52 protein-coding genes and 1 pseudogene (2 of these 53 cut by a window edge) are annotated in these 56707 nt (G+C 74.4%); 22 read left to right on the top strand and 31 right to left on the bottom strand.

The window, feature by feature from the left end:
- The 3 genes from AB7F12_RS02625 to AB7F12_RS02635 form a co-directional block, all read left to right on the top strand.
- Positions 1–343: the 3' portion of a YceI family protein gene (locus AB7F12_RS02625; RefSeq protein ID WP_428498091.1), read on the top strand. It extends 218 nt beyond the left edge of the window; 343 of the gene's 561 nt are visible here — the last part of the coding sequence; the start codon falls outside the window, past its left edge; it ends in the stop codon at positions 341–343.
- A 70-nt stretch (positions 344–413) separates the two neighbouring features.
- The gene (locus AB7F12_RS02630) at positions 414–1121 is read left to right on the top strand and encodes a DUF6597 domain-containing transcriptional factor (protein WP_428516283.1); all 708 of its coding nucleotides are present in this window, start codon (positions 414–416) and stop codon (positions 1119–1121) included.
- A gap of 587 nt (positions 1122–1708) precedes the next feature.
- On the top strand, positions 1709–2050 hold the full coding sequence (locus AB7F12_RS02635; RefSeq protein WP_428498093.1) for a MerR family transcriptional regulator: 342 nt from the start codon (positions 1709–1711) through the stop codon (positions 2048–2050).
- Between the two features lie 81 nt (positions 2051–2131).
- On the opposite strand, the gene AB7F12_RS02640 is transcribed toward AB7F12_RS02635, so the two are convergent.
- Positions 2132–2533 (bottom strand): VOC family protein, encoded by a 402-nt coding sequence (locus AB7F12_RS02640; RefSeq protein WP_428498094.1) that lies wholly within the window; start codon positions 2531–2533, stop codon positions 2132–2134.
- A gap of 70 nt (positions 2534–2603) precedes the next feature.
- On the opposite strand from AB7F12_RS02640, the gene AB7F12_RS02645 reads away from it, so the two are divergent.
- The 3 genes from AB7F12_RS02645 to AB7F12_RS02655 all read left to right on the top strand — a co-directional run bounded on the left by AB7F12_RS02645 (position 2604) and on the right by AB7F12_RS02655 (position 6614).
- Positions 2604–5408, top strand: a complete 2805-nt coding sequence (locus AB7F12_RS02645) for an AAA family ATPase (protein WP_428498095.1) — start codon at positions 2604–2606, stop codon at positions 5406–5408.
- 100 nt (positions 5409–5508) lie between these two features.
- A complete protein-coding gene (locus AB7F12_RS02650; protein WP_428498096.1) occupies positions 5509–6000 on the top strand; it encodes a hypothetical protein in 492 nt (163 codons plus the stop codon).
- A gap of 128 nt (positions 6001–6128) precedes the next feature.
- Positions 6129–6614: a YceI family protein gene (locus AB7F12_RS02655; RefSeq protein ID WP_428498097.1), complete on the top strand. Its 486-nt coding sequence runs from the start codon at positions 6129–6131 to the stop codon at positions 6612–6614.
- A gap of 58 nt (positions 6615–6672) precedes the next feature.
- Here the strand turns inward: AB7F12_RS02655 and arc are convergent, their stop codons facing one another.
- Both arc and AB7F12_RS02665 read right to left on the bottom strand, forming a co-directional pair.
- Positions 6673–8487: a proteasome ATPase gene (gene arc / locus AB7F12_RS02660; protein ID WP_428498098.1), complete on the bottom strand. Its 1815-nt coding sequence runs from the start codon at positions 8485–8487 to the stop codon at positions 6673–6675.
- A 163-nt stretch (positions 8488–8650) separates the two neighbouring features.
- A complete protein-coding gene (locus AB7F12_RS02665; protein ID WP_428498099.1) occupies positions 8651–9622 on the bottom strand; it encodes a tRNA (adenine-N1)-methyltransferase in 972 nt (323 codons plus the stop codon).
- 478 nt (positions 9623–10100) lie between these two features.
- Here AB7F12_RS02665 and AB7F12_RS02670 point away from each other — a divergent pair, with 478 nt between their 5' ends.
- Both AB7F12_RS02670 and AB7F12_RS02675 read left to right on the top strand, forming a co-directional pair.
- A complete protein-coding gene (locus tag AB7F12_RS02670) occupies positions 10101–11012 on the top strand; it encodes a RecB family exonuclease (protein ID WP_428498116.1) in 912 nt (303 codons plus the stop codon).
- Positions 11013–11019: 7 nt separating this feature from the next.
- Entirely contained in the window at positions 11020–11820 is an 801-nt protein-coding gene (locus AB7F12_RS02675; protein WP_428498100.1) for a thioesterase family protein, read from the top strand.
- Between the two features lie 15 nt (positions 11821–11835).
- On the opposite strand, the gene hisG is transcribed toward AB7F12_RS02675, so the two are convergent.
- From hisG to metH, 4 genes are all read right to left on the bottom strand, one after another.
- A complete protein-coding gene (hisG, locus tag AB7F12_RS02680; protein WP_428498101.1) occupies positions 11836–12720 on the bottom strand; it encodes an ATP phosphoribosyltransferase in 885 nt (294 codons plus the stop codon).
- A gap of 36 nt (positions 12721–12756) precedes the next feature.
- Positions 12757–13020 (bottom strand): phosphoribosyl-ATP diphosphatase, encoded by a 264-nt coding sequence (locus AB7F12_RS02685; RefSeq protein WP_428498102.1) that lies wholly within the window; start codon positions 13018–13020, stop codon positions 12757–12759.
- 170 nt (positions 13021–13190) lie between these two features.
- Entirely contained in the window at positions 13191–13892 is a 702-nt protein-coding gene (locus AB7F12_RS02690; protein WP_428498103.1) for an HAD family hydrolase, read from the bottom strand.
- Positions 13882–17466 carry a methionine synthase gene (gene metH / locus AB7F12_RS02695; RefSeq protein WP_428498104.1) on the bottom strand — a complete coding sequence of 1195 codons (3585 nt, stop codon included), beginning with the start codon at positions 17464–17466 and terminating at the stop codon, positions 13882–13884. The genes AB7F12_RS02690 and metH overlap by 11 nt, the downstream gene beginning before the upstream one ends.
- Before the next feature lie 55 nt (positions 17467–17521).
- Here metH and AB7F12_RS02700 point away from each other — a divergent pair, with 55 nt between their 5' ends.
- Both AB7F12_RS02700 and AB7F12_RS02705 read left to right on the top strand, forming a co-directional pair.
- A complete protein-coding gene (locus AB7F12_RS02700) occupies positions 17522–18418 on the top strand; it encodes a PAC2 family protein (protein ID WP_428498105.1) in 897 nt (298 codons plus the stop codon).
- Positions 18415–19623, top strand: a complete 1209-nt coding sequence (locus tag AB7F12_RS02705) for an MFS transporter (RefSeq protein WP_428498117.1) — start codon at positions 18415–18417, stop codon at positions 19621–19623. The genes AB7F12_RS02700 and AB7F12_RS02705 overlap by 4 nt, the downstream gene beginning before the upstream one ends.
- A gap of 6 nt (positions 19624–19629) precedes the next feature.
- Here AB7F12_RS02705 and AB7F12_RS02710 read toward each other — a convergent pair whose 3' ends face one another.
- Genes AB7F12_RS02710 through AB7F12_RS02725 form a run of 4 tightly spaced genes read right to left on the bottom strand, consistent with a single transcriptional unit; the run spans position 19630 to position 22684 of the window.
- Positions 19630–19989, bottom strand: a complete 360-nt coding sequence (locus tag AB7F12_RS02710) for a DUF2237 family protein (protein ID WP_428498106.1) — start codon at positions 19987–19989, stop codon at positions 19630–19632.
- A 30-nt stretch (positions 19990–20019) separates the two neighbouring features.
- The gene (gene mshC / locus AB7F12_RS02715) at positions 20020–21258 is read right to left on the bottom strand and encodes a cysteine--1-D-myo-inosityl 2-amino-2-deoxy-alpha-D-glucopyranoside ligase (RefSeq protein ID WP_428498107.1); all 1239 of its coding nucleotides are present in this window, start codon (positions 21256–21258) and stop codon (positions 20020–20022) included.
- Positions 21259–21303: 45 nt separating this feature from the next.
- Positions 21304–21486: a hypothetical protein gene (locus tag AB7F12_RS02720; protein WP_428498108.1), complete on the bottom strand. Its 183-nt coding sequence runs from the start codon at positions 21484–21486 to the stop codon at positions 21304–21306.
- Positions 21487–21490: 4 nt separating this feature from the next.
- On the bottom strand, positions 21491–22684 hold the full coding sequence (locus tag AB7F12_RS02725; RefSeq protein WP_428516281.1) for an MFS transporter: 1194 nt from the start codon (positions 22682–22684) through the stop codon (positions 21491–21493).
- Between the two features lie 126 nt (positions 22685–22810).
- Between AB7F12_RS02725 and AB7F12_RS02730 the strand changes: the two are divergent.
- Positions 22811–23224 (top strand): annotated as a pseudogene (locus tag AB7F12_RS02730) (tachylectin-related carbohydrate-binding protein); the annotation flags it as partial.
- Between the two features lie 32 nt (positions 23225–23256).
- Positions 23257–24279 carry a N,N-dimethylformamidase beta subunit family domain-containing protein gene (locus AB7F12_RS02735; RefSeq protein WP_428498110.1) on the top strand — a complete coding sequence of 341 codons (1023 nt, stop codon included), beginning with the start codon at positions 23257–23259 and terminating at the stop codon, positions 24277–24279.
- Between the two features lie 129 nt (positions 24280–24408).
- Here the strand turns inward: AB7F12_RS02735 and AB7F12_RS02740 are convergent, their stop codons facing one another.
- Together AB7F12_RS02740 and AB7F12_RS02745 are read right to left on the bottom strand one after the other, a co-directional pair.
- The gene (locus AB7F12_RS02740; protein WP_428498111.1) at positions 24409–26367 is read right to left on the bottom strand and encodes a vWA domain-containing protein; all 1959 of its coding nucleotides are present in this window, start codon (positions 26365–26367) and stop codon (positions 24409–24411) included.
- The gene (locus tag AB7F12_RS02745) at positions 26360–27760 is read right to left on the bottom strand and encodes an ATP-binding protein (RefSeq protein ID WP_428498112.1); all 1401 of its coding nucleotides are present in this window, start codon (positions 27758–27760) and stop codon (positions 26360–26362) included. Before AB7F12_RS02745 ends, AB7F12_RS02740 begins: the two co-directional genes overlap by 8 nt.
- Before the next feature lie 128 nt (positions 27761–27888).
- Here AB7F12_RS02745 and AB7F12_RS02750 point away from each other — a divergent pair, with 128 nt between their 5' ends.
- Entirely contained in the window at positions 27889–28413 is a 525-nt protein-coding gene (locus tag AB7F12_RS02750) for a DinB family protein (protein WP_428516279.1), read from the top strand.
- 30 nt (positions 28414–28443) lie between these two features.
- Here the strand turns inward: AB7F12_RS02750 and AB7F12_RS02755 are convergent, their stop codons facing one another.
- The 3 genes from AB7F12_RS02755 to AB7F12_RS02765 form a co-directional block, all read right to left on the bottom strand.
- Positions 28444–29349 (bottom strand): M56 family metallopeptidase, encoded by a 906-nt coding sequence (locus AB7F12_RS02755; protein WP_428517856.1) that lies wholly within the window; start codon positions 29347–29349, stop codon positions 28444–28446.
- 34 nt (positions 29350–29383) lie between these two features.
- Positions 29384–29725 carry a BlaI/MecI/CopY family transcriptional regulator gene (locus AB7F12_RS02760; RefSeq protein WP_428516275.1) on the bottom strand — a complete coding sequence of 114 codons (342 nt, stop codon included), beginning with the start codon at positions 29723–29725 and terminating at the stop codon, positions 29384–29386.
- A 105-nt stretch (positions 29726–29830) separates the two neighbouring features.
- Complete coding sequence (locus AB7F12_RS02765) at positions 29831–30565, bottom strand: L,D-transpeptidase (protein WP_428516272.1); 735 nt, start codon at positions 30563–30565, stop codon at positions 29831–29833.
- 283 nt (positions 30566–30848) lie between these two features.
- Between AB7F12_RS02765 and AB7F12_RS02770 the strand changes: the two genes are divergently transcribed.
- Positions 30849–32372, top strand: a complete 1524-nt coding sequence (locus AB7F12_RS02770; protein ID WP_428516270.1) for an MFS transporter — start codon at positions 30849–30851, stop codon at positions 32370–32372.
- A 116-nt stretch (positions 32373–32488) separates the two neighbouring features.
- On the opposite strand, the gene AB7F12_RS02775 is transcribed toward AB7F12_RS02770, so the two are convergent.
- Complete coding sequence (locus AB7F12_RS02775) at positions 32489–33322, bottom strand: TIGR03620 family F420-dependent LLM class oxidoreductase (RefSeq protein WP_428516268.1); 834 nt, start codon at positions 33320–33322, stop codon at positions 32489–32491.
- Positions 33323–33398: 76 nt separating this feature from the next.
- Between AB7F12_RS02775 and AB7F12_RS02780 the strand changes: the two genes are divergently transcribed.
- Both AB7F12_RS02780 and AB7F12_RS02785 read left to right on the top strand, forming a co-directional pair.
- A complete protein-coding gene (locus AB7F12_RS02780; protein WP_428516266.1) occupies positions 33399–34961 on the top strand; it encodes an FAD-dependent oxidoreductase in 1563 nt (520 codons plus the stop codon).
- A 77-nt stretch (positions 34962–35038) separates the two neighbouring features.
- Positions 35039–36640: a bifunctional 3'-5' exonuclease/DNA polymerase gene (locus AB7F12_RS02785; RefSeq protein ID WP_428516264.1), complete on the top strand. Its 1602-nt coding sequence runs from the start codon at positions 35039–35041 to the stop codon at positions 36638–36640.
- A 4-nt stretch (positions 36641–36644) separates the two neighbouring features.
- On the opposite strand, the gene AB7F12_RS02790 is transcribed toward AB7F12_RS02785, so the two are convergent.
- The 3 genes from AB7F12_RS02790 to AB7F12_RS02800 all read right to left on the bottom strand — a co-directional run bounded on the left by AB7F12_RS02790 (position 36645) and on the right by AB7F12_RS02800 (position 40143).
- On the bottom strand, positions 36645–37508 hold the full coding sequence (locus tag AB7F12_RS02790; protein ID WP_428517857.1) for an SGNH/GDSL hydrolase family protein: 864 nt from the start codon (positions 37506–37508) through the stop codon (positions 36645–36647).
- A gap of 199 nt (positions 37509–37707) precedes the next feature.
- Positions 37708–38892, bottom strand: coding sequence for an adenosylmethionine decarboxylase (gene speD, locus AB7F12_RS02795; protein ID WP_428496580.1), 1185 nt, complete (start codon positions 38890–38892; stop codon positions 37708–37710).
- Between the two features lie 81 nt (positions 38893–38973).
- Positions 38974–40143, bottom strand: a complete 1170-nt coding sequence (locus AB7F12_RS02800) for a type III PLP-dependent enzyme (protein ID WP_428496581.1) — start codon at positions 40141–40143, stop codon at positions 38974–38976.
- Between the two features lie 56 nt (positions 40144–40199).
- Here AB7F12_RS02800 and AB7F12_RS02805 point away from each other — a divergent pair, with 56 nt between their 5' ends.
- Positions 40200–40667: a pyridoxamine 5'-phosphate oxidase family protein gene (locus tag AB7F12_RS02805; protein WP_428496582.1), complete on the top strand. Its 468-nt coding sequence runs from the start codon at positions 40200–40202 to the stop codon at positions 40665–40667.
- A gap of 16 nt (positions 40668–40683) precedes the next feature.
- Here AB7F12_RS02805 and AB7F12_RS02810 read toward each other — a convergent pair whose 3' ends face one another.
- Both AB7F12_RS02810 and AB7F12_RS02815 read right to left on the bottom strand, forming a co-directional pair.
- Positions 40684–41688 carry an acyl-CoA dehydrogenase family protein gene (locus AB7F12_RS02810; protein ID WP_428496583.1) on the bottom strand — a complete coding sequence of 335 codons (1005 nt, stop codon included), beginning with the start codon at positions 41686–41688 and terminating at the stop codon, positions 40684–40686.
- A complete protein-coding gene (locus tag AB7F12_RS02815) occupies positions 41685–42863 on the bottom strand; it encodes an acyl-CoA dehydrogenase family protein (RefSeq protein ID WP_428496584.1) in 1179 nt (392 codons plus the stop codon). Before AB7F12_RS02815 ends, AB7F12_RS02810 begins: the two co-directional genes overlap by 4 nt.
- 261 nt (positions 42864–43124) lie before the next feature.
- On the opposite strand from AB7F12_RS02815, the gene AB7F12_RS02820 reads away from it, so the two are divergent.
- Genes AB7F12_RS02820 through AB7F12_RS02835 form a run of 4 tightly spaced genes read left to right on the top strand, consistent with a single transcriptional unit; the run spans position 43125 to position 45755 of the window.
- Positions 43125–43838, top strand: a complete 714-nt coding sequence (locus AB7F12_RS02820; RefSeq protein ID WP_428496585.1) for an energy-coupling factor ABC transporter permease — start codon at positions 43125–43127, stop codon at positions 43836–43838.
- The gene (locus AB7F12_RS02825; protein ID WP_428496586.1) at positions 43835–44215 is read left to right on the top strand and encodes a PDGLE domain-containing protein; all 381 of its coding nucleotides are present in this window, start codon (positions 43835–43837) and stop codon (positions 44213–44215) included. The genes AB7F12_RS02820 and AB7F12_RS02825 overlap by 4 nt, the downstream gene beginning before the upstream one ends.
- On the top strand, positions 44215–44979 hold the full coding sequence (cbiQ, locus tag AB7F12_RS02830) for a cobalt ECF transporter T component CbiQ (RefSeq protein ID WP_428496587.1): 765 nt from the start codon (positions 44215–44217) through the stop codon (positions 44977–44979). The genes AB7F12_RS02825 and cbiQ overlap by 1 nt, the downstream gene beginning before the upstream one ends.
- A complete protein-coding gene (locus AB7F12_RS02835) occupies positions 44976–45755 on the top strand; it encodes an energy-coupling factor ABC transporter ATP-binding protein (protein WP_428496588.1) in 780 nt (259 codons plus the stop codon). The genes cbiQ and AB7F12_RS02835 overlap by 4 nt, the downstream gene beginning before the upstream one ends.
- A gap of 44 nt (positions 45756–45799) precedes the next feature.
- Here the strand turns inward: AB7F12_RS02835 and AB7F12_RS02840 are convergent, their stop codons facing one another.
- The 3 genes from AB7F12_RS02840 to AB7F12_RS02850 all read right to left on the bottom strand — a co-directional run bounded on the left by AB7F12_RS02840 (position 45800) and on the right by AB7F12_RS02850 (position 48537).
- Entirely contained in the window at positions 45800–47173 is a 1374-nt protein-coding gene (locus AB7F12_RS02840; protein ID WP_428517862.1) for an SPFH domain-containing protein, read from the bottom strand.
- A 91-nt stretch (positions 47174–47264) separates the two neighbouring features.
- Positions 47265–47702: an NfeD family protein gene (locus tag AB7F12_RS02845; RefSeq protein WP_428496590.1), complete on the bottom strand. Its 438-nt coding sequence runs from the start codon at positions 47700–47702 to the stop codon at positions 47265–47267.
- 19 nt (positions 47703–47721) lie between these two features.
- Positions 47722–48537 (bottom strand): DUF3097 domain-containing protein, encoded by an 816-nt coding sequence (locus AB7F12_RS02850; protein ID WP_428496679.1) that lies wholly within the window; start codon positions 48535–48537, stop codon positions 47722–47724.
- 179 nt (positions 48538–48716) lie between these two features.
- Here AB7F12_RS02850 and AB7F12_RS02855 point away from each other — a divergent pair, with 179 nt between their 5' ends.
- Positions 48717–49514 carry a hypothetical protein gene (locus tag AB7F12_RS02855; protein ID WP_428496591.1) on the top strand — a complete coding sequence of 266 codons (798 nt, stop codon included), beginning with the start codon at positions 48717–48719 and terminating at the stop codon, positions 49512–49514.
- A 3-nt stretch (positions 49515–49517) separates the two neighbouring features.
- Here the strand turns inward: AB7F12_RS02855 and AB7F12_RS02860 are convergent, their stop codons facing one another.
- The 6 genes from AB7F12_RS02860 to AB7F12_RS02885 all read right to left on the bottom strand — a co-directional run.
- The gene (locus AB7F12_RS02860; protein ID WP_428496592.1) at positions 49518–51356 is read right to left on the bottom strand and encodes a GAF domain-containing protein; all 1839 of its coding nucleotides are present in this window, start codon (positions 51354–51356) and stop codon (positions 49518–49520) included.
- A gap of 103 nt (positions 51357–51459) precedes the next feature.
- Positions 51460–52551 carry an LLM class flavin-dependent oxidoreductase gene (locus AB7F12_RS02865; RefSeq protein WP_428496593.1) on the bottom strand — a complete coding sequence of 364 codons (1092 nt, stop codon included), beginning with the start codon at positions 52549–52551 and terminating at the stop codon, positions 51460–51462.
- 81 nt (positions 52552–52632) lie between these two features.
- Positions 52633–53349, bottom strand: coding sequence for an SDR family oxidoreductase (locus AB7F12_RS02870; protein ID WP_428496594.1), 717 nt, complete (start codon positions 53347–53349; stop codon positions 52633–52635).
- Positions 53346–54146, bottom strand: a complete 801-nt coding sequence (locus AB7F12_RS02875) for an alpha/beta fold hydrolase (RefSeq protein ID WP_428496595.1) — start codon at positions 54144–54146, stop codon at positions 53346–53348. Before AB7F12_RS02875 ends, AB7F12_RS02870 begins: the two co-directional genes overlap by 4 nt.
- Before the next feature lie 10 nt (positions 54147–54156).
- Positions 54157–55776, bottom strand: coding sequence for a long-chain fatty acid--CoA ligase (locus AB7F12_RS02880; RefSeq protein WP_428517858.1), 1620 nt, complete (start codon positions 55774–55776; stop codon positions 54157–54159).
- Between the two features lie 70 nt (positions 55777–55846).
- Positions 55847–56707, bottom strand: the 3' portion of a protein-coding gene (locus AB7F12_RS02885; protein ID WP_428496597.1) for an LLM class flavin-dependent oxidoreductase. Its footprint extends 177 nt past the window's final position; the window shows 861 of its 1038 coding nt (coding positions 178–1038); the start codon falls outside the window, past its right edge — the gene reads right to left on this strand; the stop codon is at positions 55847–55849.

Genomic DNA, 56707 nt, shown 5'->3' on the forward strand with positions numbered 1-56707 from the left:
GCAGCGCGACGCCCACATCCGCTCCGCCGACTTCTTCCAGACCGAGGCCCACCCCCGGTGGACCTTCCGCTCCACCGCCGTCCGCGCCGGCGGCGACGGCCTCATCGTCGACGGTGACCTCACCATCAAGGGCGTCACCAGGCCCGTCGCCCTCGACGTCGAGATCGGTGGCTTCGGCCCCGACCCCTTCGGCGGCACCCGCGTCGGCTTCAGCGCGAACATCACCATCAACCGCAACGACTTCGGCGTCGACATCGCGATGCCCCTCGACGGCGGCGGCGTCGTGGTCGGCGAGAAGGTCCAGGTCACCCTCGAGGTCGAAGCCGTCCTCCGGACCGCCTGACCCCCGGCACGACCCCGTCCTCCCTGCAGCGCTCCGGCGGTGCCGGGCTGCACCCGGCTACGGTCACCCCGTGACCGGATACCGCGAGCTCCCGGCACCGCCGTCGCTGCGTTCGGAGGTCGAGTGCGGCTGGCGCGCCGGCGTGCCAGCCGACGCCACACCGGTCGACGGCAACGTCCTGCCCGACGGCTGCATGGACCTCATGTGGATCGACGGCCATGTCGTCGTCGCCGGCCCGGACACCACCGCCCACCCCGTCCACCGCTCCCCCGGCAGCCTCACCCACGGCCTGCGGCTGCATCCCGGCGCCGCCCCCGCACTGCTGGGCGTCCCCGCCACCGAGCTGCGCAACCTGCGGGTCCCCCTCACCGAGCTCGCGCCCACCGCGGCCCGGCGTACCGCCGCCGCGGTCGACGACGGCCGTGACCCCCTCGCCGCCCTCGCCGACCTGGCCCGCCGCCTGCGCGCCGAGCACGGCGCCCCCGACCCGGCGGTGCGCGCCGCCGCCCGCCACATCGCCGCCGGTCGCAGCGTCGCCGACACCGCCGACACGATGGGCTGGACCCTCCGCACCCTGTACCGGCGCGCCGCCGCCGCGTTCGGCTACGGACCCGCCACCCTGCGCCGGGTACTGCGCTTCCGGGTCGCCGTCGCCCTGCTCGCCGCCGGCCGCGCCCCCGCCGACGTCGCCGCCCACGCCGGCTACGCCGACCAGCCCCACCTCAGCCGCGAGGTCCGCGACCTGGCCGGCGTCACCGTCGGCACGCTGCGCCCCTAGCCGGGGCGCCGTTGCGGGCAGGTCGACGCCGTCACGCGTGCGGGCGCCCCCTGTCGGCGCCGCCGCTGCCCGGCCACTCCGCCGCAGGAGGATGTCCAGTGAGGCGGTGCAAGAAAATCTCATGCCGCGGAGGTAGACATCCTTCGACTGGCGTGTGTAGTGTCGCGTTCGTCGAGAGACGAGGTCCAGAGGCGCGGGAGATGACGTAACTACCCGCGAAGCAACACCAGCAAGTCAGCAACACCAGCAAGTCAGCAACACCAGCAAGTCAGCAACACCAGCAAGTCAGCAACACCAGCAAGTCAGCAACACCAGCAAGTCAGCAACACCAGCAAGTCAGCAACACTGAGGAGAAGGAGAGCACTCGCTGTCAGACCCGCCGCACGCATCGCGCGGCGACGGGTACCCCGGCCTGTATGGAACGGAAGGTGGATATCGGATTTCACGCGGACCAGTACCCGCACGAACGGTTTCCGAGTTCTGCGGGTCGAGGAGCCGGCATTCCGATGCCGGTCGATGGTGATGAGTAGCTGAATCCCTGGGGCCCCGGTGCGACTGCACCGGGGCCCCTCGTCCGTGGAGGCGCGATGGCCCCAAACCCTGGAAGCGCGACCGACCGGCTCGACGACGAGCACTACCCCGCATACACGATGGGTCGTGCCGCGGAAATGCTCGGAGCCACCGCAGGTTTCCTGCGCAGTCTCGACGAAGTGAAGCTGCTCGTGCCGCAGCGCTCGGCCGGGGGGCACCGCCGCTACTCCCGCTATCAGCTGAGACTGGCCGCGCGAGTACGCACGTTGGTCGACGAAGGGCTGGGCCTGGACGCGGCCTGCCGCATCGTCATCCTCGAGGACCAGCTGGAGGAGGCCCGGCGCATCAACGCCGAGCTGAACGGGCGCGACCGGGCGGCCGAGCCGACGACGCCGTGAACCGGCGCGGTGCGGACCGTCGCCCCGCCCGCCGACCACCCCTTCGCCCGGACTCCCCGCTCGGCCGGGCGCGCGGCGCCGCTAGGCGGGCAGCGGGGCGAACAGGTCGACGCCGTTGCCGTCCGGGTCCAGCACGGTCGCATACCGCTGTCCCCAGAACGCGTCGAAGGGCTCCAGCTCGCCGTGGTGGCCCGCCGTCGTCAGCTCGGCATAGGCGGCGTCGACCGCGGCGGGATCGTCCAGCAGGAACGCCAGCCCGATCCGGCCCCCCGGCGGGGGCGGGGTGAACCCGGGGACGAACGAGCCGATCGTCGCCTCGGTGTCGAACGCCAACCGCAACCCACCGGGCAGGACCGCCTCGACGTGCGGTTCCGCGTCGGCGTCGGCCGGGACCTCGACGCCCAGCATCCGGTAGAAGGCCAGCGCCGCGGTCATGTCCGCGGTGATGATGCCGATGACGTGCAGCCGTGCGGAGATGCTCATGGCCGCAGACGGTAGGAGGCGCCCCGCCGGATCGTCGTGAACGGATCGGACACCTGCCATGCTTCCCGGCATGCCGCACGTGGACACCCTCGTGGGCCGCACCGCCGAGATGACCGCGCTCGCCGCGGCCCTCGACGCGGTCCGCGGCGGCGTCGGGGCGACCGTGCTGCTCGCGGGTGAGCCCGGGATCGGGAAGACGACCCTCGCCGCGGCCGTCGCCGGACTCGCCCGTGCGGCGGACGTGCCCGTGCTCACCGGCCGCGCCGACCCCGGGGTCGGCACCCCACCGCTGTGGCCGTGGTGGCAGGCCCTGCACGGGCGCCCCGAACACGACGTCCTCGCGGCCCTCCCCACCGCCGACGGCGACCCCGCCGCCCTGCTCGGACACCGGCTGCGGGCCTTCGAGGCCGTCGCCCGTGGCCTGGCCGACCGGCCCGGCGGGGTGCTCGTCGTGCTGGAGGACCTGCACTGGGCCGACGAGGCCACGCTGGCGCTGCTGGCCCATCTCACCGGGCGGCCCGGCGTGCTGGCCGTCGCCACCTACCGCAGTACCGAACGGACGCCGGTCCTGCGCAGCGGGCTCGTCGCGCTCGACCGGGCAGGGGCCCGGCGGCTCGACCTCGCCGCGTGGACCGGGACGGAGGTGGCCGCCGTCGCCGCCGACGTCCACCCCGGATGGCACCCCGTGCTGCTGCGCACCTCCGGTGGGGTGCCGCTGCACGTCCGCGAGCTCACCGCGAGCCTGCGCGCGGCCGGGATCGCCGCCGACCCGCCGGCCGGCCCCGGCTGGCCCCTCGGCGTGCCGGCGAGCCTCGCCGACATCACCGCCGACCGGCTCGCCCGGCTCTCCCCCGCCGCTCGTGACGCCGTCGGAGCGGCCGCGATCGCCGGCGGCGACGCCGGGTGCGCCGAGCTCGCCGCCCTCTGCGGTCACGACACCGACACCGCCCTCGCCGCGCTCGACGAGGCCGTCGCCGCCGGGCTCCTCGTCGCCGCCGGGCCCGCCCCCGACCGGCACACCTTCCCCCACGCCCTGCTGCGCGACGCCGTGCACGAGGGGCTGCCCGCCGCGCGCAGGCTCGCCGGGCACCGCGCCGCCGCGGCCGCCGTCGCGGCCGGGGCGATGGGCGGCGACGTCGTCACCCACCTGCTGGCCTGCGTGACCGACGCCGCCGGCCGCGCCGCAGCCGTGGGCGCCTGCCTCGACGCGGCCGCCGCGGCGCGCGCCACGCCCGACCGGGCCGTCGCCGTGCTCGACGCCGCGCTCGCCCTGCCCGGCGTGCCCGTCGCCGACCGGTGCGCCCTGCAGCTCGCCGCCGCCGAGGCGGAGTTCGCCGCCGGGCTCGCCGAGGCGGCGCTGGCCCGTTGCACGGCCGTGGCCGACCTCGCCGAGGGACCCGACCTGGGCGGCGCGGAGCGTGCCGACGCCCTCGCCCGCGCGAGCCTGGTCGTCCGGGGTCTCGGCGGGGCCGTCAACGCCACGGTCCTCGACCTGGCCCGCCGCGCCCTGCCCCAACTCGCGGCCCACGCCCCCGACGACGACGCCACCCGCGCCCGCGTCCTGGCCCAGCACACCCTCGCCGCCGCCGAGGTCATCGGCTTCGACGAGCTCGGCGACGACCCCGCGGAGGCGTTCCGGCTCGCCGAACGATCCGGTGACCCCCTCGCGCTCTTCGACACCCTGCGGGCCCGGCAGCACGCCGCGAGCGGCCCCGACGGCGTCGCCGAACGCCTCGACATCGCCCGTCGCATGGCCGAGCTGCCCCGCCCGCCCGACGCACCCCTGTGGGGCACCCTGTGGCGGATCGACGCCGCGTTCCAGCTGGGGCGCGTCGCCGTCGCCGAGACCGAGCTCGCGCGGCTCGCCGTCGTCGCCGACCGGCTCGGCTGGCCGCTGGCGCACTGGCACCGCCACCGCGTCGCCGCGGCCATCGCACTGCTGCAGGGCCGGCTCGGGGAGTGCGAGCGCCAGGCCGACACCGCACTCGACTGGGCCCGGCGCACCGAGGACGCCAGCGCGATCGCCATCGACGGCGCGCTGCGCGCCGAGCTGCGCCGCCTGCAGGGCCGCTCGGCGGAGATGGTGCCCGTCTTCGCCGCCTCCCACGCCGCCGAGAGCCTGCCGATCTTCTGGTCGGCGGTGGGGGTGGCGCAACTCGCCGTGGGCGACGAACCCGCCGCCCGTTCCCGACTGGCCCAGATCGCGGCCGTCCTGCCCGACCTGTCCCGCGACGGCCGCTGGCTCCCGACGGTCTGCGACGCGGCGGAGCTCGCGGCCGGCCTCGGCGACGCCGACGTCGGGCTGTGGTGCCACGACGCCCTCACCCCGTACGCCGGCTACTTCGTCGCGGGGGGCTCCGGATCGGTGCGGTGCGACGGCTCGGTGTCACGAGCCCTCGGACACGCCGCCGACGCCGCCGGGCTCACCGACGCCGCCCGCCGCCACTTCGCCGACGCCCTCGCCGCCGAGGACCGCGCCGGCGCGCTGCCCTACCGCACCCTGTCCGAGCTGCGCCTCGCCGAGCTGCTGCTGACCGACCGGTCCGCCGGCCCCGACCTCGACACCGCCGCCGCCCACGCCACCCGGGCCGCCGCCACCGCGCGGCGGATCGGCATGCCCGACGCGCTGCGCCGGGCCGACGCCGCGCTCGCCGCGATCACCCGCGCCCGCAGCGAACGCATCGGCCTCACCCCGCGGGAACGCGAGATCGCCGCGATGCTCGCCGAGGGCCGCACCAACCGCGACATCGCGACCCAGCTCGTCCTGTCCGAGCGGACCGTCGAGACCCATGTCGCCAACGTGCTCGGCAAGCTCGGGCTCGCCCGGCGGGCGCAGGTGGCGGGCTGGGTCGCCGAACACGGGCCAGCTCGGTAGCCGGATACGTACCAGCACGGATCCCGTCGCTACCCGCGAGGGCGACCGTAGGTGCACGACAGCGGGGCCGACGCCCCGACCGGCACCAGGAGGTCCGCCCGTGTACGCCACGATCCTGCCCACCGACGCGACGCCCGCCGCACCGGCCGACGAGGAGTTCGCCCTACGCCAGATCGCGGGACCCCGCGACGTCGTCCTACGCCTCTACCCCGGTGACGCCGCGGGCACCGACCACTGGGCCGTCGAGACCGACGAGGCGCTCGGCCCGCCCGGCACGAAGCCCGCCGTCGCATGCGTCGTGACGTTCACCGGGCCGATGTCACCTGCCGTCCGGGAGGCCGCGGACCGCGCCGACCGTGACCGCATCGGGCCGCTGATGGCCGCCCGCGCCACCACCACCGGGCGGGTGCTGCGGCTGTGGCAGCCCGACCGGTGTCGCAAGACCGTCGTCGTCATGGCGGTCGACCAGCCCACGCTGCAGGACGGTTTCCGGGCCATCGCGGAGGCGGAGCTGCTGCCCGGGGAGGACCCCGCGCTGCTGCCCGGCCCCGACCACGTCGAGATCTTCGAGGTCACGGCGGTGACGTCGTGACCACCCGGCACGCTACGGCGCCGACCGCGGCGCGCCATGTGGCGGCGCCGGCTGCAGCGCGCGGTGGGGCCGTGCCGCTCGCGGCGGGGGGTGGGGCCGTGCCGCTCGCGGCGCGGGGTGGGTCCGGGGTGCGAGGGGTCGCCCCGGGCCACTACCGCGTCGCGCCGACCCGCAGCACCGTCGCGTTCCGCGTCACCTCGCTCGGCCTCCTCGTCGTCGACGGCACGTTCGCCGTCACCGAGGGCGACGTCGAGGTCGCCGAGGGCCGCGCCCGGGTCCGGGTCGACCTCGACGCCGCATCGTTCACCACGGCACGACGCCGCCGTGACGTCGACGTCCGCGGCCCACGGTTCCTCGACGCCGTCCGGTTCCCCGTCCTGAGCTGGTCGGGCGAGCTCGCCGACGGCACCGCGACGGCCGACGGACAGCTGCGCGTGCGCGGCACCGACACCCCCGTCGTCGCCGACGTCGTCACCGTCGACGCGGGCCGGTCCGTGGTCCTGGTCACCGCCCGGCTCACCGTCGACCGGGTCGCCGCCGGCATCCGCCGCGGCCCCGGCCTCATCGGCCGCGACGTCGAGGTCGACGTGTCACTGACCCTGTTGCGGACCTGACCCGCACACGCGGGAGGCCCGCCGGAACACGTCCGGCGGGCCCCGATGCGCACCGCTTCTACAGGTACTGGCCGGTGTTCGACGCCGTGTCGATCGCCCGGCTCGTCTCCGTGTTCTTCCCCGTGACCAGCGTGCGGATGTAGACGATCCGCTCGCCCTTCTTGCCCGAGATCCGGGCCCAGTCGTCGGGGTTGGTGGTGTTGGGCAGGTCCTCGTTCTCCGCGAACTCGTCGACGATGGCGTCGAGCAGGTGCTGGACCCGCAGGCCCGGCTGGCCCGTCTCCAGCACCGACTTGATCGCCGACTTCTTCGACCGGTCGACGATGTTCTGGATCATCGCGCCCGAGTTGAAGTCCTTGAAGTACAAGGTCTCCTTGTCACCGTTGGCGTAGGTGACCTCCAGGAAGCGGTTCTCCTCCGACTCGTCGTACATCCGCTCCACGACGCGCTGGATCATCGCGTCCACCGTCGCCTTGCGGCTGCCGGCGAACTCCGCCACGTCGTCGACGTGGATCGGCAGCGTCTCGGTCAGGTACTTGGAGAAGATGTCCTTGGCCGCCTCGGCGTCGGGACGCTCGACCTTGATCTTCACGTCGAGCCGGCCCGGGCGCAGGATCGCCGGGTCGATCATGTCCTCACGGTTGGAGGCACCGATGACGATGACGTTCTCCAGGCCCTCCACACCGTCGATCTCCGCCAGCAGCTGCGGCACGATCGTCGTCTCGACGTCGGAGGACACACCCGAACCACGCGTCCGGAAGATCGAGTCCATCTCGTCGAAGAACACGATCACCGGCGTGCCCTCGGACGCCTTCTCCCGGGCCCGCTGGAAGATGAGCCGGATGTGCCGCTCGGTCTCGCCGACGAACTTGTTGAGCAGCTCCGGGCCCTTGATGTTCAGGAAGAACGACCGGGCCTCGTTCGGGTCGTCACCGCGCGCCGCCGCGATCTTCTTGGCCAGCGAGTTGGCGACCGCCTTCGCGATCAGCGTCTTCCCACAGCCCGGAGGGCCGTAGAGCAGCACACCCTTGGGCGGGCGCAGCTCGTACTCCCGGAACAGCTCCGAGTGCAGGAACGGCAGCTCCACGGCGTCGCGGATCATCTCGATCTGCCGGAACAGGCCGCCGATGTCCTCGTAGGAGACGTCGGGCACCTCCTCCAGCACCAGGTCCTCGACCTCCGCCTTGGGCACCCGCTCGTAGGCGTACCCGGCCTTGGTGTCGACCAGCAGCGAGTCGCCCGGCTTCAACGGCACGAAGTCGGGGTCGTCGGACTCGAGGGTGAGCGGCGCCGCCAGCCAGACGACCCGCTCCTCGTCGGTGTTGCCCGAGACCAGCGCACGGCCGGCCAGCCCGTCCCCGGTGGGACCGGACAGCACCTCCCGCAGCGCGCACACCTCGCCGATCCGCTCGAAGTCGCCCGCCTCGACGACCGTGAGCGCCTCGTTGAGCCGCACCGTCTGCCCCGCGCGCAGCTCGGAGGTGTCCACCGCCGGGGACACCGCGACCCGCATGCGACGGCCCGAGGTGAAGACGTCGACCGTCTCGTCGGGGAACCGGGTGAGGAACACGCCGTAGCCGCTCGGCGGCTGCGCCAGCCGTTCCACCTCCTCGCGGAGCGCGACCAGCTGGGTGCGCGCCTCGCGCAGCGTTTCCTGCAGCTTCTCGTTGCGCACGCTGAGCTGGGAGAGCCGGCTGGCCGACTCCGCCAACCGCTGCTCGAGCACGCGTGCCTGCCGGGGAGACTCGGTGAGCTTCCGGCGAAGAAGCGCAACCTCTTCTTCCAGGAAGCGGATCTGCGCGGCAGCCTCTGCGGGGGTCAGGCCCCCCGGATCACCCGCACCGTGCCTGCCGGGACCGTCGTAGGGGTTCACGGCATCCTCCCTCCGTGTTCCGTTTCCATACGGTACCCGGTGCGATGGGAGATGCGTGTTGCGTCGAATCGGTGATCCGTCACTCAGCCGGACGGCAGCTTGACGTCACGCCGTTGTCCTGACCCAGTAATCGGGTCGACGGCGGGCGTTGCGCCGTCCGTCGTCAACGACTGGTCGGTCTGCGCTGCGGACGCGGCGGGGCCACCCCGTCGGCGAGCCGCCGCGCGGTCACCAGGAACGCTGTGTGACCGATCATCCGGTGCTCCGGGCGCACCGCCAGGCCGACCACGTGCCACGGCCTGACCAGCGACTCCCACGACTGCGGCTCGGTCCAGCACTGCATCTCGCGCAGCGCCTCGGTGAGCCGCGACAGCTGCGTGGTCGTCGCAACGTAACCGACCAGGACCCCGCCCGGGACGAGCGCCGCACGGACGGTCTCCAGCACCTCCCACGGCGCCAGCATGTCCAGGACGACCCGGTCGAACTGCTCCGCACCCGGGTCGTGGTCCTTCACATCACCCAGGCGAAGTGTCCAGTTCGTGGGACGCGAACCGAAGAAAGTCTCGACGTTCTTCTCGGCGTGTTGCAGATGGTCGTCGCGGACCTCGTAGGACACGACGCTGCCCTGCGGCCCCACCGCCTGCAGCAGCGAGCACGTGAGCGCACCCGATCCGGCGCCGGCCTCCAGCACCCGGGCCCCGGGGAAGACGTCGCCCCACATCAGGATCTGGGCCGCGTCCTTGGGGTAGATGACGGCGGCGCCGCGGGGCATCGACAGCACGTAGTCGGCGAGCAGCGGGCGCAGCGCCAGGTACGGGGTGCCCACCGGTGACACGACGAGGCTGCCCTCGGGCTTGCCGATGAGGTCGTCGTGGGCGAGCCCGCCCCGGTGGGTGTGGTACTGCCCGCCCTCCTCGAGAAGGAGCGTGTACTTGCGGCCCTTCGGGTCGGTGAGCTGCACCCGGTCGCCCGCGCGGAAGGGCCCGCCGCGCGTGCGGCCGCCGGGGGGCGGCTCGTGGGACGCGGGGTCGACGGCGTCGCCGGGTGTCGGGTCGCCGGGTGAGGGGTCACCGAGTGAAGGACCGGCGACGGGTGGGTCGGCGACGGGTGAATCGGTCAGGGCGGGGTCGGGCACGGGGCGCAACGGTATCCGGTGCCCGTTCTGCGACCCGCCCCGGCCGAACGCCGGGCCCCTCGGCCGCTGCGCGCCGCAGCCGACCGTCACCGCTCACCCGCTACGCCCGGACCGTGGCGCGCAACCCCACTGTCGTCGACGGCGCTGCGCGCGACGGTCAGGTTGCGGCCGGATGATCGCGCGCAACCCCACTGTCGTCGACGGCGCTGCGGGCGACCGTGAGGTTGCGGGCGGGTGGATCGCGCGCAACCCCACTGCTGCCGGCAGGCCCCGACGCAGCAGGGAGGTTGCGCGCGGCCTCACCGCGGGCCCGGCGCAACAGCGGCCGGAGGCCGCGCACCGGGTTCGGCGCCGGGCGGCGTCGGTGTCCGGGAGTGTCGGGACGACCGCATACGGTGGTCCCGTGACCGAGCCGGGAGTGCGCACCGTCGACGTGGCCGTGCCGCGTCCGGTCGCGATCCCGGCTCCTGCCCTGCCGGTGGATCCTCTGCAGGAGGGCGGCGACGGCGCCCGGGTTCGGCGGCGGCCGGCGCTGTCACCATCGCGGGCGGGCGACTTCCGCACCTGTCCCCTGCTCTACCGGTACCGGGCGGTCGACAGGATCCCCGAGCGGCCGGGGCACGCCCAGCTGCGCGGCACGCTCGTGCACGCGGTCCTGGAGGGGCTCTACGCGCTGCCCCCGCTCGACCGCACCCCCGCGGCGGCGGCAGCCCTGGTCGGCCCGGCATGGGTGGATCTCGTCATCGCGTGGCCCGGGATCGCCGACGCGCTGTTCGGTCCGCGGCCGACGGACGAGGAGCCGGCCGAGGGTGGGTCGCAGCGGTACGGCTTCGCCGACTGGCTCGCCTCGACGTACGAGCTGGTGGAGGCCTACTTCGCGCTGGAGGACCCGCGTGCGGTCACGGCCGACTCGGTGGAGCTGCTCGTCGAGTCGGACCTGGGCGGGGGGTTGGTGCTGCGCGGGGTCGTCGACCGGGTCGACGTACTGCCCGACGGCGGGTTGCGGGTCGTCGACTACAAGACCGGCCGGGCGCCGCACGAGTTCGGTGAGGCGTCGGCGATGTTCCAGCTGAAGTTCTACGCGCTGGCGCTGCTGCACGAGCGCGGTGTGGTGCCGGGTGAGCTGCGGCTGCTGTACCTGAGCTCGGGCGAGTGGTTGAGCTATGCCCCCGATCGGGGGGAGCTGGAGCGGTTCACGCGCATCCTGGCGGCGCTGTGGGAGGCGATCCGGGAGGCGGGGCGGACGGGCGAGTTCCTTGCCCGCCGGGGGTCGGCGTGCCGGTTCTGCGCGCACAAGGCGATCTGCCCGGAGTGGGGTGGGACGCCGCCGCCGTACCCGGGCTGGCCGGAGGCCGACCCGGGCACGGAGCGTGCCGCCGACGGCGCATGATCAGGGGGTGAGCGAACCGGAGCCGTTCTACCTCCCCCTCGACCCGGACAAGGGCTTGTACCACGCCACGTACTCGACGACCGGCCCGTGGTTCGCCGATGCGCAGCACGCGGGGCCGCCCTCGGCACTGCTGGTGCGGGCGTTGGAGCAGTGGCCCCAGCCCGACCCGGCCGTCGCGTTGGCGTTGGCCAGGGTGACGCTCGAGGTCCTGGGCCCGATCCCGGCGGGTGAGGTCGAGGTGCGGGCCCGGGTGCTGCGCCCGGGGCGGCGGATCGAGCTGTTGCAGGCCGAGATGCTGGCCGGTGGCCGGGCGGTGCTGCAGGCGCGGGGGTGGCGGTTCGCGCCGGCCGACACGGGCGCGGTCGTGGTGGGAGCGGCGCCGCCGATCGCGGGACCGGAGGACGCGGTGCTGCAGGAGGCCCGTCCGCAGGGCTGGCTGCCCGGGTTCATGGACATGATCGAGTGGCGCTGGCTGGCGGGGGCGCTGGGTGAGCCGGGCCCGGGCCGGGCGTGGGTGCGCCAGCGGGTGCCGTTGGTGGCGGGTGAGGATCCGTCGCCGCTGCAGCGGCTGGTGGTGGCGGCCGACTCGGCGAACGGCATCGCGGCGCCGCTGGACCTGCGGCAGTGGTTGTTCGTCAATACCGAGCTGAGCCTGCACCTGCACCGGGCGCCCGTCGGGGACTGGACGGGCGTCGACGCGGCGACGGTGATCGGGCCGACGGGCGCGGGGACGGTGTCGGCGGTGCTGTACGACGCGGCCGGGCACACCGGCCGCGCCACGCAGGCCCTGACGGTCGGACCCCGGTGAGCGGGGCCGGGGTGTTCAGTCCTCGGCGGAGGTGACCGCCCGGCAGGAGCGGATCTCCGAGGTGAGGATCGCGCGGGCGCCGACGGCGGCCAGTTTGTCCATCACCGCGTTGGACTCGTTCTTGGTGACCATGGAGCGGACGGCGACCCAGCCCTCGCGCTCCAGCGGGGCGATGGTCGGCGACTGCAGGCCCGGGGTGATGGCGGTGGCCTGGGACAGCACGTCCTTGGGGCAGTCGTAGTCGAGCATCAGGTACTTGCGGGCGAAGACAACGCCGCGCAGCCGCTCCGTGAAGATCCGCTTGGCGGCCTTGACGTCGTCGGCCTCGTGCCGGTCCAGGCGCGGCTCGCGCTCGATGAGGGTGGCTTCCGACTCGGCGATCGGGTCGCCGATGACCTTGAGGCCGTGCTGGCGCAGGGTGCGGCCGGAGGAGACGACGTCGGCGATGGCGTCGGCCAGGCCGAGCTGCACCGAGATCTCGACGGCGCCGTCGAGCTTGATGATGTTGGCGCCGATGCGTTTGCCGCTCAGGTGGGACCGGACGAGCCGCGGGTAGGAGGTGGCGATGGTCTTGCCGTCGAGGTCCTCCAGGGCCCAGTCCTCGTCGGCCGGCACCGCGAAGCGGAACTTGGACGCGCCGAACCCGAGCGGGAGGACCGGCTGCACCTGGCTGCCGGACTCCTCCATGAGGTCGTGCCCCGTGATGCCCAGCTGCAGGTCCCCGGACCCGACGTAGGTGGCGATGTCCTTGGGCCGCAGGTAGAAGAACTCGATCTGGTTCTCCTCGTCGACCATGCTGAGATCGCGTGAGTCGGACCGCTGGCGGTAGCCGGCCTCACGCATCATGGTGCTGGCGGGCTCGGCGAGAGTGCCCTTGTTCGGGAGCGCGACGCGGAGCATCGGGGTGCCTACTTTCGAACTGCGTGGGTCGGGCGGTCAGAGGTACTTGTAGACGTGGTCGAGCGTGATACCGCGGCCGATCATGATCACCTGCGCCCGGTAGAGCAGCTGGGAGATCTCCTCGGCCAGTGCGTCGTCGGACTCGTGCTCGGCGGCCAGCCAGACCTCGCCGGCCTCCTCGAGCAGCTTCTTGCCCTGGGCGTGGACGCCGGCGTCGAGGGCGGCGACCGTGCCCGAACCGTCGGGCCGCGTCACGGCCTTCTCACTGAGCTCGGCGTAGAGCCCGTCGAAAGTCTTCACGTGGTGTATCTCCTTCCGTGCTCAGTGTCGTGGGTCGTCGCGGTGGCCACGAAATCGACGCGACCCTCGTGCTTCCACCGGGTGCCGTCGTGCGCCGGATGGCAGGCCAACCCCAGGTCAGGAGGGTATCGGCTGGGGTGTTCGCGGCGAACGGTACGTGCAGCGGAGGCTCAGCGGGCGGGGCTGCTCGTGCGTTCCCGCACGTCGGCGAACAGGGCGGCCAGGCCGTCGACGTCGAGCCCGGCGAGGGTGTCGCGGCGGGCGCGGCGGGGCCCGCCGGGGACGGGGACCTCGCAGGGGACGACGAGCACGACGGCGCCCGCGGCGTCGGCGGCGGCGGCGCCCGTCGGGGAGTCCTCGACGGCCAGGCACTCCCCCACCGGGACGCCGAGCAGGTGGGCGGCCCGCAGGTAGACGTCGGGGGCGGGTTTGCCGTGCGGGACCTCGTCGCCGCACACCGTCGCCGCGAACCACTGCTCGCCGATGGTGCGCAGCGCGAGGTCGGTGAGCCGGCGCCCGGTGTTGGTGACGAGCGCCGCCGGGACGGCGGCGTCGTGGAGCGCGGCGAGCAGCTCCCGCGCCCCGGGCCGCCACGGCAACCCGCGCAGGAACAGCTCCTCGGTGCGCGCCACGAGGTGCCGGGCGGTGTCGGTGACCTGTTGCGCGGTGGCCTCGACGCCGGCCTCCCGCAGCAGCACCCCGACGCTGAACGCGAGGTTCCCGCCGACGGTCTCGCGGCGGGCCTCGTCGGTCAGCGGCCCGCTGCCGAGCCAGGCCATGGTGTCGACCAGCGAGCGGTCCCACAGCTTCTCGGAGTCGACCAGCGTGCCGTCCATGTCGAACAGGACGGCGGCCGGGCGGTCAGCCCGCATTGAAGTACTTCGCCTCGGGGTGGTGGGCCACGAGCGCGTCGGTGGACTGCTCGGGATGCAGCTGCAGCTCCTCGGACAGCCCGACCCCGATCCGACCCGGTTCGAGCATGTCGACGATCTTCGTGCGGTCCTCGAGGTTCGGGCAGGCGCCGTAGCCCAGCGAGTAGCGGGCGCCGCGGTAGCCGAGCTTGAAGAACTCCTCGACGTTCGCGGGGTCCTCCTCGGCGAGGGTGCGCCCGGTCGACCAGGTGAGCTCCTCGCGGATCCGCTTGTGCCAGTACTCGGCGAGCGCCTCGGTGAGCTGCACGCTCAGCCCGTGGACCTCGAGGTAGTCGCGGTAGGCGTCCTTGGCGAACAGCTCTCCCGCGTAGTCGGCGATGGGCTGGCCCATCGTGACCAGGTGCAGCGGCAGCACGTCGACCTCGCCGTTGGCGATCGCGACGTCACGCGGGCGCCAGAAGTCGGCCAGGCACAGGTTGCGGTCGCGCCGCTGGCGGGGGAAGGCGAACCGGTACCGCTCGGGGGCCTCGGGGTCCGGCTCGGTGAGCACGACGAGCTCGTCGCGCACCGCCACCGCCGGGAAGTACCCGTAGACGACGGCGGCGTTGCCCAGCACGCCCTCGGTGGCCAGCCGGTCCAGCCAGTAGCGCAGCCGCGGGCGGCCCTCGGTCTCGACGAGCTCCTCGAAGGTCGGGCCGGAGCCGCCCTTGGCGCCGCGCAGGCCCCACTGCCCCAGGAACAGGGCGCGTTCGTCGACCATCCCGGAGTAGTCGGCGACGGCGATGCCCTTGACGACGCGGGTGCCCCAGAACGGGGGTGTTGGCAGCGGGTTGTCGAGGGCGACGTCGGAGCGTTCGGGCAGTGGCCCGGCGGTCTCGGCCTCCGCGGCCTTGCGCTTGGCCGCGATCCGCTTGGAGCGTTCGTGGCGGGCCTTGCGCTCGGCGGTCCTGGCCTCCTCGACGGGGTCGACGGCGGGGGCCTCGCCGCGGGCGCGGGCCATCGTGGCGTCCATCAGCCGCAGGCCCTCGAAGGCGTCGCGGGCGTAGGAGACGCGGCCGTCGTAGACCTCGGAGAGGTCGTTCTCGACGTAGGAGCGGGTGAGCGCGGCCCCGCCGAGCAGGACGGGCAGCTTCTGCGCGACCCCCCGGGAGTTCATCTCCTGGAGGTTCTCCTTCATGATCACCGTCGACTTGACCAGCAGCCCGGACATGCCCACGGCGTGGGCGTGGTGCTCCTCGGCGGCGGACAGGATCGTCGAGATCGGCTGCTTGATGCCGAGGTTGACCACCGTGTAGCCGTTGTTGCTCAGGATGATGTCGACGAGGTTCTTGCCGATGTCGTGGACGTCGCCCTTGACCGTGGCCAGCACGATCGTGCCCTTGCCCGCGGAGTCGGACTTCTCCATGTGCGGTTCGAGGTGGGCGACGGCGGCCTTCATGACCTCGGCGCTCTGCAGCACGAACGGCAGCTGCATCTGGCCGGACCCGAACAGCTCGCCGACGGTCTTCATGCCGGCGAGCAGGGTGTCGTTGATGATCTCCAGGGCGGGCCGCTCGTCGAGGGCGAGGTCGAGGTCGGCCTCCAGGCCGGGGCGCTCCCCGTCGACGATGCGCCGCTCGAGGCGTTCGAACAGCGGGAGCGCGGCCAGCTCCTCGGCGCGCCCGGCCTTCGCCGACGACGCGGTCACCCCCTCGAACAGCTCCATGAACCGCGACAGCGGGTCGTAGCCCTCGCGGCGGCGGTCGTAGACGAGGTCGAGGGCCACCGAGCGCTGCTCGTCGGGGATCTTGGCCATCGGCAGGATCTTCGACGCGTGCACGATCGCGGTGTCGAGGCCCGCGTTCACGCACTCGTGCAGGAACACCGAGTTGAGCACCTGGCGGGCGGCGGCGTTGAGGCCGAACGAGACGTTGGAGATGCCCAGCGTCGTCTGCACGGTCGGGTGCAGGCGCTTGAGCTCGCGGATGGCCTCGATGGTCTCCAGCGCGTCGCGGCGGACCTCCTCCTGACCGGTGGTGATCGGGAAGGTCAGCGTGTCGACGACGATGTCCTCGACGAACATGCCGTGGTTCGTGGTGAGGTCGGTGATCAGCCGGTCGGCGATGCGGACCTTCCAGTCCGCGGTGCGGGCCTGGCCCTCCTCGTCGATGCACAGCGCGACCACCGCGGCACCGTGCTCGCGCACCAGCGCCATGGCGCGCTGGAAGCGGGAGCCCTCGCCGTCGCCGTCCTCGTAGTTGACGGAGTTGACGATGCAGCGCCCGCCGAGGCGTTCGAGCCCGGCCTGCAGCACCTCGGGCTCGGTGGAGTCGAGCATGATCGGCAGCGTCGACGCGGTGGCGAGGCGGCCGGCGAGCTCGGCCATGTCGGCGGCGCCGTCACGGCCGACGTAGTCGACGTTGAGGTCGATCATGTGGGCGCCGTCGCGGGTCTGGTCGCGGGCGATCGCGACGCAGTCCTCCCAGCGCTCGGCGATCATCGCCTCGCGGAAGGCCTTGGAGCCGTTGGCGTTGGTCCGCTCCCCCACCATGAGCACCGAGGTGTCCTGGCGGAACGGGACGGACGCGTAGAGCGAGCTGACGCCGGGCTCGGGGCGCGGGTCGCGCCGCGCGGGCTGCGCCGCGGCGACGGCGTCGGCGACGGCGCGGACGTGGTCGGGGGTGGTGCCGCAGCAGCCGCCGACGAGGCGCAGCCCGTAGTCGCGGACGAACGTCGACAGCGCCTCGGCCAGCTCCTCGGGCGAGAGCGGGTAGACCGCGCCGTTCGGGCCGAGCTGGGGCAGGCCGGCGTTGGGCATCACCGACAGCGGGATGCGGGCGTGCTTGGACAGCGTCCGCAGGTGCTCACTCATCTCGGCGGGGCCGGTGGCGCAGTTGAGGCCGATGAGGTCGACGCCCAGCGGCTCGATCGCCGTCAGGGCGGCGCCGATCTCGCTGCCCAGCAGCATCGTGCCGGTGGTCTCGACGGTGACCTGGGTGATGATCGGGATGCGCCGGCCCTCGGCGGCCATGGCCCGCTTCACGCCGAGTACGGCGGCCTTGACCTGCAGCAGGTCCTGGCAGGTCTCGATGACGAACGCGTCGGCGCCGCCGGCGAGCAGGCCGACGCCGCACTCGGCGTAGGCGTCGCGGAGCCGGGCGAACGACTCGTGGCCCAGCGTCGGCAGCTTCGTGCCGGGCCCGACCGAGCCCAGGACGTAGCGGGGCCGGTCGGGGGTGGAGGCCGCGTCGGCGGCCTCGCGGGCCAGCCGGGCGCCCTTCTCGGCGAGCTCCCGGATGCGTTCGGGGATGTCGTACTCGGCGAGGTTGGGCAGGTTCGCCCCGAACGTGTTGGTCTCGACGGCGTCCGCGCCGGCCTCGAGGTAGCCGGTGTGGATGCTGCGCACGACGTCGGGGCGGGTGTCGTTGAGGATCTCGTTGCAGCCGTCGAGGCCCGCGAAGTCGTCGAGGGTCAGGTCCGCGGCCTGCAGCATCGTGCCCATCGCACCGTCCGCGACGACGACACGCTCCGCGAGCGTGTGGAGCAGAGACGTGTCGTGGCCATCGTGCAGACGGTCCGGGTTCTGTGCAGGCACGCCGACAAGGTTAGCCGGGCCGTCGTCGCGGCCCGGTCCGCCGTAGGCTGACGCGATGACCGATCGCGTGCCGGACGACGGGCCACGGCCCGATCTCCCCGAGCTCTCCGAGCCGGTGATGATCGCTGCGTTCGAGGGCTGGAACGACGCAGGTGAGGCGGCCAGCACGGCGCTGGAACACCTGGAGCTCAGCTGGGATGCCACGCCATTGGACTCGATCGACCCCGAGGACTATTACGACTTCCAGGTCACGCGGCCGTTGGTGCGCCTCACCGACGGGGTGAGCAGGCGGGTGGAGTGGCAGACGACGCGGCTCTCGGTGGCCGAGCTGCCGGGGACGGGCCGCCACGTGGTGCTCGTCAACGGGATCGAGCCGAACCTGCGGTGGCGGTCGTTCTGCGGTGAGCTGCTCGACTACGTCGACGTGCTCGGAGTGACGAAGGTCATCACGCTCGGGGCGATGCAGACCGAGACGCCGCACACGAGGCCCACCCCGGTGACCGGGTTCTCGTGGGACCGCGACTCCGCCGACGCGCTGCGCGTCGAGCCGTCGACCTATCAGGGGCCGACGGGGATCGTCGGGGTGTTCCACCAGGCGTGTGTGGAGGCGGGTGTCCCGGCGCTGTCGTTCTGGGCGTCGGTGCCCCACTACGTGTCGCAGGCCCGGGTGCCCAAGGCGGCGGTGGCGCTGCTGCACCGCGTCGAGGAGGTGCTCGACGTGGAGGTGCCCCTCGGCGGGCTGCCCGAGCAGGCCGAGGAGTGGGAGCGCACGGTCTCGGAGATGGCCGAGGCCGACGACGAGGTCCGCGAGTACGTCCGCCAGCTCGAGGAGCAGGCCGTCGAGGAGGAGCGCGCGGCCGCGACGGAACTCAAGGAGGCCAGCGGCGACGAGCTGGCCGCCGACTTCGAGCGCTACCTGCGCCGCCGCGGCTCGGGGGGTTCGGGCTCCTGACGGGCACGCCGTGTGAGTCGCGGTCCCGCCGGGAGCAGGAACCGGCGGGACGGCCACCGGGTCTTCGGTCGCGGCTCGCCCGGGGGGCGGTCTTCGCCGGGGCCTTCATGGGCCCGTTCGGCGGCGGCATCACGGTGTCGATGCTGCCCGAGCTCGGTGCGGGGTTCGGCATCTCGGCGGGCACGGCGTCGCTGTCGGTGACGGCCTATCTGGTGCCCTTCGCGGCGCTGATGCTCGTGTCCGGGACGCTGGGGGAACGTTGGGGGCTCCGGCGCGCCGTCATCACCGCCTACCTGGTGTTCGTGGTGTCGTCGCTGGTCGCGTTCTTCGCGACGTCGCTGCCGCTGTTCCTGGCCATGCGGGCGTTGCAGGGCGCCGCCAACGCGTTCACGACGCCGCTGCTGCTGGCCGTGGTCGCCGGCACGGCGAAAGCGGGCGCGCTGGGCCGGTCACTGGGCTGGTACGGGTCGCTGCAGGCCGCGGGCCAGACGTCGGCGCCGCTGCTGGGCGGGCTCGCCGCCGAGTTCGACTGGCGCTACGCGTTCCTGGGGGTCGCGATCGCCGCGGGGGTCCTGGCCGCGGTCGGGCTGCCGCCGTCGCCGCGGCCGCCGTCGCGGGCCAGACCGCGGCTGCGCAGCGCGTGGCGGGTCCGCGTGCTGCGGATCGGGTTGGTCGGCGGCCTGGGCTGGGGGTGTGTGGCGGGCCTGAACTTCCTGGTCGCGCTACGGCTGGAGGACGCGTTCGGCCTCGGCGCCGCGCAGCGCGGCCTGCTGCTCACCGCGCTGGGCGTCGCCGGGATCCTCACCGCCCGGCTGATCGGGTCGGTCGTGGACAGGGTGGGGCCGCGGCGCTGCATCCTCACCGGGGTCGTGCTGGGCGCGCTGGTCGTCGCCGGGGTCGGGCTGGTCCCGGTGGTGTGGGCGATCGGGGTGCTGTGGGCGCTCGGCGGGGTGTCGAGCCAGCTCGTCCTGGTGGGGGTGAACGCCCTGGTGCTGCGCTCGTCGGGGGCGAACCCGGCCGGGTCGACGTCGGTGGTGCAGTCGTTCCGGTTCAGCGTCGCCGCGCTCGCGCCCGTCGTGATCATGCCGCTCTACCACGCCGATGCGGCGCTGGCGTTCATCGTGCCGGCGGCGTTGCTGCTGCTCGTGGGCCCGCCGACGCTGCCCCGCCGCGAGGAGGACACCGGCGACACCGTGAAGGCCTGACCCGGTTCAGGTCGCGGCGTGCGCCTGCAGGTCGGCGAGGTCGACCCATTCCAGGGTGCGGGCGTGGGTGGCCTCCAGGACGACGGGCGGGGCCATCCCGGCCGCGTGGGCCTCGGCCCAGCGGTCGGCGCACAGGCACCAACGGTCCCCGGGCTGCAGGCCGGCGAACCCCCACTCGGGCCGGGGCGTCGACAGGTCGTTGCCCGCGGCCTTGCTGTACTCGAGGAACTCGGCGGTCACCTTGGCGCACACCGTGTGCACGCCGGCGTCCTCCGCGCCGGTGTCGCAGCAGCCGGTCCGGTAGAAGCCGGTCATCGGGTCGGTGCCGCAGGTCGCGAGCTCACCACCGAGAACGTTGCGTGCCATCGGGTTCTCCTCCCACCAGGATCGGACTGCTCAGAGCGCGACGCCCAGCAGCGCGTCGACCGCGGCGCGGACGACGCCGGGCGCCGAGGCGTCGGTGCCGCGACGCTCCAGCGCCGCGTCGGCCCAGGCGTCGACCGCGGCCAGGGCGCGCGGGGTGTCGAGGTCGTCGGCCAGGTGGGTGCGCAGGTTCGCGACCGTCTCCGTGGCGTCCGGGCCGGCGTCGAGGGCGACGGCCTCGCGCCACCGGGCGAGCCGCTGCCCGGCCTGGGCGAGCAGGTCGTCGGTCCAGGGCCGGTCGTCGCGGTAGTGCCCCGACAGCAGGGCCAGCCGGATCGCGCTCGGATCGACCTCGGCGTTGCGCAGCTTGGAGACGAACACCAGGTTCCCGCGCGACTTCGACATCTTCTCGCCGTCGAGACCGATCATGCCCGAGTGCACGTAGTGCCTGGCGAAGGGGTGGGCACCGGTGAGCGCCTCGGCGTGGGCGGCGCCGAACTCGTGGTGCGGGAAGATCAGGTCGGAACCGCCGCCGTTGAGGTCGATCTGGTCGCCGAGGCGGTTGAGCGCGATCGCCGCGCACTCCACGTGCCAGCCGGGCCGGCCCGCCCCGAGCTCGGACTCCCACGACGGCTCGCCCTCGCGGGCCATCCGCCACAGCAGCGCGTCGGTCGGGTTGCGCTTGCCAGGCCGGTCGGGGTCGCCACCGCGCTCCCGGGACAGCCGCAGCATCGTGTCCTCGTCGTAGTTGGACTCGTAGCCGAAGTGGCCGGTGGCGGAGCTGTCGAAGTAGACGTCGGGGAACTCGGCGTCGTCGATGCGGTAGGCGCTGCCGCCCGCCAGCAGCTTCGCGACGAAGTCCGAGATCTCCCCCATCGCCTCGACCGCGCCGACGTAGTGGCGCGGCGGGAGGACGCGCAGCGCCTCCATGTCCTCGCGGAACAGGGCGGTCTCCCGCATGCCCAGCACGATCCAGTCGTCCTGGTCGCGGGCGGCCCGCTCGAGCAGCGGTTCGTCGATGTCGGTGACGTTCTGCACGTAGTGCACGTCGTGGCCCAGGTCGCTCCAGTACCGGTTGACCAGGTCGAACGCCAGGTAGGTGGCGGCGTGGCCGAGGTGGGTGGCGTCGTAGGGGGTGATGCCGCAGACGTACATCGTGGCCTCGGGGCCGGGCGCCGTCGGGCGGACGCGACCGGTGGAGGTGTCGTACAGGCGCAGCGGCGGCCCGCCGCCCTCGAGCCGGGGAACGTCGACCGGAGCCCAGGATTGCATGAGCACAACTTACGCGGTGGCGCCCCGGGAACCGGGCACCGGCGATCACGACCACCAGGCGGGCGGCAGCCGGGCCTCGATGTCGCGGGTGTGGGCCCGCACGCACGCCGGGCACAGCAGCCGGCCGGGGCCCTCGTCGCCCGGTTCGCGTTCACGCGACCACGACAGCGCCGTCGCCGGGTCGTCGGTGTCACGCACCGCGCCGCACTCCCCGCACACCTCGGTCACGCGTTCAGCCTGCCCGCGCGGCCCGGGTGCGCACCAGCACCACCGGCAGCAGCGCCATGAGGACGACGAACCAGATCGCCGACCGCAGCGACGTCAGCTCCGCGAGCCCGCCGATGACGGTCGGCCCGACGAGGAACCCGAAGTAGCCGCCCGACGACACCGCCGCCAGCGCGGGCGCCGCCCGGGGCCCGGTCACCCCGGCCTCGGCCAGCAGCGCCGGGAACGTGATCGAGATCCCGGCGCCCAGCAGCAGGAACCCGGCGACGGCCGCGGGGACCGCCACGGGCGGCCCGGCCGCTTCGGCGACGAGCAGGCCCGCCGCCAGCCCGGCGGCACCGAACCCGGCGAACGACCGCACCGCCCGGCGCCGCCCGAGCCGGGTCAGGACCCGGTCGCCGACGAGCCGGCCCAGCGTCATCGTCGCGGAGAACGCCGCGAACGCCGCTCCCGCCGCGGCCGGTCCCGCGGCGAGGGAGTCCCGCAGCAGCACCGCCGACCAGTCCGCCGTCGACCCCTCCACCAGCAGCACCGCGAACGCCGCGACCGCCAGCGGGACCAGCGGACCGCGCGGCACCGCGAACACCGGCGGGCGGGGTGCGTCGTCGGGGACGGGTGGGTCGGGCAGGAACGCCGCCGACAGCGGGAGCACCACGGCGAGCCAGAACGCGCCCAGGACGGCGAACTGCCACAGCAGCGGCACGTGGTGCGCGGCGGCGAGGCTCCCGACGAGGGTCCCGCCGAGCGCCCCCAGGCTGAACACCGCGTGGAACGACGACAGCACCGACCGGCCGTAGGCCTGCTCGACGGTGATCCCCTGGGCGTTCATCAGCACGTCGAGGGCGCCCATCGTGGCGCCGAACAGCAGCAACGCCCCGAACAGGGCTGTCACGCCGCCGCCCGAGGCCGCCGCCCACGCGATCGGCAGCGACGACGCGAAGAACGCCAGCAACGCCCACCGCGTCGTCCGCCCGCTGCCCCACCGGGCCGCGATCCCACCCGCCAACGGCAACGTCAGCAGCGACCCGGCGCCCGGAGCGAGCAGCGCCAGCCCGAGCAGGCCGTCGGACAGGTCGAGCGCGGCCTTCACCTCGGGCACCCGCGGGGCCCACGACCCGAACACGGACCCGTTGGCGGCGAAGGTCAGCGCGACGGCGAGCCTGGCCCGGCGCGACAATGTCGTCGGTACGTCGGGTCGCATCCGTCCAGGCCTACCTCACGTGTGGGCCGACCGCAGGTCCGGGTGGCGGCCGTCCGCTCCTACCGCGTCGCCGTCGGCCGTGGGACTCTCGGAGCACCCGTTCCGACGGCGCCACGGGGGCCCAGGATGACCTTCGACCCGGCACAACGATTCGTCCGCATCGTCGCCGCTGGGCGGGGTGTCATTCACGCGATCCAGGCCGACGGCTCGCTCCGCTGGTACCGGCACGCCGGCTGGACGACCGGCGGCACGAGTTGGTCGAACGGCGTGGGTCGCGAGATCGGGACCGACTGGCACACGTTCCGGGTCGTGCTGGCCGGGGCGCAGGGGCAGCTGTACACGGTCTCCGGGGACGGGACCGTCCGCTGGTGGTGCTACGACCTCACCGACCCCGATGGCGGCGACGGCGCCGGCACCTGGCGCAGCGGGTCGGGCTCGGTCGTCCACGACGGATTCGACGACTACCCGCGGGTGTTCGGCGGCTACGACGACGTCCTGTACGGCATCCGGGCCGACGGGACACTCTGGTGGCACCACTACGAAGCGGGTGACGGCACTTCCGGCCCCGACGCGTGGGCGTTCGGTGGGGAGGGCCCGGATACCGCTCGACCGGCTGCGGCTACCCCGTCGCCGTCAGTGCGGTCGTCGGCGACTCCTGGACGTCGGGGGTCTACGACGTCGAGCTCGTCGGGCCCGACGGGCTGACCCGGCACGCCCCCTTCGTGGTGCGGCCCCCGGCGTCCCAGCAGGACCTTCTCGTGATCGTGCCCACCTACACCTACACCTACAACGCCTACAACACCTGGGGCGGGCACGACCAGTACACCGACGGGCAGGCCGGCGTCCGGCGCACCCTGACGTTCCTGCGGCCGTCGACTGCTGCCGAGGTGGAGCAGACCGGTGCGGTGTCGCACCTGCTGCAGTCCGACCTCGCGCTGATGCGGTGGATGAGCGCGGCCGGCTTCGCCTACGACTGTGTGGCCGACGGCGACCTCCACGACCAGGGCACAGCGCTGCTGAGCGACTACCGCGCAGTCGTGCTCTGCACCCATCCCGAGTACCTCTCCGACACGATGCGCGCCGCGTTCGTCGAGTACACCCTCGGCGGCGGCAGGCTCGTGTACACGGGCGGGAACGGCCTCTACGAGCGAGTCGTGCCGTCGGTGGACGGCACTGCGCTGACCTTCCGGCGCCGGGACGGCTCCCGCGACATCCTGAGCGAGGACGGCAGTCCCGAGAGCGACGTGCTGGGCGTCGACTTCGCCCCGGACGGGTTCCTGACCTTCACCGGCTACCGGGTGACGGACCCGGGCCACCCGTTCCTGGCGGGGACGGGCTTGTCCGCCGGCGACGAGTTCGGCGCGGTGTCGGCCAACATCGCTGCATCGGGATGGGAGACCGACCGTGTCCCCGACGGAGGTTCTGCCGTCGTGTTCGCGGAGGGGCTGGCGCCCTTCGGCGCGCAGATGAGCCGCCTCGACCATCCCGGCGGTGGCTGGACCTTCGCGGCGGCGTCCCTGTGTTTCAACGGTGCGCTCGGCGACCCGGTCTGCGCGGCGATCCTGCACAACGTGCTGGACACCGCGCTCGCCTGAGGGACGGGCCGCCCCGACAACGACGGCGACGACCGTGCCGCGGGCGCGGCGGGTCCCGCCCAGGTCGACCGGACCGGCGCCCGCACCGACCGTCCCGCGAGCGGGTCGTCGGTGCGGGCGCCCCCAGGTTCAGCGGCGCCGCGTCCGCAGGTAGTCCGACACGACCTCCGCGCCCAGCCCGTCGAGCGACGGGGCCACGACCCGGCCCCCGCAGCGGCGGGCCACGTCGTCCATGAACGCGGCCAGCCGCGGGTCGTCGCCGAGCACGAAGAACGTGAACGCCGCGTTGAGCGAGGTCAGCCGGTCGAGCTCGGACACCGTGGCGCGCAACGTGTGCGGGCTGGGCGGGTAGTCGAAGTAGGCCTCGCCGTCGGGTTCGAGGTGGGCCGTCGGCTCCCCGTCGGTCACCACGAGCACGACGGGCATCGCATCGGGGTGGCGACGCAGGTGCTGCCCGGCCAGCAGCATCGCGTGGTGCAGGTTGGTGCCCTGCGCGTACACCCCGTCGAGGCCGACGAGCTCGCCCAGCTCCACGGTGCGGGCATGGCGCCCGAACGTGATCAGTGCGAGGTCGTCGCCGCGGAACCGCGTGGAGATCAGCTGGTGCAGGGCGAGCGCGGTGCGCTTCATCGGCACCCACCGGCCCTCGGCCACCATCGACCACGACGTGTCGACGAGCAGCGCCACCGCGGCGCGGGTCCGCTGCTCGGTCTCGACGATCTCGACGTCGGTGACGTCGAGAGCGCGGGTGTCGCCACCGGCCCGGCGCAGCTGGGCGTTGAGCAGGGTCCGGGGCACCGACCAGGCCTCGGTGTCGCCGAACTCCCACGGCCGGGTCGCCCCGGTCGCCTCACCGGCGGCGCCGGAGCGGCGGGTCTCGCGTTCCCCGCGCCGCGACCCCATCTTGTCGACGACGTCGCGCAGCGCCGACTCCCCCAGCCGTCGCAACGCCTTGGGCGACAACAGGAGTGACCCGTCGGGGGCGCGTTCGAACAGGCCCTGGCGCTGCAGCTCGCGCTCCAGGTCGGCCAAGGCGCGGGCGTCGACGCGGGCGTCGTCACCGAGCAGGTCGGCGACGGCGTCGAGGTCGATGTCCTCCATCCGGGCGCCGGGGTAGCTCTGCGCCATCTGCTCGGCGAGCGCGTCGAGCTGCCCGAGCTCCTCCAGGGCGCGGGTGGCCTCGCCCATGCCCATGGGGTTGTCGCCGCGGAACCGGCCGGAGCCCTGCCAGTCCTCACCGGGCCGCAACCCCTGCAGGTTGGCGTCGAGCTGCGACAGGGCCTGGGCGAGGCGGGGGTCGCCGAACGCCTGCTGGGACAGCTCCATCAGCTCGGCCTGCTGCTCGGCCGACAGCGAGTTCATCATCCGCTGGGCCGCGGCGGCGCGGGCGGCGAGCAGGTCGGCGAGCTCGTCGGTGTTCTGCGGGTTCTCCGGGAAGAACTCCCCGTGCTTGTCCATGAACTCGGAGAACTGCTGGGACGTGTCCTGCCCGTCGGCATGGTTCTGCAGGAGCGAGTTGAGATCGTCGAGCATCTCGCGGATGGCCTCGACGTCCTGCGGTGTCGCATTCTCCATGGCCTGCTTCATGCCCTGGAAGCGCTGGTCGAGCATCTCCCGGCCGAGCAGGTCGCGGATCTCCTCGTAGGCCTGCCGGGCGTCGGAGGAGCGCCAGTCGTACTCCGAGAGCTCCCGCACCGCGCCGCCGGTGTCGTTCGGGAGGGCGTCGAGCTGCATCTCGCGGAAGCGGGCGTCGTCGCTGTCCTCGTTGCCGAGCGACTCCCGTTCCGCGTCCATCGCGCGTTCCAGCAGCTCGCGGACCTGCTGGAGGGTGCCGTCGAGCCGGTTGTCGCGCTGCAGGTCGCGGCGGCGCTGCCACACCTGCCGCGACAGCTCGTCGAGACCCCGCCGGCCCTCCATGCCGCGGCGCAGCAGCTCCTGCAGCGCCTGCCGCGGGGAGCTGCCCTCCATGACGTCGCGCCCGATCTGGTCCATCGCCGAGCGGATGTCGAACGGCGGCGCCAGCGGGTCGGGCCCGCCGGCGTAGGGGCCGTAGGCGAACCTGCGCCGACGCCGGCGCGGGTCAGCCATAGCTGACCGTGTCCCCGTCGTCGGAGGAGTCCTTGGCGAGCTTGCGGGTGAGGAACAGGTACTCCAGCGCCAGCTCCGCGGCCGACGCCATCGGGCCCGGATGCTCGGTGCCGGACGCGCCGAGCCGGGTCGCGACCTCGGTGAGCACCGCGACCTGCGGCAGCGCCGCGACGACCTCGGCGGCCGGGACACGCTCACCGGTGCGGACCGGGCGGGTGCCGACGGCGTCGGTCAGCTCCGCGAGGTCGACCCCGCGCAGCGCGAACCGGGCGGTGTCGGCCGTCGCGCGGCGCAGCAGGTGCTCGAGGATCTCCTCCTCGCGCCCCTCCTCGCCGGAGGCGAACTCCAGCTTGCCGCGCAGCACCGCGGGCACCGAGTCGAGGTCGACGGGCCGGGCGACGGCACGGGACTCCCCCGTGATCGCCGCGCGTCGCAGCGCCGCCGCGGCGACCGTCTCCGCCGCCGCCACGGCGAACCGGGCCGAGACGCCGGAGGACTGGTCGATCGCCGTGGCCTCACGCAGGTGCCGGGTGAACCGGGCGACGATCTCGATCAGGTGCCTCGGCACGTCGGCGACGAGCTCGGCCTCCTGCTCGACCAGCGCGATCTCGTCGCGCACCTCCAGCGGGTAGTGGGTTCGGACCTCGGCGCCGAAGCGGTCCTTGAGCGGGGTGATGATCCGCCCGCGGTTGGTGTAGTCCTCGGGGTTGGCCGAGGCGACGAGCAGCACGTCCAGGGGCAGCCGCAGCGTGTAGCCGCGGACCTGGATGTCGCGCTCCTCCATGACGTTGAGCAGCGCCACCTGGATGCGCTCGGCGAGGTCGGGCAGCTCGTTGATCGCGACGACGCCGCGGTGCGCACGCGGGACCAGCCCGAAGTGGATCGTCTCCGGGTCGCCCAGCGAGCGGCCCTCGGCGACCTTGACGGGGTCGACGTCGCCGATGAGGTCGGCGACGGCGGTGTCGGGTGTCGCGAGCTTCTCGGTGTAGCGCTCGGAGCGGTGCCGCCACGCCACGGGCAGTGCGTCGCCCAGCTCCGCGGCGCGCCGGATCGAGACGGGGGTGATGGGTTCGTAGGGGTGCTCACCGAGCTCGGAGCCGGCGATGACGGGGGTCCACTCGTCGAGCAGGCCGACGATGGAGCGGAGCAGCCGGGTCTTGCCCTGGCCGCGCTCGCCCAGCAGGACGAGGTCGTGGCCGGCGAGCAGGGCCCGTTCGAGCTGGGGCAGCACGGTCGACTCGAAGCCGACGATGCCGGGCCAGGGGTCGCGGCCCTCGCGCAGGGCGGCGAGCAGGTTCTCGCGGAGTTCGGACTTGACGTCGCGCTGCGTGTGACCGGAGGCGCGCAGCGTGCCGAGGGTGTCGGGAAGATCGGAAGGGAGTGTGACGGGCACGGCTTCACGCTACGCCGCGGGCGTCCGCGACGATCGCCGAAACAACCTGCGGTTGCGGTCAGGATCTGACCACAACGCCTCGTAACGTTCTCGGTGTCGGAAACGCCAGACCCACCCCGGAGGACGAGATGATCGACACCCAGGCCGCCCCCCAGGCCCTCACCGGCGACCGCGCCGACCTGCAGGAGGCGCTCGCCAAGCAGCGGTTCTTCCTGGTCAACACTCTGCGGGGGCTCAGCGACGAGCAGGTCGTCTCGACGCCGACCGTCTCCGAGCTGTGCCTGGTCGGACTGGTCAAGCACGTCACCGCGACCGAGGAGAGCTGGCTGGACTTCATCGAGAACGGCGCCCCCGCGCAGGAGGGCGAGCCCGACTACGAGGGCCACGCCAACTCGTTCCGGCTGCTGCCCGGCGAGACCGTCGCCGGGGTGCTCGCGGCATACGAGCGCGTCGCCGCCCGCACCACCGCCCTCCTGGCCGGCCTTCCCGACCTCGACGACTCGCACCCGCTGCCCGAGGCCCCGTGGTTCGAGCCGGGCGCGCGCTGGTCGGCGCGGCGGGTGCTGCTGCACATCGTCGCCGAGACCGCGCAGCACAGCGGGCACGCCGACATCATCCGCGAGGCGATCGACGGCGCGAAGTCGATGGGCTGAGGTGCGCCGACCCGGCGGTCCGGGCTGCTCTCAGGGGTGGAGCAGCAGGGCCGTCGGGACCGCGACCAGCGCCACCGCGGCCACCCGCACCAGCACCCGGAACGCCGTCGACGGGGGCGGGGGCGGGGCCGCGATCCGGGCGATCCGCGCGTCGACCGCCGAGGTGAACGACGACAACGCCGCCGACGGCGCCGACCCGCCGACGGTGCGCAGCGCCCCCGCGAGCTCCCGCTGCGTGGACCGTGACGCGGCCACGTCGTCGGCGCGCATCTCGATCAGCGCCGCGACCGCCAGCTGTGCCCGCACCATCCCCCGCACGAACGGCGCCGTCGCCCCCCAGGCGACGAACGGCAGCACGACGAGATCGTGGCGTTCGGTCAGGTGCGCGCGCTCGTGGGCGAGGACGGCCCGGACCCCCTCGGGCGCGAGCCGTTCGAGGACCCCGGCCGACACCACCAGCCGCGAGCTGCGGCCGGGCAGGCAGTAGGCGACCGGGACCGGATGGTCGAGCACCCGGGTGCCCGGCACCGCCGGCCACGGGGTGGCGAGCACGTCGAGCAGGTCCCGGTGCCGGGCCCTGGCCCGCAGGGTGCGCACCGTGACCGTCACGAGGACGAACAGCAGCCGGGCCCCCAGGAGCAGGGACGCGACCAGGGCCAGGGTGTTGCCCGCGTCGAGGTCGTCGAGTACCCGGCCCTCACCGATCGCGCGCGAGACGCCGCCGACGGCGGGGATCAGCGTCGGACCGAACGGGGCCAGCCCGTACAGGATCCCGGCGCCCAGCAACGACAGCCCGCCCGCGAGCCCGACGGCCTGCCACATCAGCAACGCCCCCACCGGGTCGCGCGCGGGCCACTCGGCTCCGGCCAGGATGCGGCTGACCGGCTCCGCGAGGAGCAGGCCGAGCACGAGCAGCCCGAGAGCGGTCAGCTCCATCGATGACGCCGGACCACGACGACGGCCGGGGCCGTCAGTCCAGCAGGTCGCGCAGGGCGGCGCGTTCGTCGTCGGGTATCGAGCCCAGGAAACGCGCGAGCGCGGCCCCACGGTCGGGGGCGGCGTCGAGAGCGTCGCGCATCAGCTCGGCCACATGATCCTCCCGGCTGGCCACCGGCTGGTAGTGGTGCGCCCGTCCGTCGCGGGTGCGGGTCACCAATTGTTTGCGCTCCAGCCTACCGAGGACCGTCAGAACCGTCGTCGTCGCCAGGTCGCGATCGGCGAGGGCCTCCTGGACCTCGCGCGCGGTCCGCGGTCCGTCGGCGGCCCAGAGGACCTCCATGACGGCACGCTCCAACTCACCCAGACTCGGCACGAGGTCGATTCTACCCTGCGTAGAAGTGAGAACGGTGCGTCCGGACGGGGGTTCACCCGGGGGATCTTGTCCGTCCGAACGGGACGGACCGACGACGTGTCCCCCTCAGTGGACCTGGACCTCGTCCCCGACCTGAAGGTAGGAGAACCACGCCTGCGCGTCCTCCTGCACGAGCTTCACGCAGCCCGCGGACGGGGTGTCCTGGCGGCCCTCGTGGAAGGCGACCCCGCCCGGCGCGAAGAAGACTGAGTACGGCATCGGGGTGCCGAACTCGCGGCTCGTGTACTGCTCGGCCTTCCACTGCACCGTGAACGTGCCGGTGGGCGTCGGGAACTCCGAACCGCCGTGCTGCATCGCGACGGGCCCGCGGACGATCCGGTCACCGTCGAGCAGCCAGGTGGTGCGGCTGGCGAGGTCGACGCAGGCGCGGGCGGTCGCGGTGCACGGCGTGCCGGCGACCCCCCCGGGCCGGGCCGCCCCAGTGGCCGGCACGGCGGTCGTGCCCGGGGGCGTGCTGTCGGGGGTCGTGCCGTGGGGGGTGGTGGCCGACGGGGCCGTCGAACGCGCGGCGGTGGTCTGCGCGGCGGTGGTCGTCGGGGCGGTGGACCGCGGCGCGGTGGTCGTCGGGGCGGTGGACTGCGGTGCCGGCGGGGCGGTCGCGGGCCGCGGCGCGGTGGCGAGCACGGGGAGATCGGCGCGGATCGGGTCGAGGACCGAGGTCGCGGGCGGCGGGTCGGCGGGTGCGGCCAGGGCGATGCCCGCCCCGGCGAGACCGGTGACCGCGGCCAGCGCGGCGGCCACCGCCAGCACCCGACGCACGCGAACGGGTCGCGAGGTCACTCTGCGCCACCTGTGTGCGCCCATCGCCGGCTACCTCCCGCGTGTCCACCTCGCCCAACGACCGTCACGTCACTCGGTGACGGCCTGGTCACCGACTGTGCCACACAGGGTCGTTCACCCGGCGAGTCGGCATCCCCCTCACGAACATCGCAGGAAGGCGACCACTCAGCGTCACCATCGGAGGGGAATGCCACCCGGTCCGCTGATCATGGCGGAGCAACCTCCGGGCGTCCCGCCGCCACACGGTCCGGGCGGCCCGCGGCGAGGGCTAGGGTCGGCAGCCATGGGCGATGCGGCCGGCGACCTGCGACTGCGCACCCCTGCGGGACGCTGGGTGCTCCTCACGACGGTCCTCGGGTCGGGCATGGCGCTGCTCGACGGGACGGTCGTCAACGTGGCGCTCGATCGCATCGGGCGCGACTTCGGTGCGGGGTTCACCGGCCTGCAGTGGACGGTCAACGCCTACACGCTCACCCTCGCCTCGCTCATCCTGCTCGGCGGCTCGCTGGGTGACCGGTTCGGCAGGCGCCGTGTCTTCGTCATCGGCGTGGTGTGGTTCGCGCTGGCCTCGGTGATGTGCGGGCTGGCCCCGAACATCGAGACGCTGATCGGCGCCCGCGCGCTGCAGGGCATCGGCGGGGCCCTGCTCACCCCGGGCAGCCTGGCCATCATCTCGGCGTCGTTCCACGGCCGCGACCGCGGCGCCGCCGTCGGCGCCTGGTCGGGGCTGGGCGGCATCGCCGGCGCGGTGGGCCCGTTCCTCGGCGGCTGGCTCGTCGGCATCGACTGGCGCCTGGTGTTCTGGATCAACGTGCCGCTCGCGGTGCTGGTGGTGGTCGTCGCCCTCCGGCACGTCCCGGAGACACGCGACCCGTCGGCGGCCCCGCACCTCGACGTCGCCGGCACCGTCCTGGCCGCCCTCGGGCTCGGGGCGCTGACGTGGTCGCTGACCGGACTGGGGTCCGGCACGTCGGCGGCACTGGTCGTCGGCCTCGTCGTAGGGGTGCTCGCCCTGGTCGGGTTCGTCGTCGTCGAACGACGCTCCTCGCACCCCCTCGTGCCGCCCGGCCTGTTCGCCGACCGCGTCTTCACCGCCGCGAACGTCGCGACACTGCTCATCTACGCGGCGCTCGGCACCGTGTTCGTGATGCTGGTGCTGTTCCTGCAGGTCGTGTCCGGGTTCAGCCCGCTGCAGGCCGGGACGGCGCTGCTGCCCGTCACGGTGATCATGCTGCTGCTCTCGGCGTGGGCCGGCGGGCTGGCCCAGCGGATCGGGGCCCGCATCCCGATGACCGTCGGGCCGCTCGTCTCGGCGGCGGGGCTCGCGCTGATGGCCCGCATCGGGCCCGACGCGTCGTGGCTGGTCGACGTCCTGCCCGCGGTCGTCGTGTTCGGCGTGGGGCTGTCGCTGACCGTCGCCCCGCTGACCGCGACGGTCCTCGACGCAGCGTCCGACCGGCATGCGGGCGCGGCGTCCGGGGTGAACAACGCCGTCGCCCGCGCCGCGGGCCTGCTGGCCGTCGCGGTCGTGCCGGGCATCGCCGGGATCACCGGCGACGCCTACACCGACCCGGTCGCCTTCGCCGCCGGGTACCGCATCACGGTGTGGATCGGGGTGGCGCTGCTCGTCCTGGCCGCGGGCGTGTCGTTCGTGTTCGTGCGGACGGGCCGCACCGCCACGCCGGACCTCGGCGGCGGCGCGGCGCCCGACGACGACCGGTTCGCCCTCGAACGGTGCCCGCACTGCGGCATCAACGGCCCGCAGATGGCCCCGGCGGACCGATCCGCGGACCCGGGGCAGCTCTAGGGCCCGACCCGCCCGCCGGCGACCCGGGCGCGCCGCGGACCCGGGTGCCGGCCCGGCCCCCCGGACAGACCCGGACCCCGCCCGACCCGGGCCGCCCCGGAGCCCGGGGTGCGGCGCTACAGGCCCAGGGCAGCGGCGAGCTCCGTCAGTCCCGGGACCGGATCGCCGTCGCCGGGCACGAGCAGCTGCGCGCACACGTGGTCGGCACCCGCGGCCAGGTGCTCGTTCAGCCGGGCCGCGACGGCGGCGGCGTCGCCGTGCGCGACGACGGCGTCGATCACCGGGTCGGCCGCGTCGTCGAGCTGGGCCTCGGTGAAGCCGAGCCGCATCAGGTTGCGCCGATAGTTGACCAGCCCCAGGTAGGGCGTGATGACGGCCGGGCGGCCGGTCTCGCGGGCCCGCTGCGGGTCGGTGTCGAGGACGACCTTGTGCTCGGCCACCAGCAACCGGTCGGCGCCCAGGATGGCCCGCGCCTCGCGGGTGTGCTCGGGCGTCGTCAGGTACGGCAACGCTCCCGCGGTGCGCTCGGCGGAGACCGCCAACACCTTCGGCCCCAACGCCGCCAGCGCCCTCGCCCCGACCGGGACCCCGGCGGCGTCGAGCGCGTCGAGGTAGCCGACGATCGTGTCGAACGGCTCCGCGTAGCGCTTGGTCGCCTCGGGGTGCCCGATACCGACGCCGAGCAGGAACCGGCCCGGGAACGCCTCCTCGATCCGGTGGTAGGAGCGCGCGACCTCGTCGGCGGGGCTGTTCCACATGTTCACGATGCTCGTGCCGACCGCGATCGACGCGGTCGCGGCGAGCAGGTCCTCGACGATGCCGAGGTCGGCGGGCGGGGAACCGCCGATCCAGATCGCCCCGTACCCGAGCTCCTCGATGCGCGCGGCGAGCGCGCCGTCGAGATCGCGCTCCCGGCGCCACACGCCGTAGCGCCCGACCTGCACCGTCATCGACACGTTCCTCCTCGACCGGCCTGCGCCGGCATGCGCAGCAGCGGCGCGGACCGGCTCGCTCTACGCTCTGCGCGTGGGCTCCCCCGGCGGTCGCGCCGCCCCTTTCCGGATGCGGCCGCGACTGCTCGTGGCCGCCGACCCCAGCCTGCCACGGCAGGTACCACCCGGCACCGCGGTGATCGTGGTCGGCGCCGGCGTCGCCGGTGTCAGTGCGGCCACGGTGCTCGCCGAACGCGGGGTGGCGGTGACGCTCGTCGAGGCCGCCGCGACACTGGGCGGACGGCTCGGCGCGTGGCCGGTGACGCTGCCCGACGGGTCCGAGCAGGTCGTCGAGCACGGCTTCCACGCGTTCTTCCGCCAGTACTACACGTGGCGGGACGTGCTGCGCCGCATCGATCCCGACCTCGGGTTCCTGCGCCCCGTCGAGGGCTACCCGGTGATCTCGCGCCACTTCCCACCCGAGGACCTGGGCGGGCTGCCCGCGGCTCCCCCGCTGAACCTGCTCGCCCTGTTCGCCCGCTCGGCGAGCCTGACGGCGCGCGACCTCGCCGGCGCCGACGTGGCGCTGGGCACCGAGCTGCTCACCTTCGACCGCCACCGCACCACGACCCTGCTCGACTCCATGAGCGCCGGGGACTTCCTGGCCGGGCTGCGGGTGTCGGACCGGGCGCGGGAGATGCTGTTCGAGGCGTTCGCCCGCTCCTTCTTCTGCGACCCCGGCGGGCTGTCGGCCGCCGAGCTGGTGGCGATGTTCCACTTCTACTTCCTCGGCAACCCCGAGGGCATCGGCTTCGACGCCCCCCGCACCGATCACCTGCACGCCGTGTGGGCGCCGCTCGCGGAGTACCTGCGGGCCCGGGACGCGACGATCCGCACGGGCTGCGCGCTGCGGTCGCTGCGCCCCGACGGCCCGGGCTGGGCGCTCGAGCTCGCCGACGGCGCCACGCTGAGCAGCCGCCACGTCGTCCTCGCGCTCGATCCCGCAGCGCTGCGCGACGTCATCGGCGCCTCACCCGAGCTGGCCGGGGTCGCCCCGCGGCTGGCCGGGCAGGCGGCGGCACTGACGACGGCGCCACCGTTCGTCGTCAGCAGGCTGTGGCTCGACGCGGACGTCGACCCGTCGCGGGCGGTGTTCAACGCTGTCGCCGGCGAGGCCACGCTCGACTCGGTGACGGTGTACTCGCGGCTGGAGGAGCCGTCGGCGCAGTGGGCGCGCGAGACCGGCGGCTGCGTGCTGGAGCTGCACTCCTACGCCTGCACCGAACCCGACGGCGCCGCGGACCGGATGATCGCCGAGCTGGCGGCCCTGTGGCCGGAGACGGCGGGCGTCGCGCACCTGCACCGCGTCGACCGGACCGACGCCACCGCGCCCGCGTTCCCGCCCGGCAGCGCCGGAACCCGGCCCGGGGTGCGCACGGACGCGCGGGGCGTCCGCGTCGCCGGGGACTTCGTCGAGGCGCCGCTGGTGTGCGGGCTGATGGAACGCGCCGCCGTCACCGGGGTGCTGGCGGCGGCCGACGTGCTCGCCGAGGTCGGCGCGACCGGGGTCGACGTGTACGGCGTGCCGCAGCGGGGGTTGCTGGCCGGGCTGCCGTCGCGGGCCCGGCACCGCGCGCTCGGCCACAGACCCCGGTGAGCGGCGATGGTCGCGATGGCGACCGTCGCCACCCACACGGATCGGCCGGGGCCGGTCGTCCGGGCCGGCGCATCGCCGTGCACGCCGACCCCGACGGGCCGCTGCTGATCCGACACCTCGACGACGCGGATGCGCCGCTCGGACCCGTGACGGCGGTCGGTGCGGCCGACCTGTCGGCGCTCGAACGCGGCGCGCCGCGCTGGGTGTGGCGCAACCCCCGCACCTACCGGGCGCTGCTCGCCGCCGGTGTGCGGGTCACCCGCGCCCACGACGTGGGGCTCGTCGAACGGCTGCTGGTGGCCGCCGCCGGCCGGTCCGGCGCCCCCCACGGGCTCGCGGCGGCGAGCGCCCGGCTGGCCGGGCTGCCCGAGGTGGCGGACCCGCCACCGGACGCCGACGACGAGCCGCCCGGCCTGTTCCGCAGCGCCGCCCCCGCCGGGCTGGAGACGATCACTGCGCTGGTGGCGGTGCACGCCGCGCAGCGCCGCGTCCTGGCCGCCGACCCACGGCTCGCGCTGTTGGCCACCGCCGAGTCGGCGGGCGGGATCGTCGCGGAGGAGATGCGCGCCGAGGGCCTGCCCTGGGACGCCGCCGTGCACGATGCGCTGCTCACCGAGGCCCTCGGCGCGCGCCCGGCCGGGTACGCCCGCCCACCCCGGCTGGCGGCGCTCGCCGCGGCGGTCGACGCCGCGTTCGGCCGGGCGGTGAACCCCGACTCCCCCGCCGAGGTGGTGCGCGCCTTCGCCCGTGCCGGGATCGAGCTGCCCAGCACCCGCTCCTGGGTGCTCGAACGCGTCGACCATCCGGCCGTGGCGCCGCTGCTCGCCTACAAGGAGCTGGCCCGCCTGCACACCGCCCACGGCTGGGCCTGGCTGTCGCGGTGGGTACGCGACGGCCGGTTCCGGCCCGAGTACGTCGTCGGCGGGGTGGTGTCGGGCCGGTGGGCCACCCGTGGTGGTGGGGCGCTGCAGATCCCGAAGGCCGTGCGGGCCGCGGTCCGCGCCGACCCCGGTAACCGGCTCGTCGTCGCCGACGCCGCCCAGCTCGAACCGCGCATCCTCGCCGCGATGGCCGGTGACGCCGCACTGGCCCGCGCCGGTGGCCGCGACCAGGACTCCGACCTCTACGCCGGGCTCGCCCAGGAGCTGTTCGGCCGGTCCGCCCCGGACGGGCGGGCCAAGGCGAAGCTGGCGGTGCTGTCGGCCGTCTACGGGCAGACCTCCGGCGACGCCGGCGTGCACCTGGCGTTGCTGCGCCGCCGGTTCCCGGCCGCGGTCGAGGTCGTCGAGGCCGCCGCGCGGGCAGGTGAGGAGGGCCGGATCGTCCGGTCCTGGCTGGGCCGCGCCTCACCGGCGGCGCAGCCGGGCGACGAACAGCCCGCCCGGGCCCGGGCCCGCGGCCGGTTCACCCGCAACTTCGTCGTCCAGGCCACCGCCGCGGAGTGGGCGCTGGTGCTGCTCGCGGAGCTGCGGGCGGCGCTGCACGCGGCGGGCGACCCGGCCCGGCTCGTGTTCTTCCAGCACGACGAGGTCCTCCTGCACGGCCCGGCCGACGGTGCCCCGCACGCCGCGCAGCTCGTGCAGGACGCGGCCGACACGGCGACGCGGCGGCTGTTCGGCGACACCCCGGTCCGGATCCCCGTCCCGGGCCGGGTCGTGGCGTCGTACGCCGAGAAGTAGCGGCTCAGGCCACGTTCGACGACGGCGCGAGCGCGCCGAGCACCGCGTCGGCCATGCCCCGCATGCCCGCGGCGTTGGGGTGCGCGGGCGCGGCGGGTGAGGTCGGGATCAGGCCCTCGACCCAGCGGGTGCCGTGTGCCGCGCACATGTCGTGCCCGATCGACGGCGTGTAGGTGTCGACGTAGTCCGCGCCCGCGGCGGCGGCCTGCTCGGCGAGCATCGCGTTGAGCTTCTTCTCCACACCGCGCAGGTAGTCGACGTCGCCCGCGCTGAACGGCACGACCGGGAAGCAGCCGGGCCCGGTGTCGGGCAGCAACGCCGGGTAGCCGACGAGCAGCACGCGCGCCTGCGGGGCGCGTTCGGTGATCTCCGCCAGCGCGGCGGCGATCTTCGGGGCGGTGGCGTCGACGCGGGCGGCCAGCTCGTCGGCGCCGGTCGAGGTGAAGTGGTCGCGGCACGCCGCGCCGCCGGGCCGCAGCGGCGACCGGGTCGCACAGTCGGCGATGATCGAGACGAAGCCGATGTCGTTGCCGCCGATCCCCAGCGTCACCAGCGAGACGTCGGGTCCCAGCGCGTCGAGCTGGGCGGCGTTGGTGCCCAGGCCTGTCCGCTGCGGACCGGCCAGGTCGGCGGTGGTGGCGCCGCTGCAGCTGACGTCCTGCGCGGTGGTGACGGCGAGCCCCTTCGCCACGAGCGCCGGGTAGTTGTTCGTCGACCGCAGGCAGCCGACGGGCTTCCCGGTCTGGATCGGGACGAGCGGCCCGGCGGTGTAGGAGTCGCCCATCGCGACGTAGCGACCGATCGGTGCCGGTTGCTGCGCCGACGCGGGCGCCGCGACCAGCACCGCGGCCGCGAGGGCCGCGGACACCGTCAGCGCCGCTCTCCACAATGGACCACGCGGCACGACCGGCCTCCCGGGACTCGCGACCCCCGACGGGCCGAACCTCGTCGAGCATGGCCTACCGGCCCGCCGTGGCGGAAGCACCCCGACGACTGATTGCGTCCGCCGACGGTGTCCGCCGGACGAGGGGGTTGCGTCGCAGCCGTTGCGTCGCAGCCGTTGCGTCTCAGCGGTTGCGCAGCCCCGCCGGGGCGACGGTGCGGGTGCGCAGGAACTCGGCGTCGATGCTCACCGGCTCGTAGGCCAGCCCGGCCAGGTCCGGATCGGCCAGGTCCGCGCCACCGACCAGGAACGACCACTCGTGCTCGTCGCTGCCCACGTAGCGGACCTGCGCGAAGACGGCGTGAAAGCGGTCCCACGCCGCGCGCAGCGTCGCGTCGCGCCAGACCGCGGCGCTCCCGGCCTGCGACACCACGACCCCACCCGCGGCGAGCCGGTCGCGGCAGTCGGCCAGGAAGTCGCGCGTGTAGAGGCGGTTGAGCTGGTTGTCGGCGTCGTCGGGACGTTCGTCGGGCAGGTCGACGACGATCACGTCGTAGCGCGGACCGTCGCCCCGCACCCACGCCCGCCCGTCGGCGTAGTGCACCCGCACCGGACCGTCGCCGCGCTCGGCCGCGGCGAGGGTCTCGGGGGTGTACCCGTAGGGCAGGTGCGCCGCGCACGCCCGCACCGCCGCGGCGTCGACGTCGACATGGTCGACGAGCGTTGCGCCACAGGCGATCGCCAGCTCGCTGACCACGCCCTCGCTCGACCCGACGACCAGCACCCGCTCGCGGCGGCGCGCCGACAGCGCGGCGGGGACGAACAGGGCCTCGTGGTAGATCAGCTGCGTCGACTCGGCGCTCTGCCGCTCGTCGTCGCAGAACAGCGTGACCCCGTGCGCGGTGTCGGCGATCAGCAGGTCCTGGAACGGCGTCGACTCCCGCAGGTGCACCCGGCCCAGCTCCCAGGTCCTGGCCAGCCCGGGCGACAACGGCTCGACGACCCGGACCGGTTCACCGCCACGGGCGATGGTCCGGATCTCGCGCAGCTCCCCGCCCGTGGCGCCCGCGAGCAGCGCCACCGCGAGCTCCGGGTCGGCGGCATCACCGCAGGTGAAGACGTCGACCAGGGCGCGGCCGTGCTCCGGCCACGTGTGCACCGAGGCGTGCGACTCCGCCAGCAGCGCGACGAGCGTCACCCCGTGCGGCTCGAACGCCTCCGCGACGACCTGGCGCACCGTGGCGCCCGCCGCGGTCAGCGCGTCCGACAGCGCGGCGCGCAGCCCGGCCACGTCGTCGAGGACCTCGGCATCGATGCCGTCGAGATCGGCGAGGACGTGGCGGCCGACGGGCGTGGGCGGATGGGTCACGGCGTGGAAATCTAGGCCTCGCCCGCCGCGCCGGCCGTCCCGGGTGGTTCCGCCGGGCCGCGGCGACGCGCCCCGGGCGGCTCACCGCCGGCCGTGGGCCGCCCGGGCGACCGTCGGGCTGCGGGCGACCCGCCGGTCCGTCCCCGGCACGACGTGCACCGGCAGGGGGGCGAACCCGTTGAACCCCACCGACGCGTAGGACGCCGTGTAGGCACCCGCGTGCAGGAGATCGACGTGGTCGCCCGCCCGCAGCGACAACGGCAACGCGTAGGCGGCGCGCCGGTAGAGGACGTCGTCGCCGTCGCAGGTGGGCCCCGCGACCACCACCGGCCCGGCGGGGCCGGCACGCCCCGGGACGCGCAGCGGGTACTCGATCGCCTCGTTCTCGGTCTCGGCCAGCCCCTGGTACCGGCCGGCGTCGAGGTAGACCCAGCGCCGGTGGTCGATTCCCGGGCGCCGCGACACCCGCAGCACGCTCGTGCGCAGCACCCCCGCCTCGGCGACGAGCGCCCGGCCGGGTTCCAGCACCAGGCGCACGTCCTCGAGCCCCTGCCCGGCCACGGCGGCGGCGAACGCCGCGAACGACGGCACACCGCAGCGGTACGCGACGGGCAGCCCCCCACCGATGTCGAGCACCGGACGGTCCAGCCCCGCCGCCCGCGCCACGGTCAGCGCGGCGGCCGTCCCGGCGGCGTACGTCGCGGGCCGGGTCTGCTGCGACCCCGCGTGGAACGTCACCCCGGTGGCGACGAGACCGCGGGCGGCGCAGCCGCGCAGCAGGTCGGCCGCGACCGCGGGAGTGGCACCGAACTTGCCGAAGAACGGCGTCGCCGACCCGGAGTCGTCGACCAGCACCCGGACCAGGACCTCCGCGCCCGGCGCGTGGAGGGCGATCTCGTCGAGGTCGTCGACGCTGTCGGTGACGAACCGGCGGACCCCGGCGGCGTGGCAGGCGGCGGTCGCCGCGGCGCCGCGGACCGGGTTGCCCGCGCAGATCCGGCCGACGTCGGCGCCGGCGTCGAGACACAGGTCGACCTCGGCGGGGCTCGCGGCGTCGAACCCTGCACCGGCGTCGACGAGGACCCGTAGCACGGCGGGGTGCGGACATGCCTTGACCGCGTACAGGATGTCCGCACCCGGGAACGCCGCCGCCAGCTCGGCGTAGCGACGCGCCACGACGAGCGGGTCGAGGACGAGGAACGGCGTGGGCCGTCCCCGGTCGGCGAGGAACTCCTCGAGGGGGGTCTGCACGACGCCAGTGTCGCCGGGGCCGCCCCCGCGGGAGCGACCGGCTAGCGTCGGTGATCGTGAAGCCGCAACGCCGCGCCCGCGCCATCGCCATGACCCCCGACGAGATCGACGCGTTCCTCGCCGAGGAGCGCACCTGCCGCGTCGCCACCAACGGCACCAACGGCCCGCACGCCACCCCGCTCTGGTACGCCTGGCACGGCAGGGCGCTGTGGCTGACGTCGTTGTCGCGCAGCCAGCGCTGGACCGACCTGATGGCCGACCCGCGGATCGCGGCCGTCGTCGACGCCGGGCACGACTACGGCGAGCTGCGCGGTGTCGAGCTGCGCGGCCGGGTCGAGGTGGTCGGGGAGGTCCCCCGCACCGGCGAGCCCTGCCCGGAGCTCGACGGCCCCGAACAGCTCATGGCCGACCGCTACCACGGCGGGCGGATCCACCACGACGGCCGGCACGCCTGGCTGCGGCTGCGCCCGGAGAAGATCACCAGCTGGGACTTCCGCAAGCTCCCGGCGGCGCGGCGGCGCTGAGGAGCCACCCACGAGGTCAGGCCGTCACCAGGGGCCACAGGCCGTCGGCCCCGGCGGCGAGGGTGAGCTCGCCGATGCGGACGGCCCAGTCGCCGTCGGTGCCGTCCTCGTCGCGCCAGGCCCACAGCCGGGTCGTCGTGAGCCGCAGGTCGTGCTCGCGGGTGAAGCCGATGGCTCCGTGGACCTGGTGGGCGATGCGGGCGACCTCGGTGGCCGCCTGGCCGGTGCGGACCTTCGCCGAGGCGACGGCCAGCTCGGCGGTCGGGGACGCGATGCCGTCGCGGACGACGACGCGCGCCGCGGACTCCGCCGCCGCCCCGCCTGCGGCGACCTCGGCCGCGGCGAGGGCGAGCTGCTGCTGGACGGCCTGGAACCGGCCGATCGGGCGGCCGAACTGCTCGCGCTCCCCCGCGTAGCCGACCGACCGGGCGAGCGCGCCGCGGGCGGCCCCGGCGAGCAGCAGCGACCGCGACAGCGCAGCCCGGAGGGCGAACCGGGTGGCCGCGTCCTCGGGGGCTGCCGCTACGGCGGCGGGGGCAGCCGACCAGGTGAGGGTGTCGCGGGGTTCCTCGGCCACGTTGGTGCCCTCGACGACCGTCGCCGCCGCCGGGTCCAGCACCACGACGGACTCCCCGGTGAGCGCGACGACCGCCGCAGCGCGGCGGCCCCACGGGACGCGGGGGAGCGTCCCGGACACGGTGTCACCGTCGAGGGTCAGCGGCGCATCGAGTGCGAACGTGAGTGGTCCGGACGGGACGTCGAGGCCCGCGGCCGCAGCGAGCCGGCAGGCGATGTCGGTCTCGGCGAGCGGCGCCCACGCGGCCGCCGCCCCGGCTTCGACGAGCACCGCGGCGAGGTCCAGCAGGGTGCCGCCGCTCCCGCCGGCCTCCTCGGTGACGGCGAGGCGGGCCAGCCCGGTCTGTTCCAGGGTGTCCCAGAGGGTGTCGTCGGTCGCGTCGGCGAAGACCGACGCGGCCAGCTCGACGAGGTCGGGATCGACGACGGGCAGGTCGGTGGTCATCGGAGCCCCAGTCCGCGCGCGACGATGCCGCGCAGCACCTCGTTGGTCCCCCCGCGCAGCGTGAAGCCGGGGGCGTGCAGTACCGCGTCGGCCAGCAGGCGGGCGTAGCCGCTCTCGGCCCCCGGGTCGGGCGGGATCGACACCAGCAGCCGCGCGGCGTCGATGATCTCGTTCTCGAACCGCGTCCCGAGGTCCTTCACCACGGCTGCCGCCAGCTCGGGCGCCGCACCGGAGGCCAGCGACCCGGCCACCGCGAGCGACATCCGCCGCAGCGCCCACAGCCGCGCGACGAGCGAGCCCAGCTCGCGTCGTCCGGCGGGGCCGAGGTCGGTACCGGCCAGCTCGCCGACGAGCGCGGCGAGCAGCGGGAACGTCGAGAGGAACCGCTCCGGGCCCGACCGTTCGAACGCCAGCTCCCCGGTGACCTGCCCCCAGCCGGAGCCGACCTCGCCCAGCACCATGTCGTCGGGGACGAAGACGTCGTCGAACACGACCTCGTTGAAGTGGTGCGCGCCCGTGAGCAGGGGGATCGGGCGGACGGTGACGCCGTCGGCGCGCAGGTCGACGATCAGCTGCGACAGCCCGGCGTGACGCTTGCCCTCCTCCGGCGGCGAGGTACGGACCAGCGCGAAGAACGCGTGCGCGTGGTGCCCGCCCGACGTCCACACCTTGGTGCCGGTGAGCGACCAGCCGCCGTCGACCTTCGTCGCCCTGCTGCGCACGGAGGCGAGGTCGGAGCCGGAGTCGGGCTCGGACATGCCGATGCCGAAGTACACCTCGCCCGCGGCGATGCCCGGCAGGTACTTCTGCCGCTGCGCCTCGGTGCCGTGACGCAGCAGCGACGGCCCGATCTGACGGTCGGCGACCCAGTGCGCCGCAACGGGTGCGCCCGCCGCGAGCAGCTCCTCGGTGACGACGTAGCGGTCCAGCGGTGAGGCGCCGTGCCCGCCGTACCCGGTGGGGATCGTCATGCCCAGCCATCCCCGGGCGGCCAGCCGCCGGGTGAAGTCCTCGTCCCAGCCCGACAGCCAGACATCGGATCGGGGGGTCCAGGCGCCCGCGGCGCGTTCGTCGGCGAGGAACTCCCGGACCTCGGCGCGCAGCGCCTCGGCCCTCGCGGGGAGCTCGGCGGCGGGCGGCGTCAATGCCGGCAGCCGCGACAGGGTCTGCGTCACCGCCCCATCGTGGCCGACCTCGCCCGGATCGGCATGTGACGTGCACCGCGCCGGCACCCGCGGGGCCGGTCCCCGCCGTCGTGACCGGGCCGCGTCGGCGGTGGCGCGGGCGTGGATACGCCGCAGATCACCGGTGGCGTCTCGCCAGCTGCACGCAGTCGCAGATCGAGTGTTCCCGCACATGTGTGGCAGGAAGCCGGTCGGGTGTGTTGTGCTGTCGCACGCGAAGGACCCGCACCGCGGGCCCGGTGAGGAGCGCAGGTGGCCACCACAGACGTCGCGATGCACATGAGCGACGGCATCGTGAACGCGCCGACGTCACTGATCTTCGGCGTGATCTCCCTCCTGTTCGTCGGGTTCGCCGCCGTGCGCGCCCGCGCCGACCTCGACGACCGCACCGCCCCCATGGCCGGGCTCGTCACGGCGTTCGTCTTCGCCGTCCAGATGATCAACTTCCCGGTCCTGCCCGGCGCGAGCGGTCACCTGCTCGGCGGGGCGCTCGTCGCGATCCTCGTCGGGCCGTGGGTCGGCACCCTGTGCATCACGATCGTCCTGGTCGTGCAGGCCCTGCTGTTCGCCGACGGCGGCCTCACCGCCCTGGGCACCAACGTGTTCAACATGGCGATCGTCGGCGTGCTGGTCGGCTGGGCCGTCGCCCGCGCCCTGCGCGGCCTCGCCCGGCGCGGCCGCGGCGGGCTGCTCACCACCGCGTTCGTCGCCGCGTTCGTCAACACCGTCGTCGCCTCCCTCGGCTTCGTCCTCCAGTACGCGATCGGCGGTGCCGCCGGTGCCACCACCGGCACCGTGTTCGCGCTGATGGTCGGCTTCCACGCACTCATCGGCATCGGCGAGGGCGTCATCACCGCCGCGACCGTCGGCGCCGTCGCCGCCGTCCGCCCCGATCTCGTCCACCTGCTGCGCACCGCACCCCGCGCCGCCCAGCCCGTCTCCCGCGGAGAGGGGACCCCGGCATGACCACACCCGACACCCGCCGCCGCTCCCGGTTCCTCATCGGGTTCCTGCTCGCCGCACTCGTCATCGCGGGCGGCCTGTCCTACCTGGCCAGCTCCTCCCCCGACGGCCTCGACTCGGTCACCCTCCACGGCTGCGAGGTCACCGAGACCGCCGCCGGTGAGCAGCTCGACGGGACCTGCATCGCGCAGAACGCCACCGAACACGCGACGGCGACCGGACCGCTGGCCGACTACACCGTCGGCGGCGCCGAACACTCCGTCGGCATCGCCGGGATCCTCGGGGTGCTCGTCACGGTGCTGGTCGCCGGCGGGTTGTTCTGGCTGCTGCGGGGCCGACGCGGCGGGTCCCCGGACACCGCCCCCCGCGACGACGGCTGATGGGCGCCGGGCACTCCCACCCGCTGTACCTGCCGGGGGCGTCGGTCGTGCACCGGCTCCCGGCCGAGGTGAAGATCGTCGCGGCGTTCCTCACCGTGCTCTGCGTGGTGGCGACGCCCCGCGAGGCGTTCTGGGCCTTCGGCGGCTACCTGCTGCTGCTCGCCGCGGTGTGGGTCGCCGCCCGCATCCCGCCGGGCTGGATGGCGCGGCGCGCCCTCATCGAGGCCCCCTTCGTCGTCCTCGCGGTCCTGCTGCCCTTCACCGGGCCCGACCCACGGTTCGACTGGGCCGGCATGTCGCTGTCCCACGCCGGCGTCCTGGGGGCCTGGAACATCCTCGCCAAGGGCACCCTCGGGGTCCTCACCTCGCTCACCCTCGCCGCGACCACCCCGCTGCGGGACCTGCTGCTCGGGCTGCAGCGGCTGCGCGCACCCGCCCTCGTCCTCACCATCGCGACGCTGATGCTGCGCTACGCCGACGTCATCGCCGGTGAGGCGCGGCGGATGCGCCTGGCGCGCATCTCCCGCGGCCACGACCCGCGGTTCCTGTGGCAGGCCGGGGCCACCGCCCGCGGCATCGGCAGCCTGTTCGTCCGCTCCTACGAACGCGGCGAACGCGTCCACCTGGCCATGCTGTCCCGCGGCTGGACCGGCACCATGCCGACGACCGGTGCCCCCGCCGCCGCACGCACCCAGTGGATCGTGGCGCTGGCCGTCCCCGCGGTCGCCGCGGCCCTCGCCGTGACGGGGATGCTGACGACGTGAGCGCCCACATCGAGCCCGCCCCGCCCACTGCCGGCCCCGGAGCCACGACCCCCTCCCTCGACGTGCGCGGGCTCGACTTCGCCTACCCCGACGGCACGCCGGCGCTGCACGGGGTCGACCTGCGCATCGAGCCGGGCGAACGCGTCGCGCTGCTCGGCCCCAACGGCGCCGGGAAGACGACGCTCGTCCTGCAGCTCAACGGGATCCTCACCCCCACCGAGGGCGAGGTCGTCGTCGGCGGGCTCGCCGTGCGCGCGCCGAACCTGCACGAGGTGCGCCGCCGGGTGGGCATCGTCTTCCAGGACCCCGACGACCAGCTGTTCATGCCGACGGTCCGGGAGGACGTCGCGTTCGGGCCCGCCAACTTCGGGGTCCGCGGTGCGGAGCTGACCGCCCGCGTCGCGGCCGCGCTGGAGGCCGTCGGCATGGCCGAGCACGCCGACCGCTCCCCACTGCACCTGTCGGGTGGGCAGCGGCGCCGCGTCGCGCTGGCCACCGTGCTGTCGTGCGATCCCGAGATCCTGGTCCTCGACGAGCCCTCGTCGAACCTCGACCCGGTCGCCCGCCGGGAGCTCGCCGAGGTGCTGCTCGGGCTGGACCGGACACTGCTGATGGTCACCCACGACCTGCCGTACGCGCTGCAGCTGTGCCCGCGCAGCGTCGTCGTCGACGGGGGCCGGGTCGTCGCCGACGGCCCCACCCGGGCGCTGCTGGCCGACGCCGAGATGCTGCGCGCGCACCGGCTGGAGCTGCCGTTCGGGTTCACCCTGGCCTGACGCACCCCCCGTGCCGCGGCCGGCTCAGCGTGGCGCGGGTGAGCTCAGCGCGGCGGGGGCGGTGCCGGGTACCCGGGCAGGCCGCTGCCGCCCTCGTCGTCACGGCGCGGCTGTTCGCCGCCCTCCGCCGGGGTGCCGCGCGGCGGCGTCGGCACCGCGCTCTGGGCCTGCTCGTCCCAGTCGCCCTGCTCGATCTCGCGCGGTGCCTCGTGGCGCGGTGCCGGCGACGGCGGCGCCGGTCGCGGCTGGTGCTGCCCGGCCGGGTGGGCACCGCCCTGGCTGCCCGGGCCGAGACGCCCGGGGGCGCCCGGGATGGCACTCGGCTCCGCACCCAGCGGCGGGACCTCCTGGCGCGCCTGCGCCTCGGCGTTCGCCACGACCGCGGCGATCTCGGGGTTGGTGCGGGTGTCGAACCACCCCTCCAGGCCCGGATCGTCATCCTCGGGGCGGACCGTCTGCGCCGCACCGTCGTCGGGGCTGGGCTGGTAGCGGAAGACCCCGTCGTCGCCGGGGGCGCCCAGCATGCGGGTGAAGCCCTCCAGCGCCTTGCCGAAGTCCGACGGCACGAGCCACACCTTGTTCGCGTCGCCCTGTGCCATCTGCGGCAGCGTCTGCAGGTACTGGTAGGCCAGCAGCTCCGGCGTCGGCTTGCCCGCCTTGATCGCCGCGAACACCTTCTCGATGGCCTTCGCCTGGCCCTGCGCCTGCAGGTAACGGGCGGCGCGGTCACCCTGCGCCCGCAGGATGCGTGACTGCCGGTCGGCCTCCGCGTTGAGGATCGCGGCCTGCTTCGCACCTTCGGCGGTGAGGATCTGCGACTGCTTCTGGCCCTCGGCCGAGCGGATCGCGGACTCCCGTTCACCCTCGGCGGTGAGGATCATCGCCCGCTTCTCGCGGTCGGCCTTCATCTGCCGCTCCATCGACTCCTGGATCGACGGCGGCGGGTCGATCGCCTTGATCTCGACGCGCGCCACACGGATGCCCCACCGGCCGGTCGCCTCGTCGAGCTCACCCCGCAGCTGGGTGTTGATGGCGTCGCGGGAGGTCAGCGTCTCCTCCAGCGTCATGCCACCGACCACGTTGCGCAGCGTCGTCGTCGTGATCTGCTCGACGCCGACGATGTAGTCGGAGATCTCGTAGACCGCCGACCGCGGGTCGGTGACCTGGAAGTACACGACCGTGTCGATGTTGACGGTCAGGTTGTCCTGCGTGATCACCGGCTGCGGCGGGAACGACACGACCTGCTCGCGCAGGTCGATCCGCTCCCGGATGCGGTCGACGAAGGGCACCAGGAACGTCAGCCCCGGCGGCTGGGTGGCCTTGTAGCGGCCCAGCCGTTCGATCACCGCGGCCGTGGCCTGCGGGATGATCTGGACGGCCCTGATCAGCGTCACCGCCACCAGCACCACGATCACCAGTACGACGACGAGCGTCACCGTGCCGTCCACCCCGATCCCTCCTTGCCGAAGGTCGCCCGACCCTGAGGGGGCGCACCGTATCGCCTGCCGATCAGTCCTCGGCGAGCACCATGGCCGTCGCGCCGGAGATCTCGATGATCCGCACGCGGGTACCGCTCCCGATGGTCTGCTCGTGGTCGTAGGCCTGCGCTGACCACACGTCGCCGCCGATCTTCACGCGGCCACCCGTGTGGTCGCCACGGATCTCCGCGACGACGGTGCCGTGCCTGCCCACCAACGCCTCGGTGTTCGTCGCGTGGTGCTCGATCGCGCGGTCGAGACGCCGCCGCAACGCCGGGCGCGCCGCGAAGATCAGCAGCACCGACACGGCCGCGAACACCAACGTCGCCGGCAGCACCGACAACCCCAGCAGGGAGCCACCGGCCGCGGCGAGCGCACCGACGCCGAGCATCAACAGGAAGAACTCGCCGCTGAGCACCTCCGCGGCGATCAGCGCGACTCCGGCGATCAGCCAGATCAGTGCGCCCATACCCCGATCCTGCCAGACCTCAGCCGGTCACCGTCACGAAATCGATCAGGTGCTCCACGGCCCCGATCAGGTCGGGCTCCAGGTCCCGGAAGCTGCGCACCGCACCCAGGACGCGCCGAGCCCCGTCGGCGGGCTCACCCCAGCCCAGGGCGGTGCACACCCCGGTCTTCCAGTCCGTCCCGCGCGGGATCACCGGCCATGCCCGGATCCCGACCACGGACGGCTTCACCGCCTGCCACACGTCGACGAACGGGTGCCCGGTGACCAGCACGTCCGGCCCGGCGACGGCGTGCGCGGCCCGGGTCTCCTTCGACCCGGCGACGAGATGGTCGACGAGGATGCCCAGCCGGCGGTGCGGGGCAGGCCCGAAGTCGGCGACGGCGGCGGCGAGGTCGTCCATCCCGTGCATCGGTTCGACCACGATGCCCTCGACGCGCAGGTCGTGACCCCACACGGTCTCGACGAGCGCCGCGTCGTGGATGCCCTCCACCCAGATCCGGCTCGCCCGGGCCGTGCGCGCCTTCAGGTTCGCGACGTGGACCGAGCCCGACGCCGACCGCCCCGGCCCCTTCGGCGCCGCCCTGGGCACCACCAGCGTCGCCGGCGCCCCCTCGAACAGGAACGCCGCCGGGCGCAGCGGGAACACCCGGCGACCGCCGTGGCGGTCCTCCAGCGTCACCTCGCGGACGTCGACCTTCACGACGGCACCGCAGAACCCGCTCGCCGGGTCCTCGACGACCAGCCCCGCCTCGGCGGGGACCTCCGGGACGGTGCGGCGCACCTGGCGGCGCACACCGTCGTCGCCGAAGCTGCCGCGGTAGTCGTGGGAGCGCAGTGACACGCCGTTTTCTACCCCGCCCCGGAACCACCATCGGGGCGACACGCCGGACGCACCCGCCGTCACCGGGACCGACCGGTCGTGACCGGCGGAAACCGGGCGATCACACGCCGTGTCCACTCTCACCCACACGGCGGTCGTGCCGTCGCCCGCCTGTGTTGCGTAGCCTGACTCGCGTGTCTCGTCCCTCCGCGACCCTGACGGTGTGGGCCTCCGCCTGGCTGGCCGGTGCCGCGGCACCCGACGACGTCCTCGACGCCCTGGCGCCCTGGGCCGACGCCCACGACGTCGTCGCCGCCGACGACACCGCCGCCGACGTGACGGACCTGCCGCTGCCGACGCGGCCCCCGTCGTCGCTGACGTTCCTGCTCGCCGCGCTGCGCCGGTCCGCGCCCCGCGGCCAGGCCCGGCTCGTGCTGCCCGTCGCCGGCGACATCCGCGGCCTGCCCGGCCCCGGCGCCTTCTCCGACGCCGCGCTCGCCGCCGGTGAGGGGGTCCTGTTCCCCGAGGCGAGCCTCGGGGCCGTCCCGGGCATCGTCGCCGACGGGGTACTGCGCTGGACCGTCCACGTCGTGCGCGACCAGCTCCCACCCGTCGAGTACGTGCCGCTCAACCACGCCGAGTTCGACCTGCGCGACCAGGTCCGCCAGTCCGCGTCCGTGCTGACCTCGCTGGGCGTCGCGCGGCACCGGCCCGGGGTGCGCGAGGAGATCGCCGCCGCGCTGCGGTCGCGGCCCCGGTCGCTGTGGCCCGACGGGATGCCCGGCCAGTCGCTGCGGGTGCTCCAGCACGCCGACGAGGTCGATGCGATCCTCGCCGCGGCGTCGGTCGACGAACCGGGCGGTGCGCTCTCGGCATCGGCCGCCGGTGCCCGCCGGGACGCCTTGCGCCCCATCGAGGCGGCGGTCCGGGTGGCCCGGCGCGCCGCCGTCGCCGAGGCGGTGCGGGTACTGGCCACCAGCCCGGCGGTCTGAGGCTCACCAGCCCGCGAGGTCGAGGACCTGGAAGGCCAGCCGGGCGGCGAGCAGCGCGTCGAGCTCCGCCGGGTCGGTACCGGTCAGCTCGCGGACGCGACCCAACCGGTAGCGGACGGTGTTCTCGTGGACGCCGAGCGCCTTGGCCGCGGCCTGCACCCTGCCCTCGACCGCCACGAACGCCCGCCACGTCGTGAGCAGCGGGCCGTCGTCCGCCTCGTGGGCGCGCAGCGGCGCGACCAGCTCGTGGGCGAACCGCACCGCCTCCTTGACCTGGCCGCTGTTCATCACCACCCGGAACAGGCCCAGCTCGTCGACGGTGCGCACGCCGTCACGCCAGCCGAACGACGCGGCGAGCTCCTCGACCTCGCGCAGCTCGCGGTGCGCCCGCGGGAAGTCCGCGGCCGCCCGGCACACCCGTGACACCACCGCGGTCCGCACGTCCAGCTGCGGGCCCACGGACGCCAGCACCTCGGCGACGTGCTCGCGCAGCTCCGCGGGCCCGACCACCCGCCCCCCGAGGCGCACGAGCACGACCACCGCGCCCGGCAGCCCGACCGCGGGCGGCTCGGCCCCGCCGAGCACCGCGGCGAACCGGCGCACCAGCAACCCGCGCCCCGCCGAGGCGCTCAGCTGCGAGACGCCCCCGCCCACGGCCAGCCGGACGATCACGTGCGGCTCGGACAGGTCGACCCCGAACTGTGGGGCCCGCCGCAGCAGCTGCGCCTCGTCGCGGGTGCTGCGCAGCAGATCGGACAGGAAGTCGTCGCGGGCCTGGCCCTCCGCCTCGATCTGGCGCCGCTCGGAGAGGATCTGCAGGGCCAGCACCGTCGCGCCGCTCTCGGCGAGCTTCGCGTCGAGGTCGCTCAGGCCCCGGCCCACCTCGACCACGGCCAGGTACCCGCCCGGCCTGCCCTCGATCGTCAGCCGGGTCAGCTGGTGGCGGCGGCCGAACCCGACGGCCGGCAACATCGGCACGACCGTCGACGGCCGGCTGGCCGACAGGGCGGTGAGCGCGGTGCGCACCGCCGGGTGCTCGCGGGTGCGGCGGTCGAGCACGGGCGGCGCGGTCATCCGCAGCGCCGCCGGCGCCGCCCAGGCCAGCACCCCGAACGCCTCGTCGTAGAGCACCACCGGCTTGGCGGCCAGGTCGCTGAGCATCGTCACCACCGCGCCGATGTCCGCGCCCTCGAGGACGGCGTCGGTGAGCTTGTGGTGGACGGTCGCGAGGTAGCCGAGGGTGTTCTTCTGCCGCACCACCTCGGCGGCCTTCGCCGCGAGCTGGCTGTTGAGCACCGCCTGCCGGATGAAGATCGCGGCCAGCCGGCCGAACAGCTCCGCGAGCCCGACGTCGTCCTCGGAGTAGGTGTGCGCCTCCTCCACGTTGTCGACGAAGATCAGCCCGATGACGTCGCCGTCGAACACCAGCGGGACGCCGAGCATCGCCTGCACCCGCCAGTGCTCCATCGTGCGCCGGTGCGGCCGGGGGTCGGCGGGCACGTCGCTGATCAGCACCGGCCGCCGGGTGGCGATGACCTCCTGGCTGAACGCGTCACCCGCGATGCCCGCCTCCTGGGCCTGCACGGCCGCGGAGATGTCCCCCTCGATCTCGCAGTGCCCGGCCGCCCCGCTGAACCGTTCGCCCCGGCGCAGGTAGAGCGAGCAGCGGTGCACGGCCAGCAACCGGCACAGCTGACGGCCGATGAGCTGGAGCAGGTCCTGCAGGCCGGGCGCGGTGATCGCCTCGGTGGTGATCTCGGCGAACGCGGCGATGACCTCACGTTCGCGGCTGCGCGCCCGCGCCGGCCCCACCCCACCGCGGTGTGCCACCGAGCCCGTCACGCATTCCACCTCCGACGTCCGGCGACCGCCCACGACCCAGTCTGCCTGCGGCGGCGCCGGGACGGAAACGCTGCGCCGCGCCCCGTCCCGGCAGCCGCGCGCCTCAGGCCGCGGCGCCCGTGCGCGCCTTCATCTTCTGCAGCTGCGGCACGACCTTCTCGCCGAACAGCTTCATGCTGGCGTGCACCTTGTCGTAGGGCAGCCCGGCGTAGGAGAACGCGAGGTTGGCCATGAAGTCGCCCATCGCGTCGCGGCGCTCCTCGTACTTGCCGAGGATCTGCTCGGGCGTGCCGTAGACGTTGGCGTCGACGTAGGCGTTGGCCGCCACCTCCATGCCCGCCTCGCGGATCATGTCCGCGCCGACCTGGTAGGTCTCGTAGCCCTTGGTCTCGCGCCAGTGCTTGCCCGCGAAGTCGTAGTGCTTGATCACCGACAGGAAGTACTTGGAGATGTACTCCGTCGCGATCGCCTTGGCCTCGTCCGGGTCCTCGTGGCAGTAGGTGAAGTCCTGCAGCAGCGGCGGGCCGGGCTCGGTGCCGTGCTTGGCCCGGTGCAGCTCGCGCCACCGGTTCACGGCCTCGGCGTGGGTGGCGGTGTCGTACTGCATGAACGTCATGAGCTGGGCGCCGAGGTCGGCGACGACCGGGATGGAGTCCGGCGACATCGCCACCCCGAACAGCCTGCCGTCCCAGTCACGGCCGGGACGCGGGCCGGGCCGGACCTGGACCCGTGGCTGCTTGTAGATCGGCCCGTCGTTCTCCACGTACCCGTCCCGGAGGCCGCGGATGATCATCTCGGCGGCCTCGTTGAACCGGGGCCGGGCCTCGTCCATCGGCGTGCCGAAGCCCTCGTACTCCATCTTCGCCAGGCCCCGGCCCATCCCGAGCAGGACCCGCCCGCCGGAGAGGTTGTCGAGCACGACGGCCTTCTCGACCACGCGCAGCGGGTCGTTCCACGGCAGGATCACCGCGCCCGTGCCCAGCTTCACCCGCGACGTCTTCGCCGCCAGGTAGGTCATGATCTGCAGGTTGTCCGGGCACATCGAGTAGTCGTCGAAATGGTGCTCGGCCGACCACACCGAGTCGAACCCGTACTGCTCGGCCAGCACGCCGAGCTCCATGTCGTTGCCGAAGACCTCTTCGTCGCTCATGTCCTCGAACCAGTTCTGGAACACGAGCAGCACACCGACGTCCATGACTCTCCTCTTCGTTGGGGATCGGGTTGGTACCTCTGGGATCCGGGCCGGGCCGGCGGTCTGCCCCCGGTCGCGCGGGTGTCAGCGGGCGAGCCCACCGAAGGACGCGAGCAGCCCGCCGTCGACCGGCACGACCGCGCCGGTCATGTAGGTCGCCCCGGCCACGGCGACGACCACGTCGGCGATCTCCTCGGGGGCGCCGACCCGCCCCGCGGGGATGGCCGCGAGGATCCGTTCCCGCGCCGGCCCGCTCAGCCCCGCCGTCATGTCGGTCTCCACGAACCCGGGGACCACGAGGTTGACCCGCACCCGGGCGGGCGCCAGCTCCACGGCGAGGACCTGGGTCAGGCCGCTGAGCCCGGCCTTCGCCGCACCGTAGGCGACGTCGCCGGGGAACCCGCGGAACCCGACGACGGCACCGACGTTGATGATCGCCGCTCCCGGCGACAACCGGCCCACGACGGCGCGGCAGACCTCGAAGGCCCCGGTGAGGTTGGTGGCCACGACCTCGTCCCAGGCTTCGCGGCTCAGGCTCGTCACCCGTCCCCCGCGGTGCGCCCCGGCGCAGTTCACCACGACGTCGGGGCCGCCGAGCTCGTCGGCGACGCGGGCGACCGCCGCGGTCACCGCCTCGGTGCTGGTGACGTCGCACGCGAACTCCCGGACGAGGTCGGGCACCGCGTAGGGCTCGGTGGCGGGCTTGCGGGCCAGCACCGCGACCCGCCCACCGCCCTTCGTGACCTTGTCGACGACGGCCTTGCCGATACCGCGCGACCCACCGGTGACCAGCCAGGTCATCGCTTGAGGTGACCGAGCAGCTCGGTCAGGTAGCGGTCGCGCTCCTCCAGGAACGGCGCGTGCCCGCTGGCGTCGAACGCGACGAGGCGGGCGTCGGGGATCAGCGCCGCGGCGGCCTCGGCGCCGTCGAAGGGGACGAACGCGTCCTGGCGCCCGTGCAGCAGCAGGACCGGAACGGTCAGCCCGCGCAGCAGGTCGCGCTGGTCGGTCGTGGCGAGGTCGCGCAGCGAGTCGTCGACCCGCGTCCCGGCCGCCATGAACATCGCCCACATCCAGTTGTTCACGTCGTCGCCGGCCGGGGCGGCCCAGACGGCCTGGGTGACCCCGCGGAACGTCGAGGCCCGGTCGGCCGCCGCCGCGCCCAGCACACCCTCGACGTCGTCGACGGTCCCGCCGTGGGGCCAGTCCGGTGCCGCGGTGTAGCGCGGGGTGGCGCCCCCGGTGAGCACCAGCCCGCCGGCGGCGGCGCCGAGCCGGGCGACGGCGGCCGCCGCGACGGCACCGCCGAGGGACCAGCCGTTGACCACCGGGTGGTCCAGCCCCAGGTGCTCGCACACCGCGACGACGTCGCCCGCCATCGCCTCGATCGACACGTCGGTGAAGTCGAGGTCGGAGCGGCCGCAGCAGCGCAGGTCGAGCACGACGACCTCGTGCCCGGCGGCGCGCAGGGCGGGCGCGACGGTGTCCCAGCAGCGCCCGTTGACCGCCCAGCCGTGCACGAGCACGACGGGGGTCCCGGTACCGGGATGGTGCTCGAAGTGGATCCGGCGCGATCCCTCGACGTCGAGACTGGCCATGGTCAGCTCCTCACTGGACGGGTGACGGGGGTCGGTCGGGAGCGGCGGCGCCGAAGCGGCCCCGCAGCGCCCGCTTGTCGATCTTGCCGACGCTCGTGCGCGGCAGTGCGTCGACGAACTCGACGCGGTCGGGCAGCCACCAGCGCGGCACCTGCCCGGCCAGGTGGGCGCGCAGCTCCTCGCCGGTCGGGGCGGCGCCCGCGGCGGTGACGACGACGGCCAGCGGGCGTTCCTGCCAGCGCTCGTGCGGCACCGCGACGACCGCCGCCTCGCTCACCCCCGGATGGGTGAGCACGGCCTGCTCGAGCGCGGCCGAGCTGATCCACTCGCCGCCGCTCTTGATCAGGTCCTTGGCACGGTCGACGATGCGCAGGTAGCCGTCGGGGTCGATGGTCGCGACGTCCCCGGTCCGCAGCCACCCGTCGACGAACGACTCGGGCCGCTCGTCGCGGTAGTAGTGGTCGGCGACCCACGGCCCGCGCAGCAGCAGCTCGCCGGTCGCGACACCGTCGTGCGCGTCGGCGCGCAACCGCCCCGCCGCCACGACGGCGGGGTCGACCAGCCCCCACACCACACCCGCCACCAGCCGCCCCAGGGTGCGGACGGCGGCCCGCCGGGCGGCGGGATCGGCCTCGGCCGCCGGGGTGGGCCGCGAGAACGTGCCCATCGGCGAGATCTCGGTCATCCCCCAGCCCTGGTAGGTCGCGACCCCCAGCTCGTCGAGCGCGCGCAGCAGCTCGTCCGACGGCGGGGAGCCGCCGAGCACGAGCGCACGCAGGCTGCGCAGGTCGGCGCCGGTGGCCCGGGCGTGGGCGACCAGGTCGACCGCGACGGTCGGCACCATCCCGGTGTAGCTGACCCGCTCGCCGGTGATCGCCGCCGCGATGTCGGCGACCGACGGGTGCGGCCCCGGCAGCACCTGCGCCGCCCCCGCCATCAGGGCCGCGAACGGGATGCCCCAGGCGTTGGCGTGGAACATCGGCACCACGTGCAGCACGGTGTCGCGCTCGCTGATCGCGTGCCCGTCGGCCAGGCACGCGGCGAACGTATGCAGGAACAGCGCGCGGTGGCTGTAGCCGACACCCTTCGGGGTGCCGGTCGTACCGGAGGTGTAGCAGAGCGCGGCGAGGTCGTCCTCGGCCACCGGTGGCGCCCCGGTGAGCGGCTCGCCGCCGGCCACGAGGTCCTCGTAGGCCAGGGTGCCGGGTCCGGCGCCGCCGTCGGTGACGACGACACGCATCCCCGGCCGTTCCCGCCGGGCCCGCTCCACCTGCGGCAGCAGCGACGCGTCGACGACGAGCACGGTGTCCTCGGCGTGCCCGACGACGTAGCCGATCTCGTCGGGACCCAACCGGAGGTTGACGGTGTGCAGCACACCGCCCGCCAACGGCACCGCCGAGTACAGCTCCAGGTGCCGGTGGTGGTTCCAGCAGCACGTCGCGACCCGGTCACCGGGCCGCACGCCCAGCTCCACCAGGGCCCCGGCGAGCCGCCGGACCCGGGCGGCGTGCTCGCGGTAGGTGCTGCGGTGCACCTCCCGCCCGCCCTCGTACCCGACGACCGCGGTGCCGCCGAACATCTGCTCCGCCCGGTCGAGGAAGCTCGTGACCAGCAGCGGGTGCTGCGTCATCACCTCACCCGCGCTCCCCCGCCGCGCGGGCCCGGCAGACCGGACCCGCGGCGGCGCGTCGCCGGCACGCTCACGTGACCGCGGGCTCGCGGGCCGCGGCCAGCCGCTCCCGGACCTGCGGGAGGACCTTCTCGGCCAGCAGCTCGATCCGGGCGTTGCCGCTCTCGACGCTCTCCCCCGGCAGCTGCGCCCAGAAGTGCACGTCCTCGATCTCGGGCCGGTCGAGCAGCAGCCGGGTCAGCTCGTCGACGGCGGTGGCCGGATCCCAGAGCGTGTAGGCGCCCGCGGCGACGATCTGGTCCGCGTCGGCGAACGTCGGGACCTGGTCGGGCGGGCCGAACGCACCCCAGCCGATGTACTCGTTGAGTTGGTAGAGCGCGTGCTCGCCGATGCGGGCCCACTCGCGCTCCGGGTCCTCGGCGATGACGGCCCACTGGCCGGCCATGATCGCGCTGCGGTCGGCGGGGGTGTCGTGGCGGGCCAGCGCGTCGACGTAGCTCTGGTGGTGATGGTTCTGGGTGCTGAGGAACCCGTCGCCCAGCCGTGCGGCGCGGTCGATCGCCACGTCGGCCATCGCCCCGATGAGCAGCCTCGGGGCCTGCTCCGGCACCGGGGTCACCGGCACCGCCGGGAAGCTGAACCGGCGGCCCTCGAACGGCTCGTCCGAACCCGACCAGGCGCGCCGGATCAGGGCGATGCCCTCCTCGAACAGGCTGGGCCGGTGCCGCAGGTCGCGACCGAACGCGGCGAACTCCCGTCCCCAGTAGCCGAGCCCGACACCCAGGTCGAACCGGCCGCCGGTGAGCAGCGAGACCGTCGCGGCGTCCTCGGCCACCCGGACGGGGTCGTGCAGCGGCAGCACGATGAGGTTCGTGCCGATCCGCATCGTCGAGGTCCGTTCGCCGACGGCGCCGGCCAACGTGAACGGCGA

Origin of the sequence: Pseudonocardia sp., from assembly GCF_050250275.1 — a bacterium.
GTDB lineage: Bacteria > Actinomycetota > Actinomycetes > Mycobacteriales > Pseudonocardiaceae > Pseudonocardia.

What these genes read in the sequence shown, in the direction of transcription:
- AB7F12_RS02775 (WP_428516268.1), bottom strand. Translation starts at nt 33,322, where the DNA reads ATGACGGTGCAGGTCGGGCGCTACGGCGTGTGGCGCCGGGAGCGCGAT.
- AB7F12_RS02640 (WP_428498094.1), bottom strand. Translation starts at nt 2,533, where the DNA reads ATGAGCATCTCCGCACGGCTGCACGTCATCGGCATCATCACCGCGGAC.
- AB7F12_RS02880 (WP_428517858.1), bottom strand. Translation starts at nt 55,776, where the DNA reads ATGACGCAGCACCCGCTGCTGGTCACGAGCTTCCTCGACCGGGCGGAG.
- AB7F12_RS02690 (WP_428498103.1), bottom strand. Translation starts at nt 13,892, where the DNA reads ATGCGGGCTGACCGCCCGGCCGCCGTCCTGTTCGACATGGACGGCACG.
- AB7F12_RS02755 (WP_428517856.1), bottom strand. Translation starts at nt 29,349, where the DNA reads ATGGAGCTGACCGCTCTCGGGCTGCTCGTGCTCGGCCTGCTCCTCGCG.
- AB7F12_RS02770 (WP_428516270.1), top strand. Translation starts at nt 30,849, where the DNA reads ATGGGCGATGCGGCCGGCGACCTGCGACTGCGCACCCCTGCGGGACGC.
- AB7F12_RS02845 (WP_428496590.1), bottom strand. Translation starts at nt 47,702, where the DNA reads ATGGGCGCACTGATCTGGCTGATCGCCGGAGTCGCGCTGATCGCCGCG.
- hisG (WP_428498101.1), bottom strand. Translation starts at nt 12,720, where the DNA reads ATGCTCCGCGTCGCGCTCCCGAACAAGGGCACTCTCGCCGAGCCCGCC.
- AB7F12_RS02750 (WP_428516279.1), top strand. Translation starts at nt 27,889, where the DNA reads ATGATCGACACCCAGGCCGCCCCCCAGGCCCTCACCGGCGACCGCGCC.
- AB7F12_RS02740 (WP_428498111.1), bottom strand. Translation starts at nt 26,367, where the DNA reads ATGGCTGACCCGCGCCGGCGTCGGCGCAGGTTCGCCTACGGCCCCTAC.
- AB7F12_RS02825 (WP_428496586.1), top strand. Translation starts at nt 43,835, where the DNA reads ATGACCACACCCGACACCCGCCGCCGCTCCCGGTTCCTCATCGGGTTC.
- AB7F12_RS02810 (WP_428496583.1), bottom strand. Translation starts at nt 41,688, where the DNA reads ATGACCACCGACCTGCCCGTCGTCGATCCCGACCTCGTCGAGCTGGCC.
- AB7F12_RS02870 (WP_428496594.1), bottom strand. Translation starts at nt 53,349, where the DNA reads ATGACCTGGCTGGTCACCGGTGGGTCGCGCGGTATCGGCAAGGCCGTC.
- cbiQ (WP_428496587.1), top strand. Translation starts at nt 44,215, where the DNA reads ATGGGCGCCGGGCACTCCCACCCGCTGTACCTGCCGGGGGCGTCGGTC.
- AB7F12_RS02875 (WP_428496595.1), bottom strand. Translation starts at nt 54,146, where the DNA reads ATGGCCAGTCTCGACGTCGAGGGATCGCGCCGGATCCACTTCGAGCAC.
- AB7F12_RS02645 (WP_428498095.1), top strand. Translation starts at nt 2,604, where the DNA reads ATGCCGCACGTGGACACCCTCGTGGGCCGCACCGCCGAGATGACCGCG.
- AB7F12_RS02700 (WP_428498105.1), top strand. Translation starts at nt 17,522, where the DNA reads ATGACCGATCGCGTGCCGGACGACGGGCCACGGCCCGATCTCCCCGAG.
- AB7F12_RS02710 (WP_428498106.1), bottom strand. Translation starts at nt 19,989, where the DNA reads ATGGCACGCAACGTTCTCGGTGGTGAGCTCGCGACCTGCGGCACCGAC.
- AB7F12_RS02725 (WP_428516281.1), bottom strand. Translation starts at nt 22,684, where the DNA reads ATGCGACCCGACGTACCGACGACATTGTCGCGCCGGGCCAGGCTCGCC.
- mshC (WP_428498107.1), bottom strand. Translation starts at nt 21,258, where the DNA reads ATGCAATCCTGGGCTCCGGTCGACGTTCCCCGGCTCGAGGGCGGCGGG.
- AB7F12_RS02865 (WP_428496593.1), bottom strand. Translation starts at nt 52,551, where the DNA reads ATGGACGTCGGTGTGCTGCTCGTGTTCCAGAACTGGTTCGAGGACATG.
- AB7F12_RS02635 (WP_428498093.1), top strand. Translation starts at nt 1,709, where the DNA reads ATGGCCCCAAACCCTGGAAGCGCGACCGACCGGCTCGACGACGAGCAC.